The following is a 51,901-nucleotide window of genomic DNA, read 5'->3' on the forward strand; positions in this document are numbered from 1 at the left end:
TGCGGACGGGCTTCGCCTTGTTCCGGGCCTTGATGGCGAGACTCTCCTCGGTCTCGACCTTCACGGGCTTGGGCCGTTGCGAGGCCTTCGGTTTCAGGGGACGGGAAATCTTCTTCTTCAGCGGGGCAGGGGCAGGGGTCGGTTCGGCTTCGATCTCCGCCTCGTCCCCCTCCGCGTCGTCCATCTCGTCGTCGAGGGCGGGTGGACCGCCGCGGCGCAGGGATTCGCGTACCAGCTCGTCGGTGAGCACGAGGTAGGCGTCGCCGAGGTCGCGCAGCGGCAGGTCGATCCGGCTCGGCAGGCCCTCCTTCACGTCGGGCAGGTCGATCGGTACCGTGAGCCCGTCCGCATTCGGGGCGCCGATGATGCCGCGGAAGCGCTTGCGGCCGTCCATCGGCACGGCGAGCTCGATCTTGGCCTCGTAGCCGGCCCAGCGCGCAAAATCGACGGCCCGCACCAGCGGCCGGTCGATGCCCGGCGAGGAGATCTCGAGGTAGTAGGGCTTGCCGATCGGGTCATCGAGATCGAGCAGTGGCGAGATGGCCCGGCTCACCGCCTCGCAATCATCCACCGTCATGGTGCCGTCCGGCCGCTCGGCCATGATCTGCACCGTGCAGCCGTTGGCGCTCGTCACCTTCACCCGGACGACGCGATAGCCCAGGCCCTGAATCGAGCCCTCGATGACCTGCACCACCCGCGCGGCCACGCCGGTCTCGGTGATGAGGCGCTTTTCGTTGAGATCGCTGTTGAGCGGGTCGCTGTTGAGGTTGTCCGCCATGCTGCGCTTGAAGTCCGGCCTTGTCCGAGGCGATCCGGCGCGAGAGTCATTGCGGCAATAAAAAAGAGCGGACCCGGTGGGGCCCACTCCCGAACCGCAGTCTCACAACTGCAACCAGAACTGATAGCAACAGAGTAGGCGCGTTCGCTCCCATTTTCAAGCGGTTTCCGCCCTGCGTCGAACCCGGACCCTGGGCCGGCCTGGGCGAAAACCACCGCCTACGTAGCTGCCTTGATGCCCCATGATCCGCGCGGCAGTTCCACAACGCGCCAGGTAGAAATCAGAAAAAATTTGAAGACCAGTCTTGGGCCGCTCGGCGATCCCGCTCGCGCCCCACCCCGAACGGATGGGACTGCAACGACCCCGGCGTCGTGCTGGGCACGCGGATGGTACCCTGTTGCCGATCGGAACCATGCAGCCCGGCCCTTCGGACTCGCAGTGCGTACCGCGAACGGAGTCCACGGTGTCGGGATCGCGCGCCGCCGGCGCAGACCTCTCAATCCCCATGGTGCTGGGCCGCGCCGGTGGATGTTGCGATCCGAGGCTTTGCCGTCGCGTACGACTGTCCGGCGCAACAGCGAGCCCGGAAGACCTCCCGCGTTGCGTCGGGCCCAAGAAAAACGCCGCCCCGCAGGGCGGGACGGCGTCGATGATCGCTGTCGGTCGTCTGGGTCCCGAGGTCCGGACCCAAATCGAACCTCAGGCCGCCTGGGCCCGCTTCAGGAGCTTGCGGTTCACCAGCATCTCGGCGATCTGCACGGTGTTCAGGGCCGCGCCCTTGCGCAGGTTGTCGGCGACGCACCAGAACGAGAGGCCGTTCTCCACCGTAGCGTCCTCGCGGATGCGGGAGACGTAGGTGGCGTCCTCGCCGGCGGCCTCGTGCGGGGTCATGTAGCCGCCGGGCTCGCGCTTATCGACGACCATGAGGCCAGGGGCCGAGCGCAGGATCGCGGTGGCCTGCTCGGCCGAGATCGGGCGCTCGAACTCGACGTTCACGGCTTCCGCGTGGCCGATGAACACCGGCACGCGCACGGCGGTGGCCGTGAGCTTGATCTTGGGATCGAGCATCTTCTTGGTCTCGGCGACCATCTTCCACTCTTCCTTCGTGTACCCGTCCTCCATGAACACATCGATGTGCGGGATGACGTTGAAGGCGATGCGCTTGGGGAACTTCTCGGCCTTGATCTCGCCGGCGGTGAAGACCGAGCGGGTCTGCTGGAAGAGCTCGTCCATGGCGTCCTTGCCGGCGCCGGAGACCGACTGGTAGGTCGCCACCACCACGCGCTTAATCGTGGCCGCGTCATGGAGGGGCTTCAGCGCGACCACGAGCTGCGCCGTGGAGCAGTTCGGATTGGCGATGATGTTGAGCTTGGAGAAGCCGTGGATAGCGTCCGGGTTCACTTCCGGAACGATCAGCGGCACGTCCTGATGGTAGCGAAACGCCGACGAGTTATCGATCACGACGCAGCCGGACTGACCGATGCGGGGCGACCACTCCTTCGAGGTCTCGCCGCCCGCGGACATCAGGCAGATGTCGGTATCGGAGAAATCGTAGGAATCGAGGGCCTTCACCTTCAGGATCTTGTCGCCGAAGGACACGTCCTGGCCGGCCGAGCGGCGCGAGGCAATCGCCACCACCTCGTCCGCCGGAAAGGCGCGCTCGGACAGGATGTCCAGCATCTCGCGGCCCACATTGCCCGTGGCACCCACGACGGCGACCTTGTAACCCATGCTCTTCACTCCGCTCTGCACGGGCGCCGAGGGCCCGTGCGGCGCCCGCCGGTCTGGCGAAGCGCATCGTCCGGTACCGGCGCCGTTCTCAAGCCTCCCTGCCGTGCGCCGAGCCGCCCGCGGCGGCCGGCGGCCCGCCGGCCGCGAAGGTGCGCGGCCCGATCCCGGTCCGCGCCGTCTGGCGCCCGCCGCATCGCAGCATGAGTCGCCAAGGGCGGGAGCAAGACGCCTCGCTCCCGCCTCTGTCAAGGGTTGGACGCTCCGATCACGCCACCAGGGCGGCCGGGGCAGCCTCGAGGGCGTCCCGCGCCTCCGCCAGGATGGCGTAGGAGGTTCGTCGCGCACCCTGGTCGTGGATCGCCGCCGCCACCATGATCTCGTCGGCGCCCGTCTCCCGGATCAGCTCGGCGAGCCCCGCCCGCACGGTCTGGGGCGAGCCGACCAGGCTGCGGGCCAGCATGCGCGAGGCCTGTGCCTTCTCGTGCGGGGCCCAATAGGTCTCGATATCGTCGATCGGCGGTCGCAGCAGGCCGCGCGTGCCGCGCACGAGGTTGGTGAACTGCTGCTGGGCCGAGGTGAAGAGCCGGCGCGCCGCGGCGTCGGTCTCGGCCGCCACCACGTTGATGCCGACCATCGCGTGCGGGCGGCTGAGCTGCGCTGACGGTTTGAAACGCTCGCGATAGAGGGCGAGGGCCGGCAAGAGCTGCTCGGGCGCGAAATGCGAGGCGAAGGCGTAGGGAAGTCCCAGCATCGCGGCGAGCTGCGCGCCGTAGGTGCTCGAGCCAAGGATCCAAAGGGGCACCTTCAGCCCCGTCCCCGGAACTGCCTGGACCGTCTGTCCGGGCTGCGGGTCGTCGAAGAGGGCCTGCAGTTCCACCACGTCCTGCGGAAAGGTGTCGGCGGCATCTGGGGAGCGCCGCAACGCGCGCGTGGTGCGCGGATCGGTGCCGGGCGCGCGCCCGAGGCCGAGATCGATCCGGCCGGGGAACAGGGTCTCCAGGGTACCGAATTGCTCGGCGATGACCAGGGGGGCGTGGTTCGGCAGCATGATGCCGCCCGCGCCGACGCGGATCGTCCGTGTGCCAGCCGCGACGTGCCCGATCACGACAGCCGTCGCCGCACTGGCGACGCCGATCATGTTGTGGTGCTCGGCGAGCCAAAAGCGACGATAGCCGTGCTCTTCCGCGTGGCGGGCGAGATCCACGCTGTTTCGCAGGGCATCGGCAGGCGTCGCGCCCTCGGGCACGAAGGCGAGGTCGAGGACGGAAAGGGGGATCATGAAGTCCTTCTGTGTGTCGCGCGGTGGGCCCCGTACCGAGAGATCGCGATGGGCAGGGCCCGCTGCAAGCACGGGCCGGCATGTGTCGCCCGCATGGGTCGATACCAACGATTCACCCTGTCGTCGGAAAGGCGGAGGCCGCACCCGATCCGGAAACCCCGGTTTGCCGGAGTGGGGAGCAGGATGGGCTCGGGCGGCGCGCGGCCGCCGAAGAACCCCGGAACGCGATGCGAACGGTTTTCGAGCGAGACGGATTGGGAACGGACGCGACGGCTACGGAGCGGATGCGGCTTCCTTGTCCGTCGGTCCGCCACCTCATGCAGGTCTTGGCAGCGGGGGCCGTGGTCGCGGTCTTGAGTCTGGCGGCACGGGGAGGAGGGCCCGACCCTGCCGCTCCGGCCATGGAGGCGCCGCCCGGGCCCGGCTTCGTGCCGGTCTCGGCTCAGGCCGTGCGCCCCGCGATGCCCCTCGCCCTGTCGGCGCCCCGCTTCCGCCTGAACGACCCCGAGGCGATCGAGGCGCCGCGCGCGGAGGCGGCCCGGCTCAATCCGTCGAGCGGCCGTCGGGAGGACCTTTTGGTCCAGGGCGGCTTCGATACGATCGAGGCACCATACCTGCGCCTGACCCTGACCGAAGCATCCGAGACCGAGCCGGGCCCTAGCCTGTTCATCACCCTGGCCCGACGGGCCGCGGATGGTCAGGCCCTGGCCGTGATCCGCACCGGTGAGCGCGGTGCCATCGAGACCAAGTTCGGCCCCATGGAGACCCTCCAGTTCACTCTCGGTGGCGAGGGCAAGCGCGCCTGCACGGGCTTTGCCAGCCTGAACCCCGACGCGCTCCGCTTGGACGGCTGGCTCTGCGCGCCCCTCGGACAGGCGCCGGAGCCGCGGGCCATCACCTGTCTTCTCGACAAGGTCGTGCTGAACGGTCAAGCTTCTCCGGAGCGAGAGGCCGCCTTCGCGAGCTTCGAAGCCCGGCGCGATCCCGGATGTGGGCCGCCTGCCCTCGTCGCGACGGTTTCGCCGCGGGATTTCGGAAGCGAGACCGGATCGATCCCAAGCCGGGCCACACGAAAGTCGGGCCACACGAAAAAATGAGGCCAAACTGCGGCGATCACGCGAAGCGCGGCCATAATCCGGGAACCTCGGCCGGGCTGGCACGTCTTCCCTCCATGCGAAGGCCTCAGTTTCTTAAGGAAGCCCGGCCTAGAGTCCTACAGCTTCAACGAAGGTGCGTCATGCGCTCTGTCTCGATTGCCCTGATGGGTGCCCTCACGCTCGCAGCCGTCGGCGCGAACACCGCTGCCGAGGCCCAGGGGCGTTATGCGCCGGCCGGCTACCGCGTCAGCCAGCCCCTGCCGATTCGCATCCGTCCGCGGAGCTGGCTCGATGCCGGCAACGTGGTCGAGGCGAACAACGGCTCGGTCAGCAACCCGGCAACCAACCCGCAGTTCATCACTGCGAGCTACCTGAACTCGCCCCCCTATGGCCGCAACGATCGCTTCGGCGGTGGCATTCTGTCGGATCCGATCACCAACGGCCCGTTCGTCGGCGCTCGTTCGAGCGCGATCCGCAACGTCGACCTGTCGGCCATCGACGCGATCGACCCGACCTCCTATGTCTCGCGCTTCGGCAACCCTTATTAATTCCAGCCTCGAAGGCCGGACATGCGACGGGCCCCTCACGGGGCCCGTTTTCGTTTGGACGTCGCTCGCTGCGACATCCGCACCTGAATCAGGCGGCGGCGTGCCTCAATTCGCGGATGATCGCGTCGCCCATCTCGGCGGTGCTGATCGGAGCCGTTCCCTCGGCGGCGATGTCCCGTGTGCGGGCGCCGGACGCGAGGGTGCGGGTGACGGCCGAGTCCAGAAGGTCGGCGGCTTCACCCAGGCCGAAGGAGTAGCGCAGGCACATGGCCAGCGAGCCGATCATGGCGATGGGGTTCGCGTAACCCTTGCCGGCGATGTCGGGTGCCGAGCCGTGGACCGGCTCGTAGAGGGCCTTGCGGCTGCCCTTGGCATCGACGGCGCCCAGGGAGGCGGAGGGCAGCATGCCGAGCGAGCCGGTGAGCATCGCCGCCACGTCCGAGAGCACGTCGCCGAACAGGTTGTCGGTGACGAGGACGTCGTACTGCTTCGGGCGGCGGACCAGCTGCATGGCGCAGTTGTCGGCGAGCACGTGCTCCAGGCTGACGTCGCTGTACTCGGCATGGACCCGGGTCACGACCTCCTTCCAGAGGACGCCCGACTTCATCACGTTGTGCTTCTCGGCTGAGGCGACCCGGCCCGAGCGCTTGCGTGCGAGGTCGAAGGCCACGTGGGCGATCCGCTCGATCTCGGCCGTGGTGTAGACCTGGGTGTCGACGGCGCGCTTCGAGCCGTCCGGCAGGGTGGTGATCTCCTTCGGCTCGCCGAAATAGACGCCACCCGTGAGCTCGCGCACGATCATGATGTCGAGGCCCTCGACCAACTCGCGCTTCAAGGCCGAGGCCTCGGCGAGGGCCGGGTAGCAGATCGCCGGACGCAGGTTGGCGAAGAGGCCTAGATCCTTGCGCAGGCGCAGGAGCCCTGCCTCAGGCCGGATCTCGTAAGCGACATCCGCCCATTTCGGGCCGCCCACCGCGCCGAGCAGGATGGCATCGGCGGCATCGGCCCGGGCCAGGGCCTCGTCCGTCAGCGGCTTGCCGTGGGCGTCGATGGCGCTGCCGCCGACGAGGTCGCGCTCGATCTCGAAGTGGGCGAGACCCAGCGCATCCAGAACGCCGATCACCTTCTCGACCTCTGCCATCACCTCGGGGCCGATGCCGTCGCCGGGGAGGAGGAGGAGCTTGTAGGGGGTCATGGGATCAACTCGCGATGGATGTTCGAAGGACGGGGGGCAGGCGGTCCGCCGTCGGATCAGGCGTCAGACCTTGCGCGCCACCGTGAACCGCGCCGCCTGGCGCAGGGTCTCGGCCTTGTCGCCCCAGGATGCCACGGCCTCCTCGCACACGCCGACGAGGCGGTCGCACTCGGCACGGGCGCCGTCGAGGCCGAGGCGGTCGACCAGGGTCGCCTTGCCGGCATCCTTGTCCTTACCGGTGGCCTTGCCCATGGCTTCGGCCGAAGCCTCGCGGTCGAGGATGTCGTCGGCGATCTGGAAAGCCTGGCCCAGGGCGTGGCCGTAGCGCAGCAACGCCTTGCGCTGGTCCGGGGTCGCGCCGCCGACGATCGCACCGGCTTCCACCGAGAAGGCCAGGATCGCGCCGGTCTTCATGGCCTGAAGCTGCAGCGTATCGTCGACATCGAGGGAGACGGGACCGAAGCGACCCTCGGCGCCGAGGTCGAGGAGCTGGCCGCCGACCATGCCGCCAAGGCCCGAGGCCTTGGCGAGACCGAGCACGAGGTCCGCACGCACGGCAGGATCGGGTTGCCATGCGGCGTCGGCCAAGATCTCGAAGGCCAGGGTCTGGAGGGCGTCGCCCACGAGGATCGCGGTCGCCTCGTCATAGGCCTTGTGCACGGTGGGCTTGCCGCGGCGCAGGTCGTCGTCGTCCATGGCGGGCATGTCGTCGTGGACGAGGGAGTAGCAGTGCACCAGCTCGATGGCCGAGCCGGCTGCGAGGGCGCCGGTCTCTGTCCCGCCGAGCATCCGGGCGGTCTCGATGGCCAGGAACGGGCGCAGGCGCTTGCCGCCGCCGAGCACGGCGTGGCGCATCGCGTCCATCAGGCGCACCGGACGGGTGATCTCGCCGGCCTGCGTCTCCGGGGTCAGGCGCTCGGCGAGGTAGGCCTCCACCGTGTCCGCAACCGTGGCAAGCCTGTGGGAAAACGCGTCGACCGGGGCATCCGCCTTGACCGAAGCGTGGGATCCTTGCGTTGAGGTCATGTTCGGTCGGGCCTTCGGTCAGACGGTGTCGTGTCGTGGGCGGGGGAGGTTCGAATTCAGGATCGGGAGGAGAGCGCGGAGCAGCCGTTGCGGCAGGTTTCGGCGCGCCCGCTGCCGATGCGCGAGGCATCCGGCAGGACACGGGCGAGAGGCTTGCGACGGATCGTCAACCTCATCCTGCTCCTCCCCGTCATCGGCCTCGTCCTCTTATTGTCGCTCGCGCTCGTCTATAGTGCGCTGACCCCGCCCTCAACCCTGATGCTGGGGCGATGGTTGACGCTGCAGTCCGTCGACCGGCAGGCGGTGGGGCTCGAGGCCATCTCACCCTACCTCGTCCAGGCCGTCATCGCGTCGGAGGACCAGCGCTACTGCCTGCACAACGGCGTGGATTGGAGCGCCCTGCGGGACGTGGTCGACGACGAGGAGGGCCCGAGCCGCGGCGCCTCGACGATCCCGATGCAGACGGTGAAGAACGTCTTCCTGTGGCCGGGTCGATCGGTGATCCGGAAGGCGCTCGAGATCCCCCTGGCCCTCGTGGCCGATACCCTGTGGGGCAAGCCGCGCACCATGGAGATCTACCTCAACATCGCCGAGTGGGGGGAGGGGGTGTTCGGGGCCGAAGCCGCCGCCCGGCGCTGGTTCGGCAAGCCGGCCCGCGCCCTCACCCGCGGGGAGGCGGCGCTGCTGGCCGCCGTGCTGCCCAACCCGATCCTGCGCAATCCAGCTCTGCCCTCGCGTGGCGTCCGGGCCCAGGCCGCTCGGATCCAAGCGCGGATGAACGGCGTCTCGGGGCTGATGGGCTGCCTGAAGCGGTAGCCCGAGGCCACGGGATCGGCTACCTGCCGCCCATCCTCATCGCGGTGCTGAGCCCCCGCGACCACGATCTGCCCCCGCGCGACCCCATGGGCGAAAGACCGACGATGACCCAGCCGACCTTCGAACTCACCCTCGAGCGCATCGCGCTGATTCGCCGGATGGTGGTGGCCTGGAACCCTGAGGGCGTCGGTGCGCCCATCGTCCACCCCGACGCGCCCTACGGCAGCACCGACCGCGACGGCGATATCTTCAACGTCACCGGCGACGACGACGGGGCCGACGAGGAGCACCGGGCCCTGGGCGATGCCCTCGCGGTGTTCACCGCCAATGCCGTCCTCAAGCCGGGGCGCTACGCCTATCACAACACCCTGGCGAAGCTTGCCTCCGACGATGTCGGCGACGTCTTTCGCGATGAGGCCACCGGTGAGACGCCCGAGCACGTCACCTTCGACGTCGCGGCCGAGCAGGTCGCCCGCGTCAAAGCCCTGGCGATCCGCTGGGACGCCGCCCGCGACGTGCCGGCCGTGGACACGGACGCGCCCTACGGCCCGGGGGTCGGCCTGCCAACCGGGCACCGCGAGATGCAGCCGGTGCTCCAGATCTTCCTGCGCTACGCCGATCTCGGCCCGGGCGACTTCTCCCGCGGCACCTCGGGCTGGCAGCCGGTTTGAGGGGTGCGAACGACGCAGCAAGCGAACGGATCGGCCTGCAGGAACGTTGGCGGTGGAGAACATGCCGAGGAACGTGACGAATGCTGCAACGCTGGCCGAGCCGGATCTGGGTCGTCCGACACGGCGAGAGCGCGGGCAACGTCGCGCGCGATGCCGCCCATGACGCTGGGCTGGAACGCATCGACATCCCGGAGCGCGACGTCGACGTTCCCCTGAGCGATCGCGGCCGTCGGCAGTCCGAGGCGCTGGGGCGCTGGTTTTCCGAGATGCCGGACGCCGAGCGTCCGAACGTGGTGCTGAGCTCGCCCTACCTCCGGGCACAGCAGACCGTCGCGGGCATTCGCCGGGCCGGCGGCCTCGCATCGGACGCGGCCGACGACACCGTCGACGAGCGACTGCGCGAGAAGGAACTCGGTCTGCTCGACCGGCTCACGCGCACGGGCGTCGAGGCGCTTCATCCGGAACAGGCCGAATTGCGGGCCCGCCTCGGAAAATTCTACTATCGCCCTACCTGCGGCGAGAGCTGGTGCGACGTCATCCTGCGCCTGCGCGGCGCCATGGACACGATTTCCCTGCACCACGGCGAGAAGCGCGTCCTGATCGTCGCCCACCAGGTGGTGGTGCTCTGTCTGCGCTACCTCATCGAGAACCTCAGCGAGGCCGAGATCCTCGGCATCGATGCCGAGGGAGACGTCCTGAACTGCTCCGTCACGGAATATGCCTTCCGGGCGCAAACGGGTTCCACCGGCCGCCTCCATCTCGCGCGCTACAACTTCGTCGCCCCGGTCCAGCGGGCAGGCGCTCCCGTCACCGCCGAACCCTCGCTGACGGAAGACGTGCGATGACCGGGAGCGAACTCGACGCCGCGTGCCTGCGGGCGCGTCCGCTTCCGACCCCGGAGGCCGGCAGCAAGGACGACCGCGGCAGCGTTCTCGTCCTCGGCGGCTGCGCCGAGGTGCCGGGCGCCGTTTTCCTCGCCGGCGTTGCGGCCCTGCGGGCCGGGGCGGGCAAGCTGAAGATCGCCTCCGTGCGGAGCGTCGCCGTGACGATGGCCCTGGCCGTGCCCGAGGCCATGGTGATCGGTCTCCCGGAGACCGACGCGGGCGAGATCGAGGCGGAGGCCGCGGCCCCTCGCATCGCCGAGGCGGCCCGGCGCTGCGACGCGGTGCTGCTCGGACCCGGCATGAACACCTGCGCGATCACCACAACGCTGGTCCGCACGCTGCTCGCGGACCAGGACGAGATCGCCTACGTCCTCGATGCCGGCGCCATCTGCGGCCTTGCTGCTCATGCCGAGACGGTGCGCGCCCTTCGCGCTCCGCCGGTGCTGACACCGCATGCGGGGGAGATGGCGCAGCTCCTGGACTGGGACCGCGGGGCCGTAGAGGCCGAACCCCTGAAGGCGGCCCGGCGCGCTGCCGAAATGCTGCGGGCCGTGGTCATCATGAAGGGCGCCGAGAGCTGGATCGTCGCCCCCGACGGCGCGCACTGGCACTACGATGGCGGCGGCGTCGGCCTCGCCACCTCCGGCTCGGGCGACGTCCTCGCGGGCGTCATCACCGGCATCCTCGCCCGGGGCGTCGATCCGCTGACCGCCGCTCTGTGGGGCGTCTACCTCCACGGTGACGCCGGCGCCCGGCTCGCGAAATCGGTCGGGCCCGTGGGATTCCTCGCCCGGCAGATTTCCGGCGAGGTGCCCCAGATCCTCCAGGGCTTCTCCGCAAGTCCGTCCGTCTAGCCGGGTCCCCGTGGGGAGGGGACCCGGCGGGTTTCGCCTCAGGCGCCGAGCTTCTTCCTGCGCTGGGCGAGGGTGCGCAGGCGCAGGGCGTTGAGCTTGATGAAGCCGGCCGCGTCGCGGTGGTCGTAGGCGACGGCGCCCTCCTCGAAGGTGACGAGGTCCTGGTCATAAAGGGAGTTCGGGCTGGTGCGGCCGATGACGTGGACGCCGCCCTTGTAGAGCTTCAGCCGGACCTCGCCGGTGACCATCTCCTGGCTCTTGTCGATCAAGGCCTGTAGCATCTCGCGCTCGGGCGAGAACCAGAAGCCGTTGTAGATCAGCTCCGCGTATTGCGGCATCAGCTGGTCCTTGAGGTGTGCGGCACCCCGGTCCAGCGTGATCGACTCGATGGCCCGATGGGCGGGAAGCAGGATGGTGCCGCCCGGCGTCTCGTACATGCCGCGGCTCTTCATGCCGACGAAGCGGTTCTCAACGAGGTCCAAGCGACCGATACCGTTGTCGTGGCCGAGTTGGTTGAGCTTGGCGAGCAGGCTGGCGGGCGACAGCCGCTCGCCATCGATGGAGACCGCGTCTCCCGTCTCAAAGCCGATGGTGATCACGGTCGGCGTATCCGGCGCCTCCTCGGGCGAGCGGGTGCGCGAGTAGACGTAATCCGGCACCTCGTCGGCGGGGTCCTCCAGCACCTTGCCCTCCGAGGAGGCGTGCAGGAGGTTGGCGTCCACGGAGAACGGGCTCTCGCCGCGCTTATCCTTGGAGATCGGGATCTGGTGCTGCTCGGCGAAGGCGATCAGCTGCTCCCGGCTCTTCAGGTCCCACTCGCGCCAGGGGGCGATGACCGTGACGTCGGGCTTCAGGGCATAGTAGCCGAGCTCGAACCGGACCTGGTCGTTGCCCTTGCCGGTGGCGCCGTGGCAGACGGCGTCCGCCCCGAGCTTCTCGGCGATCTCGATCTGCTTCTTGGCGATCAGCGGCCGGGCGATGGAGGTGCCCAGGAGATAGACGCCCTCGTACTGGGCGTTGGCCCGGAACATCGGAAACACGTAGTCCCGCACGAATTCCTCGCGCAGATCCTCGATGAAGATGTTCTCGGGCTTGATGCCGAGCAGTTCCGCCTTCTTGCGGGCCGGCTCGAGCTCCTCGCCCTGGCCGAGATCGGCCGTGAAGGTGATGACCTCGCAGCCATAGGTCGTCTGCAGCCACTTCAGGATGATCGACGTGTCGAGTCCGCCGGAATAGGCGAGCACGACCTTGTTGACGGGCTTCGGGTTCGCGTCGGTCATGAGCTCGCTTCCGGTTCGGGCGTCGTGTGCGTCGGCGTCGCGCGCCTCCGCGTCGTGATTGCCGCGGCTTATCAGCGGAGCGCGGGGCCGTGCAACCGCTGTGCCGTCGGACGCGTTCGCTCAGCGTGGCCGTGAGCGTGAACCGCCTTGTCGCGAGCCCTCGGGCGGGCGACACTCACGACCGTTCTCGACCCCGGAGATTCGACGCATGCCGCGCAGGCCGACCCTCGAATTCTGGTACGAGTTCGCATCGACCTATTCCTACCTCTCGGCCATGCGGATCGAGGCCCTGGCGGCGGCGGCCGAGGTCGAGATCCGCTGGCGCCCGTTCCTGGTCGGGCCGATCTTCGCCGCGCAGGGCTGGAATTCTTCGCCGTTCAACCTCTACGCCGCCAAGGGGCGCCACATGTGGCGCGACGTCGAGCGCGAGGCGGCCCGGCTCGGCCTCCCACCCGTCAAGCGCCCCGATCCCTTCCCGCAGAACAGTCTGAGCGCCACCCGCGCGGCGACCTACGGCATGGACCACGATTGGCTCGTGCCCTTCTCCAAGGCCGTCTACGAGGCCGAGTTCGCCCGCGGGCAGTCGATCGCCGAGCCGCCCGCCGTGGTGTCGATCCTCAACGGCCTTGGCCTCGACGGCACGATCATCCTGAAGCAGGCGGCGGCGGAGGCGAACAAGGGGCGGCTGCGCGTCAACGGCGAGGAGGCGCGGTCCCGCGGGATCTTCGGCGCACCGACCTTCCTGGCCGGCGACGGCGAATTGTTCTGGGGAAACGACCGCCTGGAACAGGCCCTCGCCTGGGCGGCGGGGGACCGGCCCGGCGCGATGCGCTGAGGCGGGGCGGCGCGGCGGCGCTGGCGGTCGGGCACCGGCGGGTCTAGAAGCCGGGCGGCTTTCCGCACGCTTCCCCGATCCCCACGCTACCAGGGCCGCCCCATGAGCTTCGCGTTACCGGGCCTCCACCGCCGGCGCTTCCTCCTCGCCTCCACCGGCCTCGCCGCTGGCCTCGCGATCGCCGGGGAGAGTGCGGCACAGGGCTACGGCCAGGCGTTCAAGGTGGACAACGACGAGGGCCGCCCGGTCGCGAACATGCGTCTGCCCGGCGAGATCGTCGGCGAGATTCCAGCTCTGCGCGGGGTGACCTATGTCGGACCGGCCGAGGCCGAGACGACCCTGTACGAGTTCTTCGACTACAATTGCCCGTATTGCCGGAAGGCGGCGGCCGACATGGTCTCCCTCAGCGAGAGCGATCCATCGCTGCGAATCGGCCTGATCAACAATCCCATTCTCGCGGTGCAATCGGCCCAGGCCGCGAAGGTCGCCCTTGCGATCCAGCGCAAGCTCGGATCGGCAGCGGCGTGGAGCCTGTATCGAACGCTGCTGGCCAAGCCCGGCAAGATCGACGGGCCCGGCGCCCTCCAGGCCGCCGCCAAGCTCGGCGTGCCCGCCGCCGAGATCGAAAGCATCGCCGACAGCGAGGAGGTGCGTCTCGCCCTCAAGGCGCAGATGCGCATGGCCGCCGATCTCGGCCTCGCCGCGACCCCCTCCTACGTGCTCGGCAACACGGGGCTTCTCGGCCATCCCGGCCCGAAGGCCCTCGCGCGGATGGTCGCCGCGACCCGACGCTGCGACCGCATCGCCTGCTGAGGCGGCCTCACCTTCGCCACCGTTTGTCCGCATCGGAACAGGGTTCGGCATCTCGCGTTGCACAACGCACCGGCGCAAGTTCCATCGTCTTGCGCCCCCCGGACACGCATGCTAGGCCCTCGCCGCGCCGGAAGGGCGGGCTTTTCATGGCCCGCGCAGACCGGCACGTTCCCAATCCTGACGGTTTCAGAGCCCGCGCCGAACACGGCGCGACGCGGCCGGAGCCCTCAGGCAGGATTGAAGAGAGAGCGGCGCGTGGCGCAGAACGGTTCCGAGGCGGGTTCCCCGGTTGCAGGCGTAGCGGCACGCTACGCGTCGGCCTTGTTCGAGCTGGCGCGCGATGAGCGCGACGTCGATGGCGTGGCGGCGAGCCTCGACCGGTTCGACGCGATGCTCAAGGAGAGCGCCGACCTGCGACGCTTCGTGCGCAGCCCGATCTTCACGGGCGCCGAGCAGGAGGCCGCCATCGTCTCGCTGCTGGAGAAGTCCGGCATCGGCGGCATCGGCGGCAACTTCATCCGCCTCGCGGCCGCCAACCGTCGACTGTTCGCCCTTCCCGACATGATCCGCGCCTTCCGCACCCTGGTGCGCGAGTCGAAGGGCATCGTCCGCGCCGAGGTGACCGTCGCCGAGCGTCCCTCCGACGCCGTCGTGGAGGAGATCAAGGCCTCCCTGCGCGACGTGGCGCGCGCCGAGATCGACCTCGACCTCAAGGTCGACCCCAGCCTGATCGGCGGCCTCGTGGTCAAGATCGGCAGCCGCATGGTGGACGCGTCCCTGCGCACCAAGCTCAACGGAATTCGCCTCGCGATGCGGGAAGCCCGGTAAGAGCTTTCGAGGCCCGACCGCTTCCCGTTCCCAACCCCATTCATTCAATCCAAGACAAGAGGCCCGACGATGGACATCCGCGCCGCCGAGATCTCCGCGATCCTGAAGGATCAGATCAAGAATTTCGGCCAGGAAGCCGAAGTCACCGAGGTCGGTCAGGTTCTGTCCGTCGGTGACGGCATCGCCCGCGCCTACGGCCTCGACAGCGTCCAGGCCGGTGAGATGGTCGAGTTCGAGTCGGGCGTGCGCGGCATGGCCCTCAACCTCGAGCAGGACAACGTCGGCATCGTGATCTTCGGATCCGACCGCGACATCAAGGAAGGCCAGACCGTCAAGCGCACCGGCGCGATCGTGGACGTGCCGGTCGGCAAGGCGCTGCTCGGCCGCGTCGTCGACGCCCTCGGCAACCCGATCGACGGCAAGGGCCCCATCGCCACCACCGAGCGTCGCCGCGTCGACGTGAAGGCGCCGGGCATCATCCCGCGCAAGTCGGTGCACGAGCCGATGGCCACCGGCCTCAAGGCCATCGACGCCCTGATCCCCGTCGGCCGCGGCCAGCGCGAGCTCATCATCGGCGATCGCCAGACCGGCAAGACCGCCATCGCCCTCGACACGATCCTGAACCAGAAGCCGGCCCATGCCGGCACCGACGAGAACGCGAAGCTCTACTGCGTCTACGTCGCCATCGGGCAGAAGCGCTCCACCGTCGCCCAGTTCGTGAAGTCGCTGGAAGACAACGGCGCCCTCGAGTACTCGATCGTCATCGCCGCCACCGCGTCCGACGCCGCGCCGATGCAGTTCATCGCACCCTTCGCCGGTTGCGCCATGGGCGAGTACTTCCGCGACAACGGCATGCACGCCGTGATCGTCTATGACGATCTCTCCAAGCAGGCCGTCGCCTACCGCCAGATGTCGCTGCTGCTGCGCCGTCCGCCGGGCCGCGAGGCTTACCCGGGCGACGTGTTCTACCTGCATTCGCGCCTGCTCGAGCGCGCCGCCAAGATGGGCGATGCCGCCGGCAACGGCTCGCTGACCGCGCTGCCGGTCATCGAGACCCAGGCCAACGACGTCTCGGCCTACATCCCCACCAACGTGATCTCGATCACCGACGGCCAGATCTTCCTCGAGACCGACCTGTTCTACCAGGGTATCCGCCCGGCGGTGAACGTCGGTCTCTCGGTCTCTCGCGTGGGCTCCTCGGCCCAGACGAAGGCGATGAAGAAGGTCGCCGGCAAGATCAAGGGCGAGCTCGCGCAGTACCGCGAGATGGCCGCCTTCGCGCAGTTCGGCTCGGACCTCGACGCCTCGACCCAGAAGCTCCTGAACCGCGGTTCGCGCCTGACCGAGCTCCTGAAGCAGCCGCAGTTCTCGCCGCTGAAGATGGAAGAGCAGGTGGCGGTGATCTACGCCGGCGTGAACGGCTACCTCGACACCCTGCCGCTGAACAAGGTCCGTCCCTTCGAGGACGCCCTGCTCTCGGCCCTGCGCACCAAGCACGCCGACCTGCTCACCAAGATCCGCGACTCGAAGGACCTGTCGGACGACAGCGCCAAGACGCTGAAGGGCGTCGTCGAGAGCGTCGCCAAGTCGCTCGCGTAAGTCGCGGCATCGACAGCGAACCCGGTCGCCTGCGGGCGACCGGATCTTGAGCGAGCGCAGGCGCCCGGATCGTCCGGGCGCCTCGCCTTGAGCGGCAGCGGATGGATCTGGAAGTCACCCCATGGCGAGTTTGAAGGATCTGCGGAACCGCATCACCTCGGTGAAGGGCACGCAGAAGATCACCAAGGCGATGCAGATGGTCGCCGCCGCCAAGCTGCGGCGCGCCCAGATGGCCGCCGAGAGCGCGCGTCCCTATGCCGAGAAGATGTCCCAGGTTCTGGGAAACCTCGCGGCGAACCTCGTCGGCGGCGTGCAGGGGCCCCGACTCCTCTCCGGTACCGGCGCGGAGAAGACCCACCTGCTCATCGTCTGCACGGCCGATCGCGGCCTGTGCGGCGGCTTCAACTCCTCGATCGCCCGCCTCGCCCGTGACCATGCCCGCCGGCTGATCGCCGAGGGCAAGACGGTGAAGATGATCACCGTCGGCAAGAAGGGCTACGATCTCCTCCGCCGCCAGTTCCGCGACGAGATCATCGAGAACCGCGACCTGCGCGGCAACAAGGCGGTCGACTACGAGTTCGCCGCCGAGATCGCCGACAGCATCATCGCCCGCTTCGACGCCGGCGAGTTCGACGTCGCGACGCTGTTCTACTCGCGCTTCCGCTCCGTGATCTCGCAGATCCCGACGGCGCAGAAGCTCATCCCGGCCGAGCTGCCGGTGACCGGCGCTTCCGCTCCGGATGCCGCCCTCCAGTTCGAACCGAGCGAGGAGGCCATCCTCGACACGCTGCTCCCGCGCAACCTCACCGTCCAGGTGTTCCGCGCGCTCCTGGAGAACGCCGCCTCCGAGCAGGGCGCCCGCACGGGTGCCATGGACTCCGCCACGCGCAATGCGGGCGAAATGATCAAGAAGCAGACGCAGATCTACAACCGGACGCGTCAGGCCATGATCACCAAGGAACTCATCGAGATCATCTCGGGCGCCGAAGCGCTTTAAGCGCAGACGACGCCCTGACCGTAACATATCCAAAGGACCCGTAACATGGCGAACACCGCGATCCCCGGCGCTGGCTCGAACAAGGTCGGCAAGATCACCCAGGTCATCGGCCCCGTGGTCGACGTTCACTTCGACGGCCACCTGCCCGAGATCCTGAACGCCCTGGAGACCAAGAACAACGGCAGCCGCCTGGTGCTCGAAGTCGCCATGCAGCTCGGCGAGAGCACCGTGCGCTGCATCGCCATGGACACCTCGGAAGGCCTGGTCCGCGGCCAGGAGGTCACCGACACCGGCGAGGCCATCAAGGTTCCGGTCGGCTTCAACACCCTCGGCCGCATCATGAACGTCATCGGCGAGCCGATCGACGAGGCCGGCCCGATCCAGTCGGACACCCTGCGCGCCATCCACCAGCCGGCGCCCGCCTATTCCGAGCAGTCCACCGAGTCGCAGATCCTCGTCACCGGCATCAAGGTGGTCGACCTTCTCGCCCCCTACGCCAAGGGCGGCAAGATCGGCCTGTTCGGCGGCGCCGGCGTCGGCAAGACCGTGCTGATCATGGAGCTCATCAACAACATCGCCAAGGTGCACTCCGGCTACTCGGTGTTCGCCGGCGTCGGTGAGCGGACCCGCGAGGGCAACGATCTCTACCACGAGATGATCGAGTCCAAGGTGAACATGGACCCGAAGGAGCACAACGGCTCCGCCGAGGGCTCCAAGTGCGCCCTCGTCTACGGTCAGATGAACGAGTCCCCCGGCGCCCGCTCGCGTGTCGCCCTCACCGGCCTCACCATCGCCGAGGACTTCCGCGACCAGGGCCAGGACGTGTTGTTCTTCGTGGACAACATCTTCCGCTTCACCCAGGCCGGCTCGGAAGTGTCGGCGCTCCTCGGCCGCATCCCGTCGGCGGTGGGCTACCAGCCGACGCTCGCCACCGACATGGGCGCCCTCCAGGAGCGCATCACCACCACCACCAAGGGCTCGATCACCTCGGTGCAGGCCATCTACGTGCCCGCCGACGATCTGACCGACCCGGCCCCGGCCGCCTCGTTCGCCCACCTCGACGCCACGACCGTGCTGTCCCGCTCGATCGCCGAGAAGGGCATCTACCCGGCCGTGGATCCGCTGGACTCCACCTCGCGCATGCTCAACCCCGCCGTCCTCGGCGAGGAGCACTACGACGTCGCCCGCAAAGTCCAGCAGACCCTGCAGCGCTACAAGGCCCTGCAGGACATCATCGCGATCCTGGGCATGGACGAGCTCTCGGAAGAGGACAAGCTCACCGTCGCCCGCGCCCGTAAGATCGAGCGCTTCTTCTCGCAGCCCTTCTCGGTGGCCGAGATCTTCACCGGCTCGCCGGGCATTCAGGTCCCGCTGGCCGACACGATCAAGGGCTTCAAGGGTCTCGTGAACGGCGAGTACGACGACCTGCCGGAGGCGGCGTTCTACATGGTCGGCACGATCGAGGACGCCAAGGAGAAGGCGAAGAAGATCGCCGCGGCGGCCTGAGGTCTTGAACCTCAAAGCCGTTCTCCTTCTCGTCGGTCTCGTGGTCGGCGGTCTCACCGGGTATCTCACTCGGCCCGAGGCCGCCGAGATCAAGATCGGGTCGTTCAGCCTCGAGGTTCAGGGGGATTCGCCGGCGGGAACCCGCGGCGGCTCCCTGACCACGGGCCAGATGCAGCATATCGGCATCTTCGCCGTCATCGGCGCGGTGCTGGGCCTCGGGATCGGCTTCGTCGCCGATCGCCGCAGCGCCTGACCACGAACACGACGGCGTGCGCCCTCCGGGTCCGGCGCGTCGTCACTCCGCACAGACACCCCGAGCCGGGATCCTCGACCTCATGGCCACCTTCCAGTTCGATTTCGTCGGTCCCGAGCGGACGCTGTATTCCGGCCAGATCGAGGCCGTGCAGCTGCCCGGCATCGAGGGCGAAATGACCGTGCTCCCCGGCCACGCTCCCGTGCTCACCGCCCTCAAGGTCGGCGTCATTGTGATCAACGAGGCCGGCCATACCGGCAAGCGCGTCCTGGTCCGCGGCGGCTTCGCCGATATCGGCCCGACCTCCGTCACCGTCATCGCCGAGCGTGCGAACCCGTTCGAGGAGATCTCGCCGGAGTCCCTCGACCGCGACATCGAGGCGGTCGAACTCCTGCGCGACGCCACCGAGGATTTCGCCAAGAAGGACGAGCTCACCGGCCAGATCGTCCAACTCCGCGACGCCAAGGTCGCGCTCAAGCTTTAAAGGCCCATCGCCTACGAGGTCCTACCCGGCCGCGTGCGCGAGCAAGGCCTCGCGCGCGGACGCATCGTCCGGGCAGCCCAGATCCAGCCACAGGGCACGGGCCCGGGCGAGTCGACGACCGATCTCGGGACCGGGCCGAACGCCCCGCGCCACCAGATCGGCCCCCCCGAGGGGAAATTTCGGCGCCCCGACGCGGCCGCTCGCCAGATCGTCGAGATAGCGTTCCGCTCCCGGCGAGAGGTCCGGCATCGGTTCGCTCCGGGTGGTCGTCCGCGCCAGGGAGAGGCCCCGACGGTCGTGATCGGCGGCCAGGCGTCGGATCTCCGTGCCGTCGATCATGGCCCGTCCATGCAGAGCATCGAGGGCCCGCCCATAGGCCGCGAGGGCGTCAAGGTCGGTCTTCGAGAGCCGTAATCTGGCCTCCAGCCGTGCGGCATCCGCAGCGGACCACACCGCCAGCGCCGCCAGTCGGTCGATCGCGGACGTCCTCGAGCCATCCGCTAGGGCACGGGCGAAGCGCCCGAGATCCCCGAATCCGCCGATCAGCCGCAACAGCAGTCCGGTCTCACTCAAAATCGCGACGGCCGCAGCCGTGCCGGGCGCGAGGAGCAGCTTGAGGAATTCGGCTCGGATGCGCTCGCGCGAGAGCCCATCCAAAGCATCGCGGGCGGAGATGCAGGCCGACAGGCCCTCCGGGTCGGGAGGTCCGGCGCCGTAGCGGGCATGGAACCGGAAGAACCGAAGGATGCGCAGGGCATCCTCGCGAATGCGGGTCCGGGCCTCGCCGATGAAGCGGACGCGTCCCGCCCGCAGATCGTCGACCCCGCCGGTCGTGTCGTGGAGGGTGCCGTCGGGCGTGAGGGAGAGCGCGTTGATGGTGAAGTCCCGGCGCTGCGCATCGAGGGCAAAGTCGCGCCCAAACCGCACCACAGCGCGGCGCCCGTCGGTTTCGACATCCTCCCGCAGGGTCGTGACCTCGAAGGAGGCTTCGCCCGCGAGCAGCGTGATGGTCCCGTGCTCGATCCCGGTGGGAATGGCGCGCAGGCCGGCCGCCTCGGCCCGGGCGATCACCGCCGGGGGCAGCAGCGTGGTGGCGAGGTCGATGTCGTCGCCGGCGCGCCCGAGCAGAGCGTCGCGGATGCAACCGCCGACGAGCCGGGTCGCCTCGCCCTCGGCGGACAGGGCGCCGAGCACGCGACGGACCCCCGGTCGGTCGAGAAGGTGGCCGAGGCCCGCTCCATCGAGGACGTGTCCGCTCACTGGAACCGCCCGGGCACGACCTGGCCGTTCTCTAGGTGGGGCGGTACGTAGCCGCCACGATGCCGTTCGCTGAAGAGCCCCGTCGCCACCAGGGAGAGGACGACGAGGACGATGCCCGCCAGGGTCAGGCGGAAGGCCTGCCCGTCCCAATGCACGCCGTGGTCGGGCCGGCGTCCGCGGACCGCCAGGTAGAGGGCGTAGAGCAGGAACGGCGAGAGGAAGATCAGGAGTTCTTCGAGGACGCGGCGGATCATGAACGTCTCGAATCGCGATGGGATGGGCGCTGCGTCACGGGAAGAGGCGCTCCTGCAAGTTGTTGACGATCCCGGCGGTGACGCCCCAGATCCGGAACGTGCCGTAGGTGATGGCGTAGTAGCGCCGCTGACGACCGCGCCAGATCGCGCTTTCGATGCGGCGCTGGGCCGGATCGAGGAGGTGGCTCAGCGGAACCTCGAACGTGGCGGCGACCTCGTCGGGGTTCAGCGACAGGTCTGCCTCCGGGTCGACGAGACCGAGCACGGGCAGGACCAGGAATCCCGTGGCCGAGAGATAGGGATCCAGGTAGCCGAGCACACGGATCGCCTCGGCGGGAAGTCCGACTTCCTCGCGAGCCTCGCGCAGGGCAGCATCGGCCGGGCTCGGATCGGCGGCGTCGATCTTACCCCCCGGGAAGGCGATCTGCCCCGAATGATCGCGCAGATGCGCGGCGCGGACGGTGAACAGCACATGGGGGCCCTCGGCCCGGGGCATCACGGGCACGAGAACCGCCGCGCGCCGGTGGGGGCGCTCCGGCACCACCGCCCCATCGGTTCCGTCGAGGTCGTGGTCGCCCTGCGGGTTCGCCGTCGGAGCGCCATCGCCCGGCGGTTCCGCCGACAGGTACGCGGAGGCCCGGGCGACGAGGTCCGCCAGCGCAGCGTCCTGCCTCATGCGCTCTCGGCGGGCGCGATGCGGTGGAAGATGCCGCCGGCCATGACGCCGAGCCAGCCGTCCTGCTCCTCCGTCAAGGCGAGGAGGTCGTAGGTCAGCGCCCGGGTCAGCAGCGCCCAGAGGTCGCGGCGGACATGGACGTAGGGGCGCAGGCCGCCCCCCGCATCCTGCTCGAAGCGCAGGGCATGGCCGGCTTCCACGGGCACGAGGTCGTCGACATTGGTGCGGAAGGCGATGCGCCTCCCCGGACCGTCGCCCTCGACCGCCATCTCCACGGCTACGAAGGGCGCATCCTCCACCGTGATGCCGACGCTCTCCACCGGGGTGACCAGCACGTAGCCGCCACCGGGCTCGCGCCGCAGGATCGAGCCGAAGAGCTTGACCAGGGCCGGACGGCGGATCGGCCTGCCGTCGTGGTGCCAGGTCCCGTCGGCGGCGATCCGCATGTCGATCGCCCCGCAGAAGGGCGGATTCCAGCGCTCCAGCGGCGGCGGCGGGCTGCGGCGCGCCACATCGCCCAGGGCGGCGCTGAGGCGGTCGATCGTCGGATCGGCGACGGGAGGGGTCGGTTCGGTCATGCGGTCACAAGATAGCGCATCCGGACGGCGGGGGAACGGCGGCGCGACGTCCTCTCCGCGCCGCCGAAGGCCAGCGCGCGCAGGTCCGAACCCTGCGTCGTCGCGCCGACCTTGCCAGCGTGCCGCAAAGGGCGCCACACTCCCGGACAGACGGCCGACGCCAGGCCCGCCCCTCGATGGCGCATTCCCGCCGCGCGCGGCCCTCGCCGGCCGATGCGGAGAAGTCAGGACCGAGACGCATGATTCAGGGCTCCCAGTCGGCCACCACCCTCGATGACGGCATCGTCGCCACGGCGGAAGCCTGCCTCGGCTCGGTGGGGCAGGCCCGCGAGGCGATCCACAAGGTCATCTTCGGCCAGGAGCAGGTCGTAGACCTCGCCCTGGTGACGATCCTGGCCGGCGGCCACGGCCTGCTGGTCGGCCTGCCGGGGCTCGCCAAGACCAAGCTGGTCGAGACCCTCGGCACCGTCCTCGGCCTCGATGCCCGCCGGGTGCAGTTCACGCCCGACCTGATGCCGTCCGACATCCTCGGCACCGAGATCTTGGACGAGGACGCCGATCGCCACCGGTCGTTCCGCTTCGTCAGGGGGCCGGTCTTCACCCAGCTCCTCATGGCGGACGAGATCAACCGCGCCAGCCCGCGGACCCAGTCCGCGCTGCTGCAGGCCATGCAGGAGAACTTCGTCTCGGTGGCTGGCGAGCGCCACGACCTGCCGCGCCCGTTCCACGTGCTGGCGACCCAGAACCCGATCGAGCAGGAGGGCACCTATCCGCTGCCCGAGGCCCAGCTCGACCGCTTCCTCCTGGAGATCGACGTCGGCTATCCCGACCGCGCCGCCGAGCGCCGCATCCTGATCGAGACCACCGGCGTCGACGAGCACAAGCCGGTGGCGGTGATGTCCACCGAGTCCCTGCTGACGGCCCAGCGCCTCGTGCGCCGGCTGCCCGTCGGGGATGCGGTGGTCGATGCCATCCTCGACCTCGTGCGCGCCGCCCGCCCCGAGGGCGGCGATCCGTCTCTCAAGGGCAAGCTCCTCTGGGGGCCGGGCCCCCGCGCCAGCCAGGCCCTGACCCTGGCGGTGCGCGCCCGCGCCCTGATCGAGGGCCGCGTCGCCCCGTCTATCGCCGACGTGAAGGCCCTGGCCGAGCCCGTGCTCAAGCACCGCATGGCACTGAGCTTCGCGGCGCGCGCCGATGGTGAGACCATCTCGGGCCTCATCGCCCAGCTCGCCGGCAAGCTCTAGGGCATGGCGATTCCCCGGCCCGGCGGCGGCGCCCCCCAGGTCCTCGACCGGAGCGCCCGCAATCCCGGACGCCGCGAGACCGAGAGCGCGCTCGCCTTAGCCGAGCGCATGCCGCGGCTGATTCTCGAATCCCGCCGGGTGTCCTCGACCCTGGCTCATGGCATCCACGGCCGCCGCCGGGCCGGGCCGGGCGAGAACTTCTGGCAGTTCCGGCCCTTCGTCGCCGGCGAGGCCGCCGCGCGCATCGACTGGCGCCGCTCGGCTCGCGACGATCGGCTCTACGTGCGCGAGCGCGAGTGGGAGGCCACCCACAACATCTGGTTCTGGATCGACCGCTCGGCCTCCATGGGCTTCGCCTCGCACCTGGCACAGGCACCCAAAGTGGAGCGCGCGCTGGTGCTCGGCTTCGCCCTGGCCGACGCCCTGGTGGAGGGTGGCGAGCGCACCGGCCTGCTCGGCCTCACCCGCGCCACCGCCTCCCGTCGCATCGTCGAGACCATGGCGCAGGCCCTCGTCGCCGATGACAAGGGTCAGGACGACGACGCCCCGCCGCCCGCCACGCCGGGCCGGTTCGACGAGGCCGTGCTGATCAGCGATTTCCTGTCGCCGCCCGATGCCGTGAAGGCGTTGGTGGACCGGCTCGCCGGCCGGGGCACCCGGGGCCACCTCGTGATGATCGTCGATCCCGTCGAGGAGACCTTTCCGTTCACGGGTCAGGCGGTTTTGCACGACCTCGAGTCGAAGCTCAGCCTCAATGTCGGCGATGCCGGCGCCTGGGGCGAGGCTTATCGGGTGCGGATCGCCGCCCATCGCGATCGCCTCGCGGAGATCGCCCGGACCCAGGGCTGGACCCTGACGATCCATCGCACCGACCGTCCAGCGAGCGAGGCGGCCCTGCGCCTCCTCACCTTCGTCGCCGCCGCGCGCGGGACCGGCTGAGGATCGCCGCATGCTCGGACTGCCCCTTACCTTCGCCGCGCCCCTGGCGCTTGCCGCCCTCGTCGCCCTGCCGGCTCTCTGGTTCCTGTTGCGGGTGACCCCGCCGCGCCCGCGCCGCATCGATTTCCCGCCCCTGCGGATCATGGCCGACCTGCTGGGCAAGCGCGAGACGCCGGCCCGGACGCCGCCCTGGCTGCTGATCCTGCGCATCCTCGCCGCCGCCTGCCTGATCCTGGCGGTGTCCGGCCCCGTCTGGAACCCTTCCGGCACGGGCGCCGCCGCGGGGCGCACGCCGCTCCTCGTCGTCCTCGACAACGGCTTCACCGCCGCCCACGATTGGCGCGACCGCCTGCGGGTGGCCACGGACGCGATCGAGAGCGCGGCCCGCGACGGCCGTCCGGTGGCGGTGACGGCCCTGGCCGAGCCGGCGGCGGCCCTGGAGGCCAAGGTCCCGTCCGCCGCCCTCGAGCGCCTGCGTGCCATTGCACCGCGTCCGCATCTGGCCGATCGCGGCGCGCACCTGGCATCGCTCACCGCTTTCCTCGAGCGCAGCCCGAGCACGGCGATCCTCTGGATCAGCGACGGCGTCGCGGGCCCAGGCGAGGAGACGTTCGGCAAGCGCTTCGCCGACCTCGTCGGCCGGACCGGGGCCGCGCTCACCATCCTGAAGGCCGATCAGCCGCCGGCGCTCGCGCTGTCGGCCGCAGAAGCCAGCGGGCAGCTCACCGCGCATGTCCTGCGGGCGGCCCCGAACGGCCGCGACACCGGCCTCGTGCGCGCCGTCGACCAGAAGGGCCTGCCCCTGGCCGAGCACGCCTTCACCTTCGGGGCGAACGCCACCGAGGCCGAGGTCGGGTTCGACCTGCCGGTGGAGCTGCGCAACAGCATCAGCCGGATCGAGGTCGCGGCCGAGCGCTCGGCCGGCGCCGTCACCCTGGTGGACGAGCGCGGCAAGCGCCGCCGCGTCGGCCTCGTCTTCGGCGGAACCAGTGACCAGGCCCAGCCGCTGCTGGCGCCGACCTACTACCTGTCGCGCGCGCTCGGTCCCTACGCCGACGTGCAGGAGCCCCGGGGTGCCAAGGGCATCGCGGAATCCATCGGGCAGCTCCTCGACAACCAGGTCTCGGTCCTCGTCCTCGCCGATGTCGGCGCCCTCGACGGTCCGACCCTGGCCCGTGTCGAGCAGTTCGTCGACGCGGGCGGCCTCCTCCTGCGCTTCGCCGGACCGCGCCTCGCCGCCGGCAACGACCCCCTGGTGCCGGTGCGCCTGCGCCGCGGCGGCCGCACCCTCGGCGGCACCCTCTCGTGGGACAGTCCCAAGACCCTGGCGCCCTTCGCGCCCGAGAGTCCCTTCGCCGGCCTGACCCCGCCGGCCGATATCGGCGTGCGCCGGCAGATCCTGGCCGAGCCCGACGGCGACCTGCCGGGTCGGACCTGGGCCTCGCTCCAGGACGGCACGCCCATCGTCACGGCGCAGAAGCGTGGCCAGGGCCTCGTCGTGCTCTTCCACGTCACCGCCGATACCACCTGGTCGAACCTGCCCCTGTCGGGCCTGTTCGTCGACATGCTGCGCCGAGTGGTGAATCTCGCGGGGGCCAAGGCCCTGCCGGAGGGCGATGCCGCCGCGCGGGCGACCGCCGTGCTGGCGCCGCGCCTTACCCTCGACGGGTTCGGCGCACTCGGGGCGCCGCCGGCCGGCGCCACCGCGGTCTCCGCCGACGATACCGATCGCGCGACGCTGGAACACCCGCCGGGCTTCTACGGCCCGGCCGATGGCGGCATCGCGGTCAACGCCCTCGCGGCGGCGGATCGGTTGAAGCCCCTCGATTTCGCGGCCCTCTCCGGCGCCCGCCTCGGCTCGCTCGCCGGTGCCGAGACCCTCGACCTGCGCGCCCTTCTCTTCACCCTGGCCCTGATGCTCCTCATCCTCGACACCCTCGCGGGCCTCTGGCTCAGCGGTTTCCTGCGGCGCGGACGGGGCTTCGTCTCGCGCCCGGCCGCGCTCCTCGTCGCCGGCCTGGCGCTCGGCACGCTGATCGGCACGCCCGTGCCGGTTCAGGCCCAGCCGGCCCCGCCGGTGCGCGCGGGCACCTTCGACTCGGCCCTGGCCACCCGGCTCGCCTACGTGATCACCGGAGACGAGGCGGCGGACACCGCGAGCCGGGCCGGACTTACGGGCCTGACGCAGATGCTGGCGAGCCGCACCGCCCTGGAGCCCGGCGACCCGATCGGGATCGATCCCGCCAAGGACGAGCTCGCCTTCTACCCGCTGATCTACTGGCCCATCGTCGCCGGGCGGCCGCAGCCGAGCGAAACCGCGATCCGGCGCATCGACGCCTTCATGCGCAATGGCGGCACGGTGATCTTCGACACCCGCGACGCGCTCACCGCGCGGCCGGGCGGTCCGCCGACGCCGGAAGGAGCGTATCTCCGCAAGATGCTGGCGACCCTGGAGGTCCCCGAACTCGAGCCCGTGCCGCCCGACCACGTCCTGACCAAGGCCTTCTACCTCGTCGACACCTTTCCGGGCCGCTACGCCACCGGCCAGACCTGGGTCGAGACCCTGCCGCCGGCGGGCGAAGGCTCCGAGCGCCGGCCCGCGCGGGCCGGCGACGGCGTCTCGCCGATCGTGATCACGAGCAACGATCTCGCGGCCGCCTGGGCGGTGGGCAAGCGGGGCGAGCCGCTCTACCCCATCGTCGGCGGCGACCAGCGCCAGCGCGAGATGGCCTTCCGCGGCGGCATCAATTTCGTGATCTACACCCTCACCGGCAACTACAAGGCCGACCAGGTCCACGTCCCGGCGCTGCTGGAGCGCCTGGGCCAGTGATGACCCTTTCACCGGAGGCCATCCGCCTATGCTGAGCCTCAGCTTCAGCCCCCTGGTGCCCTGGCCGGTGCTGATCGCCTTCGGCGTGCTCGTCGTGGTCTTCGCCGTGCTGGCCTTCCTGGCCCGGGGTCGCACCGCGATCCTGCGGGCGCTCGCCCTGGCCCTGGTGCTTCTCGCGATCGCCAACCCGTCCCTGGTGCGCGAGGATCGCGAACCGGTGAAGGACATCGCCGCCATCGTGGTCGACCGCTCGGGCTCGCAGGCCCTCGGCGACCGGCCGGCGATGACCGATGCGGTCCGCGCCGAGTTGCAGCGTCGCTTCGGGGGCCTGACCAACATCGAGCCGCGCTTCATCGACGTGCCCGACGCCAAGGAGGGCGACGAGGGCACCCGGCTGTTCACCGCCCTGTCGCAGGCGCTGGCCGACGTGCCGGCCGAGCGCCTGGCGGGCGTCGTCATGCTCACCGACGGCGTGGTCCACGACATCCCGGCCTCGGCGGCGGCCCTGGGCCTCAAGGGGCCGCTCCACGTCCTCGTCACCGGCCATCCGGACGAGCGCGACCGGCAGATCAAGCTGATCGAGGCGCCGCGTTTCGGCATCGTCGGGCGCGACCTCACCATCCGGGCCGAGGTGATGGAGCGGGGCGGAACCGGCAGCGCCACCGTGACCGTCCGCCGCGACGGCGAGGAGGTCGGCCGCCGGACCTTCCCCACCGGCCAGCCCTTTTCCCTGACCATGCGGATCGAGCATGGCGGCCCGAACGTCGTGGAGATCGAGGTCGAGCCGCTTCCCGGCGAGCTCACCACGATCAACAACCGCGCGGTCCTGCCGATCGAGGGCATCCGCGAAAAGCTGCGGGTGCTCCTCGTGTCCGGCGAGCCGCATCAGGGCGAGCGCACCTGGCGCAACCTCCTGAAGTCCGACGCCAACGTCGACCTCGTCCACTTCACCATCCTGCGCCCGCCGGAGAAGCAGGACGGGACGCCTATCTCCGAGCTCTCGTTGATCGCCTTCCCGACGCGCGAATTGTTCGTCCAGAAGATCAAGGATTTCGACCTCATCATCTTCGACCGCTACGCGAACCAGAGCGTGCTGCCCTCGGCGTATTTCGACAACATCGTCCGCTACGTTCGCGAGGGCGGCGCCCTGCTGATCGCGGCCGGACCCGAATTCGCCTCGCCCTCCAGCCTGTCGCGTACGCGGCTGGCCGCGATCCTGCCCGGCGAGCCGAACGGGCGGGTGCTCGAGCAGCCGTATAAGGCGGCCCTCACGAACATCGGCAACCGCCATCCGGTGACCCGCGCCCTGCCGGGCTCGGAGGCCTCGCCGCCGGCCTGGGGAGACTGGCTCCGCATCGTCTCGACGCAGGTGAGGCCCGGCATCCAGCCCATCCTGCAGGGTCCGAACGCCCTGCCGCTGCTGGCCCTGTCGCGCGAGGAGAAGGGCCGGGTCGCCCTGCTCACCTCGGACCATGCCTGGCTGTGGGCGCGCGGATACCAGGAGGGCGGGCCCTATCTGGATCTGCTGCGGCGGCTCGGTCACTGGCTGATGAAGGAGCCGGCCCTGGAGGAGGAGGCCCTGCGAGCCCAGACCACGGGGCACGGGCGCGAGGTCCGCGTGGAGCGCCAGACCATGGCCGACACGGCCGAGCCCGTCTCCGTAACGGGTCCGACCGGTCGCCAGCGCACCCTAACGCTGACCCAGGGTGAGCCGGGCCTGTTCTCGACGACCTTCGAGGTGACCGAGCTCGGCCTCCACACCCTGCGGTCCGGCAGCCTCGTCGCCTTCGTCAGCGTCGGTCCGCCGAACCCGCGTGAACTCGCCGACGTCTTCAGCGACACCGAGCGCCTGAAGGCGCTCGCTGAAGGCACCGGCGGCTCGATCCGCCGAATCGCGGACGCCGCCGGAGGCACGGTGGTGCCACGCCTGCAGTCCGTCCGCAGCGGCCGTCTCGGCGGCGCCGACTGGATCGGTTTCCGCCCCAGCGACAGTGCCAACATCCGCGGCGTCGAGGTCTATCCCCTCGCCCTCGGCCTCTGGGCGCTCGTCGCCCTGGCCGGTGCCGTGTTGGCGATGTGGCTGGTGGAGGGCCGGCGCGGACGGGCCGTGTGACGCGTCACGCCGGCAGCCGCTCGAAGAATCGCCCGATCTCGGCCGCAGCCCGGTCGGGGTCCTCTCGGTGAGGGAAGTGGCCCACGCCGGGCATCGGCGCGAGGTCGAGGTCCGAGAATGTCTCGCCGAGGCGATCCGTCCAGGCGTAGGGGAAGAGCGGGTCGGAAACGCCCCAGCGGACGCAGGTCGGCACGGCGATCGGGGGCAGCACGGGCGCCTCGCCACGAATCATCGCCAAGCGGCCGGCCTGTGAACTGACGTACCAGTTGAATCCGCCCTGAAGGTTGCCGGGGGCGAGGAAGTTGTCGGTGAAGGCGTCGAGCACATCGTCGAACGCGGCCGGGTTCCCGCCGGCCCAGTGGTGCAGGAAGTGACCGATATAGAGCCGGCAGCCCTCGCGCGAGGCCCCGACCTGCGCCGCCGCGAACGGCTTCACGTGGTAGGATTGATACCAGATTTCGGCGAGCATTTCGGGTGCGGCGAGGCGTGGGCCGATGCCCGGATAGGGGCAATTGAAGGTGAAGAGCCCCGTGAGCCGTTGCGGGGCCGCCCGGCCGAGAGCCTGCACCACGTAGGCCCCGACATCGTGGCCGACGACGCCGACGCGGTCGAGGCCGAGGGCATCGAGCAGCGCCACGACATCGTCGGCGTGCACCTCCGCGCCGGCCTTGGCGGACGGCAGCGCATCCGGCTTCTCGCTGGCGCCGAAGCCGCGCAGATCCGGTGCGATGAGCTCGAAGCGGCCAGCGAGGCGCCGCATCACCGGCTCCCAGGTCAGCCAGAATTCCGGCCAACCGTGCAGCAGCACCAGCGGGCGGCCGTGCCCGAGCCGCGCCACGTGGAGGGCGACGCCGTTCGCCGTGATCGTGTCGTGCCGGATTGCCGTCGCGTCCATCGTTTCCATCCCTGCCGGCGCCGGGTCGGCGCCCTCGGCGGAGTCAACGCCGGCGGAGGGCGGTGACGTTCCCCGAGACCGTTGCGGCCGCGCCCGCGCGCAGTTCGCGCCAGAGGAAGCGGGCCGGGTCGACGGGGGAGGGCGGAATGAGACGCCGGGACGGGATCGGCGCGAAGCCGAAGCGCCGGTAGTAGGGCGCGTCGCCGATCAGGATGACGAGGCCGTGGCCGGCGGAGGTCGCCGCGTCGAGGCAGGCCGTCATCAGGGCGGCGCCGATGCCGCGCCCCTCGAAGCTGGGATCGACGGTGAGCGGCCCGAGCACGAGGAGCGGATCGCCCGCCTCGGCCGGACCCACCCGCACCGAGCCGACGAGGTAGGTCGCCACCAGGGCGGTGAAGCAGAGCTCGGCGACCGGTGCGGTCCCCTCGCGCAGGCGGTAGGCCGTGCGGGCGAAGCGGCCCGGACCGAACGCGCGGGCATGGAGCCGTTCGATCGCCTCGGCGTCGCTCGCGTGCTCGTGCCGGATGACGAGGGGGAGGGTGGTCACGTCGCCCAAGCCGAGAAATCGATGCGCGGGTCGATCCAGGTGTAGATCAGGTCGGAGAGCAGGTTCACCGCCAGCCCGAGCAGGGAGAAGATGTACAGGGTCGCGAACACCACCGGATAGTCGCGCCCGACGATGGAGGTGAAGGACAGGAGCCCGAGCCCGTCGAGGGAAAAGATCGTCTCGATCAGCAGCGAGCCCGTGAAGAAGGCCGAGATGAAGGCCGCCGGAAAGCCCGCGATGACGATCAGCATGGCGTTGCGGAAGACGTGCCCGTACAGCACCCGCCGCTCGGACAGGCCCTTCATCCGGGCCGTGAGCACGTACTGCTTGCGGATCTCGTCGAGGAACGAGTTCTTGGTCAGCAGGGTCGAGGTCGCGAAGGCGCCGAGCACCAGGGCCGCCAGGGGCAGCGTCATGTGCCAGGCGTAGTCGACCACCTTGCCCCAAAGGCTCAGGGATTCGAAGTTCTCGCTGGTCAGGCCCCGGATCGGGAAGATCTGCACGAAGGACCCGCCCGCGAACAAAATGATCAGCGCGATGCCAAACAGGAAGCTCGGGATCGCGTAGCCGATGATGACAAGGGTCGAGGTCCAGAGGTCGAAGCGCGAACCGTCGTGCACCGCCTTGCGGATGCCCAGCGGAATCGAGATCGCGTAGGAGATCAGGGTCATCCAGAGGCCCAGCGAGATCGACACCGGCAGGCGCTCGCGGATCAGCTGCAGCACCGATACGTCGCGGAAATAGCTGTTGCCGAAATCGAACCGGACGTAATCCCAGATCATCTTGGCGAAGCGTTCGGGCGCCGGCTTGTCGAAGCCGAATTGCTGCTCGAGCTTCTTGATGAAGGCCGGATCGAGCCCCTGCGCGCCGCGGTAGCGGGCATTCGCCTCGCCTCCGCCGCCGCTGCGGGCGGCGCCGCCGAGGTCGCCGGCCCCGCCGGTCACCCGCGACAGGCTTCCCTCGTTCTGACCCTGGAGCTGGGCCAGCACCCGCTCCACCGGGCCGCCGGGGGCGAACTGCACGATGACGAAGGTGATGAGCATGATCCCGAAGATGGTCGGGACCATGAGCGCGATGCGGCGCAGAATGTAGCCGAGCACGGGTGTCCCTCAGGTTCGGCCGATGCGCCGGGCCTTGGCGGCATCGTACCACCAGACGCTCGGCGCGCCGAGATCGTAGGTCGGCCCCTTGGCCGGACGGCCGTAGACGTCCCAGAGGGCCAGCCGGTGATCGGCCTTGTACCACATGGGTACCCAGTAGCGGCCGGCCCGCAGCACCCGGTCGAGGGCGCGCGCGGCGTGGATCATGTCGGTGCGAGAGGTCGCCTCCGTCACCCGCTCGATCAGGGCGTCGATGGCAGGGTTCGCGATGCCCGCCAGGTTGCTCGAGCCGGGCGTGCCAGCGGCGCGCGACCCGTAGGCCTCTCGGAGTTCGGGCCCCGGCGTGAGCCCGCTGGCGAAGCGGCGGGCGGTGAGGTCGAAGTCGAAATCCTTGACCCGGGCCTGGTACTGCGACGGATCGACCAGCCGGATGCTGGCGCGGATGCCGATCAGGCCGAGGTTGCGGATGAAGGGCTGCGTCACCGGCTGGAACACCGGGTCGTTGTCGAGGAACTCGATTTCCAGCGGCTTGCCTGAGGCCAAGCGGATCACGCCGCCGTCGCGGGTGCAGCCGGCCTCCCGCAGCAGGGCCACGGCGCGGCTGAGCAGGGCGCGGTCCTGGCCCGAACCGTCTGAGCTCGGCGGGCTCCAGGCCTCGCCGAAGACCTCCGCCGGCAGGTCGCCCCGCATCGGGTCGAGGAGGGCCAGCTCCTCCGGCGCCGGGCGGCCGGTGGCCTTCAGGTCCGAGTTCTCGAAGTAGGAGGCCGTGCGGAGATAGGCGCCGTACATCAGGTTGGCGTTCGACCAGTTGAAGTCGAAGCACAGGCCGATCGCCTCGCGTACCCGGGGATCGCGAAAGGCCTCGCGGCGGGTGTTCATCCACCAGCCCTGCGTGCCCGAGGGACGGGCATCGGGCACCGTCTCCTTGCGGACGCGGCCCTCCTGCACGGCGGGGAAGTCGTAGCCCGTGGCCCAGACCCGGGCGGTGAACTCCTCGCGGAAGGTGAAGGCGCCGCCCTTGAAGGCCTCGAACGCGACCTGGCGATCGCGGAAATACTCGTACCGGATGGCGTCGAAATTATTCTGGCCCACATTCACCGGCAGCTCGGCGCCCCAGTAATCCTTCACCCGCTCCAGCTCGATGAAGCGGCCCGCCTCCACGCGGCCCACCTGGTAGGGCCCCGAGCCCAGGGGTGGCTCCAGGGAGGAGGCCTCGAAATCGCGCTTGGCGTAGTAGGTGGCGGAGAACACCGGCAGGGTAGCGACGAAGAGGGGCAGATCGCGGCTGCGGCCGGGCGCGAAGCGCAGGGTCACCGTGGCGTCGTCCTCGGCGACGGCCTCGGCGAGGTCGCGGATCACCTGCGAGATCTCGGGGTGGCCCTTCTCCTTCAGGAGGCGCAACGAGGCCGCCACGTCGTGGGCGGTGAGGCGCGCGCCATCGTGGAAGCGGGCCTGCGGCCGCAAGCTGAAGCGGTAGGTCAGCCCATCCTCGGAAATCTCCACCGAGCGGGCGAGGAGCCCGTAGAGGGCGTCCGGCTCGTCGAGGGCGCGGACCATCAGCGAGTCGAAGGTCAGGTTCATGCCGGCGGCGCCGTCGCCGCGCAGGACGTAGATGTTCAGGGTGTTGAAGGTGTCAGAGGCCTGGTTGCCCAGGGTGGCGGCGAGCTGCGCCGAGAAGCGCCCCCCCCGCGGCGCGTCCGGGTTGACGTAGTCGAAGTTCGGGAAGTCGGCCGGGTATTTCAGGTCGCCGAAGCTCGACAGGCCGTGGCTGGTGCGGGCCGCCGCCCGGACGGGGGGCGGCAGCACCAGGGTCGCCCCGAGGGCACCGGCGCCTGCGACGACCGCACGCCGGGTCGGGCCGGCGCTCAACGCGGGGCCCCGGTCTTGGCCGCCAGGGCTTCGTCGTACCACCAGGTCGCGGGGAAGCCCGAGCTGCCGTATTTCGGAAGCACCGCCGGGTGCCCGAAGCGGTTCCAGCGCAGGGTGCGCGAGACGTTCGAGCCCCATTGCGGCACGACGAAGTTGTGGGCCAGCAGCACCCGGTCGAGGGCGTGGGTCGCCGCCAGCACGCCCGGGCGGTCCTTCGCGAAGATCACCTTCTCCACCAGGGCGTCGACGCCTGCGTCCTTGATGCCGATGAGGTTGCGCGAGCCGGCCTTGTCGGCGGAGGCCGAACCCCAGTACTCGCGCTGCTCGTTGCCCGGGGAGAGGGATTCCGGCCACGAACTCGTGGTGATGTCGAAATCGAAGGCGCGCAGGCGGTTCTGGTACTGGGCCTGGTCGATGACCCGCAGGGTGCTGTTGATGCCGATGAGCTTCAACTGCGCCGCGTAGGGCAGCACGACCCGCTCGAACACGCTCTGGAATTCCAGGAACTCGGCGGTGAGCGGCTCGCCGCTCTTGACGTCGGTCATCTGGCCGTTTCGCAGCTCGTAGCCGGCCTGCTTCAGGAGGCCGACGGCCTCGCGCAGATTGGCGCGTACCGCGTCCGGCGTGCCGTTGACGGGGTTCGTGTAGGGCGTGGTGAATACCGAGGCCGGGACCTTGTCCTTCACGCCGTCAAGGATCGCCAGCTCGTCGCCCTGGGGCAGGCCGGACGAGGCCAGCTCCGAGCCGAAATAATAGGAGTCGATCCGCTTGTAGAGGCCGAAGAACAGCGACCGGTTCATCTCCTCGAAGTTCATCGCGAGATTAAAGGCTCGGCGCACCCGCGGATCGGCGAACTTCGCCCGGCGGGTGTTCAACACAAAGGCCTGCATGTTGCCGTTGCCGCGATCCGGGAACTCTTCCTTGATCAGGCGGCCCTCCTTCACGGCGGGGAAAGTGTCGTAGGCGGTGGCCCAGTTGCGCGCCACGTTCTCAGCCCGGAAGTCGAACAGGTCGCCCTTCAGCGCCTCGATCAGCACCGTCGCGTCGCGAAAATACTCGTTGCGCATCGTGCCGAAATTGTTGCGGCCGACATTCACCGGCAGGTCCTTGCCCCAGTAATCCGCCACCCGCTCGTAGGTGGCGCTGCGCCCAGCCTCGAACTTCGCCAAGCGGTAGGGTCCCGAGCCCAGGGGGATCTCGAGGGTGGTCTGGGTGACATCGCGCGGCCGCCCCTGCGCGTCGGTACCGGTCCACCAGTGCTTGGGCAGCACCCGCAGCTGGCCGAGTACCTGCGGCAGCTCGCGGTTGCCGGCTTCCGAGAAGGTGAAGGTCACCTCGCGCGGGCCGGTGACGACGGCCTTGGTCACGGTCTGGTAATAGGCCGAATAGAAGGGGCTGTTCGCCTTCAGGACGTCGAAGGACCAGACCACGTCCTCCGGTGTGATGGGCTGGCCGTCATGCCAGCGGCCCCCTTCGCGCAGGCGGTAGGAAACGGCGGACAGGTCGTCGGCGAGGCGCACGCCGTCGGCCAGGAGGCCGTAGGACGTGAACGGCTCGTCGGCCGATTCCGTCATCAGGGTATCGTAGATCTGGACGATCCCGCCTTCGAGATCGCCCTTCAGACCCGAGACCACGTAGTTGAAGTTGTCGAAGCCCCCCTGAGCCCCCAGCCGCACGAGGCCGCCCTTCGGCGCGCTCGGGTCGGCATAATCGAAATGCTTGAAGTCGGGGCCGTATTTCGGTTCGCCCATCAGCGTGATCGCGGGCATCCAGGCGCCCTTCGGCGCGGCGGGATCCGGATCGGGGGCGGCCCGGGCGGGCAGGCCACAGGCCAGGAAGGCGAGGGTGGCGACGAGGCGTCCGATCAGGGCAATTCGCATCACGGGCAGGCGGTCTCCGGATTCCGGGTGCGCGGGTCCGCCGCCGCACCGGCGACGGCAGGCGGGTGTTCTAGGACGGACCGGCCGCGAACGCCAAGCCGGCGCGTGCGCGCACGGCCCCGTCCCGATTTGCGAGCGAGCGACCGCGGCGCGGCGCCTCAAGCCATAGGCCCGGTGGTATGCATCCCATGTACGATAGAAGCGTCATGCAGGAGCCATCATGGCCCAGGACAGCGCGGTTTTGCAGCTACGGCTCGATGAGCGCTTGAAGCAGGCCTTCGCGGATGCGGCGAGGCGGGACAGCACCACCCCGTCCGGGGCGCTGCGCGCCCTCGTTCAAGCCTACGTGCGCGAGAGCCGCCGGAAGGAGGCGCAGCGGCAGAGCCGGCTGGTCGCCGCCGCGCCGGACGCGGATGAGACGGAGGCTCTGATCGCCGACGTACAAGATCTCGGGGATGCGGAATCTCGGTCGTGACCGGACGGCAGGCGATCGTGATCCTCGCCACCAAGGGAAGCTATACGAGCAAACCGCGACCGTGCGTGGTCATCCAGGCGGACAGCTTTCTCCACACGGACAGCCTCACGCTGTGCCTGATGACGAGTGCGCGTGTGCTGGGGGCGCCGGTGCTCCGGATCGACGTTGAGCCCAGCCAACGGACTTCGCGAACCCAGCCAGATCCAGGTCGACAAGATCGTCACGGTCCCGCGCGTGAAGGTCGGGAGCATCGTCGGGCGTCTGGAGGACGCCTACATGCGCCGCCTCGAAGAAGCCGTGCAAGAATTCCTCGACCTCGGCCGCTGACGCAGGGTTACCTCGAACGAAGAGGCCGGGCTCTGGCCCGGCCTTGGTCACTCTCCAGATATCTTGCTCAGAGCATCTCGGTCCGCGGCGAAGACAGGCGTCTTACTGCCCGGCCGGCTTCTCGGCCGGCACGGTTGCGGCCGGAGCGGGCGGCGCGGCGGGGGCTGCCCCGACCGGGGTATCGTCGGCGGGCTTCACGGATGCCGGCTTGTTCGCCTCTTCGCCCGCGACGGTGGGCTTGGCGGCCGTCGCCGGGTTGGCGACCTCCGGCTTCTGGTCCTCGGTCGACTTGGAGGCGTCCGCAGGTTTCGGCGCCTGCTCACGCCGCACTTCTGCCGCGGGCTTCGACACGGGATCGGGCTTGGCCTCGGCCGGCTTGGCATCCCCGGTCTTTGCGGCGGCCGGTTGGGCCTCGGCCGGCTTGTCGCCCTCGGCCTTCTTCTCCACGGCCGGCAGCGGCGCCGGGGTATCGGCGAGGCTGTGCAGGTATAGGATCACGTCGGCGCGCTCGGTCGGCGAGGTGATGCCCGCGAAGGCCATCTTGGTCCCGGGGACGTAACCCTTCGGGTTGGTCAGGAAGTGGTCGAGCTCGTCGTAGGTCCAGGTGCCGCCCTTCTCCTTGAGCGCGGCCGAGTACTCGAAGCCGGGCTCGTGGGCGCGCTGGCGGTCGACGACGCCCCAGAGATGGGGGCCGACCTTGTTCGGGCCGCCCTTCTCGAAGCTGTGGCAGGAGGCGCACTTCTTGGCCGCGGCCTGGCCCTTCTCGACGGTGGCGCTGGCCAAACGGATCGGCAGGGGCTCGGCCTTCGCCTCGGGCGCGGCGCCACCGGCAGCCTTCGGCTGCGGCTCGGGCAGGGCATAGCCCGCATTGCCCGCGGGCTTGGGATGATAGATCAGCTCGGCGACGAAGCCCGACCCCACGGCGAACAGCAGCGCGCCGAGCGCGGCACCCGCGACCTTGTTCAGCTCGAAAGAGTCCATTCTCGACAACTCCGGTGCGGCCGGCCTGAGGGGGAGAATTCAGGGCGAAGTCCAGCGCGTACCTGTGCCGGACTTTGGAAACGGTCGAGGGTGCTTAGCCGCTGAAGCCCGACCTTGACAATGGCCGAGTCACGCTTCGCGTAGTCGCAGACGGGCAGGTGTCGCCGCCATCCCTCACTTCTTCAGACGCGGGCGGGCGCATCCGGTTCCCGCCTCGCCCGACGCGGCTTTCCCGGCCCGGCGCCACATCGCCAGCATGACAACCCGGGACGCCGCTGGTAAGCACCGGCCCCAGCCGGAGCAGGGCCCAGACCGATGTCCGATCCCATCGTCCTCATTCCCGCGCGCATGGCCGCGACCCGCCTGCCCAACAAGCCGATGGCCGATCTCGCCGGAGAGCCGATGATCGTGCATGTCTGGCGCCGCGCCGTGGAGGCCGGCATCGGCCCCGTGGTGGTGGCCACCGACACGCCCGCCATCGTCGAGACCATCGAGGCCGTGGGCGGCCTTGCGGTCCTGACCCGGGCCGACCATCCCTCCGGATCGGATCGTCTGGCCGAGGCCCTGGAGATCATCGATCCGCAGGGCAACCACGACGTGGTGGTCAATGTCCAGGGCGACTTACCGACCATCGACCCGGGCATCATCGGCGCGGCGATCCTGCCGCTGGCCGACCGCTCCGTCGACATCGCCACGCTCTGCGCCATCATCACCGAGGATTCCGAGCGGCGTGATCCCAACGTGGTCAAGCTCGTCGGCCACACGGTGGGCACCCGCCGCCTGCGCGCGCTTTACTTCACCCGCGCCGAGGCGCCCTGGGGGGAGGGGCCGCTCTACCATCACATCGGCCTCTATGCCTATCGCCGGAAGGCGCTCGCCCGCTTCATGGCCCTGCCGCCCGGCGAGCTCGAGACCCGCGAGAGGCTGGAGCAGCTCCGCGCCCTCGAGGCCGGGATGCGCATCGACGCCATCGTCGTCGACGACCTGCCTCTGGGTGTCGACACCCCCGCCGACCTTGCGCGCGCCCGCGCCATCCTGTCGGCCCGCCGCCTGAACTGAAGCGCCCCGGAAAGACCAGCCCGCATGCCCCAACACATCGTCTCCTACCAGGGCGAGCCCGGCGCGAACTCCCACATCATCTGCGCCCAGGCCTATCCGGACTGGACCCCGCTGCCGTGCCCGACTTTCGAGGACGCCTTCGCGGCCGTGAAGGAGGGCCGCGCGACGCGGGCGATGATACCCATCGAGAACTCGATCGCCGGCCGGGTGGCGGACATCCACCACCTGATCCCGACCTCGGGCCTGCATATCGTCGCCGAGCACTTCCTGCCGATCCATTTCCAGCTGATGGTCTTGCCCGGCACGTCCGTGGCGCAGATTCGGACGGTGCACAGCCACGTCCACGCTCTCGGGCAGTGCCGCAAGATCATCCGGCGTCTCGGCGTCCGCCCCATCGTGGCCGGGGACACGGCGGGCGCCGCCCGCGAGGTGGCGGAGGCGGGCGATCCCACGCGCGGCGCTCTCGCCCCCGCGCTGGCGGCCGAGGTCTACGGCCTCGACATCCTGGAGCACGACGTCGAGGACGAGAGCCACAACACCACCCGCTTCGTCGTGTTCTCGCCCGAGCCCGAGCCGGTCTCGCCCGAGGCCGGCCCGATGGTCACGAGCTTCGTGTTCCGGGTCCGCAACATTCCGGCGGCCCTCTACAAGGCGCTGGGCGGCTTCGCGACGAACGGCGTGAACATGTCGAAACTCGAGAGCTACATGGTCGACGGCCAGTTCGTCGCGACCCAGTTCTACGCCGAGGTGGATGGCCATCCGGAGGAGCCGGGCCTATCGCGGGCGCTGGCCGAACTCGGATACTTCTCGCGCGAATTGCGGATCATCGGGACCTACCCGGCGCATCCCTACCGTGAGGCGAGCCGCATCGCCGCGGAATAGGGGCTCCGCCCCGTCGCTCCCTCGGCAAGGGCAGGATCGCACCGGGGCCGGCCGCCGCCATGCCGCGGCGGATGGCCCTCGTGGCCGTTCCGCGGGCCTGGGCTGCGCGTTCGGTGTGCGGCAGCCGACCCATGGGCATCCTTCCACAACCGGCACGATGATACACGGCGCCAGCCTCCGCGCGGGGTCCGGTCACCGTCGCACGTCCGAACCGACATTTCATTCCCTGGTATATTGCATACAAAGAAATTTGATGCATGCTGGCAGGATCGGGGCGAACAATCCGATCGAGAAGGAATTCGGGATGGAACGTCAGGACTCACCGTCCGCCAAGTGGTGGCAACTCGCCTTCGGCGTGCTCTGCATGGCGATGATCGCCAACCTCCAGTACGGGTGGACTCTGTTCGTCGACCCCATCGACACCAAGTTTCACTGGGGCCGCGCGGCGATTCAGTTCGCGTTCACCATCTTCGTGGCCACCGAGACCTGGCTGGTGCCGGTCGAAGCCTGGTTCGTCGACCGCTACGGCCCGCGCATCGTGGTCTGCTTCGGCGGCATCATGATCGCCCTGGCGTGGTTCCTGAACGCCCACGCCGATTCCCTCTTTCTGCTCTATGCGGCGGCCGTCATCGGCGGCATCGGCGCCGGGTCCGTCTACGGCACCTGCGTCGGCAACGCCCTGAAGTGGTTCCCGCATCGCCGCGGCCTCGCCGCCGGCGCCACCGCGGCCGGCTTCGGTGCGGGCGCGGCCGTCACGGTGGTCCCGATCGCCAAGATGATCGCCACCGGCGGCTACCAGGATGCGTTCCTGTTCTTCGGACTGGGTCAGGGGGCCATCGTGGTCCTCCTCTCGTTCTTCCTGCGCAAGCCGTCCCAGGCCGTGCCGGTCCAGCGCAAGACCCTGCGCCTGCCGCAGGCCAAGGTCGATCGCACGCCGCGCGAGGTGGTGCGCACCCCCGTCTTCTGGCTGATGTACGTGATCTTCGTGATGGTCGCCTCCGGCGGGCTGATGGCGGCCGCGCAGATCGCGCCGATCGCCCACGACTTCAAGGTCGCGGACGTCCCCGTCAGCCTGTTTGGACTGCAGATGGCAGCGCTCACCTTCGCGATCTCCCTCGACCGCATCTTTGACGGCTTCGGACGCCCGTTCTTCGGCTTCGTCTCCGACAATCTCGGGCGCGAGAACACCATGTTCATCGCCTTCTCGATCGCCGCCCTGGCGATCATCACCCTCCTGACCTACGGCACGTATCCGCTGGTCTTCGTGTTCGCCACGGCGGTGTATTTCGGCGTCTTCGGCGAGATCTACTCGCTGTTCCCGGCGACCTGCGGCGACACCTTCGGTTCGAAGTTCGCCACGACGAATGCCGGCCTGCTCTACACCGCGAAGGGCTCCGCCGCGTTCCTGGTGCCGATCGCCAGCGTCATCTCGGCCAAGTACGGCTGGTCGGCGGTGTTTTCGATCATCATCGGCCTCAACGTCGTGGCGGCGATCCTGGCGATGTTCGTGCTCAAGCCCCTGCGCCTGCGCTACCTGAACGACGAGACCGTCGCGATTCCCGTCGCGGCCCGGCCTGCCCAGGCCGCCTGACGCGCGGGCCGTCCCGCGGGCGTCGACGTCCGATCGGCCGAATGCGTGCCGATCGGGCGATGGATCGAACCGACGGTCGGATCGAGGTCGAGGCCGTCCCGGAACCGAGGTTGTCCATGAACATTGCGGCGGCACTCACCCTCCAGACGCTCCCGTTCGCCGGCATCGTCCTGGCCGGTCGCGACGACCAGGATCTCTTTGCAGTCGTGTATCTCGGTGCGGTGGGCCTAATCCTGACGCTGATCATCCTCACCGGCGAAAGTCCGAGCGATGTCTCGTCCTTCGCCACGGATCTCGAAAGCCTGTCCGTCAACTGATTGCTGCGTCGCGAAATCCATCGCGACCGAGACAAGCGTCTTCGCACGGGAATCCGGTCAGCCCTGCAGGATGGACGATCGAGCGATGCGGACGTCGCGGGGCAACGGTCCTTGAGACGGAGGGCCGCCCCCAGCCCTGCGTCGACGGCATGAGTGGTGTGTAGAATTCAGTATACCAACGGAAATGGTGCGGTGCCATATCAGGTGTAACGCAATCGCCCTGGAACACCACCGATGATCGCTCTTCTCGTCCTCGCCGCCGTCGCTCTCAACGTCTCGCTGGTCTTCGTGGCCGCGAACCTCCTAACGCCGAACAACGGCCCGCTTTCCAATTCTGGCCGCTTCATCGCTAGCAACGAGAACGCCCCGTCGACGATCCGCCTCGCCGCCTGAGGCGATTCCGCCGGGCGTCCACGCCCTGGCGAACGGTCCATGAAAAGCCCGCCCGGCCCGGCCGCGGCGGGTTTTTCGTGCCCGGCTATTCGCGCTTGATGATCCGGTCCACCACGAGGTCGGACCAGAAGCCGGGGCGGAACGAGCGCTTCAGCGCCTCGGGATCGTATTCGGTCTCGACCCAGGTCAGGAAATCCAGGCCCTTGGGCTCGCCCTCCCGGCGGTAGAGCGCGAAGAACGCGTCGAGGATCCCGGTCTTGGCGAACCGGAAATGGCCGTAGCGGGCTGAGAGCTGGCCCATGGCCTCCGACACCGGCAGGCCCTCGTGCAGGATGAGGTAGAGCGCTGCCGCGAGGCCGGCGCGGTCCGCGCCCGACTTGCAGTGCATCATCGCCGGGTACGCGACCCCGTCGAAGAACGCCTTGGCGGCCAGGATGGTCTCCCGCGAGGGCGCCTCCCGCGAGCGCAGCACGAACTCCACCAGGGTCAGGCCCTGCTGCTCGCAGGCCTCGCGCTGGAGCGGCCAGGAGCCGTGCTCGCGCCCGCCGCGCAGGGAGATCACGGTGCGGACCCCCTGGCGCTTGAACCAGGCCAGCTGGTGCGGCGTCGGTTGGGCGGAGCGCCACAGCTTGCCCGCGCCGATCCGGTGGCGATTCAGGTAGGCGAGGCGGAACACCCCGTGATCCACCAGCAGCATGTTCGCCCAGGCCTTGGCCCGCGAGACCGGGCCGGCGATCGGGCGCTCGAAGCGCGCGATCCGCGCCATGCGCCGGGCGTAGCGGGTCTCGTACGAGAGGAAACGGTTGAACACGGGGACGGTGGGGCCGCTCTGTCGGGGACGGGGAGGGGCTGATCTACCAGTGCGCGGCGGCCGCGGCAAACGCGCTGTGGAGAGCGGGGAGCGACCGGCATCGACCTTGCGTTGGTCCCCGTCGCCTTGTCTTCGCCCGGATCGTCGCCTCCGATGCGGTGGTCGACACCGATTGCGAACCGTCCATCGTCTTCATCGAGCGCGGGGATCCGTCATGCGAACGAGCACCACCAGCATCCGCCGCGCCCGTCCGGCCGACGCCGACCCCCTGGCGGACCTGTTCGACGAGACCTGGCGCGAGGCCTACCGGGGGATCATCCCCGGGGTCGCCCTGGAGCGGATGATCGCGCAGCGCAGTTCGCAGTGGTGGCTCGGGGCCACCCAGCGCAGTCGACCCCTCGTGGTGGTCGAGCAGGCGAGCACCATCGTCGGCTACGCGGTCTACGGACCGGCGCGGGGCCGCATCCTGCAGGCACCCGGCGAGATCGACGAACTCTACATCCGCCCGGCCTACCAGGGTCTCGGGCTCGGCCGCCGCCTGTTCCGGGCGGTTTCCAACGACCTGGCCGACCACGGCCTGACCCGGGTCGGGGTCTGGGCGCTCGAAGGGAACGAGCGGGCCTGCGCCTTCTATGCCGGGCTCGGCGGCATCGCGATCGGCCAGGCCGTCGACCGGATGGCCGGAACGGTTCTGCCCAAGGTCGGTTTCCGATTCAGCTGACTTCACCGAAGCCTGCGCCGCTCCTGCGGTCCGGCTCGGCAAGTCGGATCCTCGGGCGAGCGAGCGGGACGACGGATGAGCGTGACGGCGGCGGATTGGGACAGGCGGGTCACGGACCTCAGCGCGAAGCTGCCGGACCGCATGCGCCGCGCCGTGGACTGGCTGCGCGAGCCGTCGCGGATCTGGGTCCGTCTCCTGGCGGCGATCCTCTTCATCCTGGGCGGCATCTTCTCGATCCTGCCGATCCTCGGCCTGTGGATGCTGCCCCTGGGTCTCGCCCTCTTGAGCCAGGACGTGCCCGCCCTGAAGGTTCCCCTGGAGCACGCGGCCCGCTGGATCGAGCGCGTGGTCCAGCGCCTCGCCGCGGCCTGGCGCCGGCGCTTCGGTCCTTCGGACCGGCCCTGAAACGCGCCCGACAATTTCGTGCAAACGTCGCCGCCCGCCGCACGGTACGATTTCCTTCGCGGCGGAAGGGCCTTAAGACACCCGGCAACGGGGCCGGAATGCCCCTGCTTGCGGGAGCACACATATGATCATCGACGCGGTCTCGATCGGCAAGAATCCGCCTGACGACGTGAACGTCATCATCGAGGTACCGATCGGTGGCGACCCGATCAAGTACGAGATGGACAAGGAGGCCGGCGCCCTGGTGGTCGACCGCTTCCTCTATACGGCGATGCACTACCCAGGCAATTACGGCTTCATCCCGCACACCCTGTCGGGCGACGGCGATCCCTGCGACGTGCTGGTGGCCAACACTCGCGCCATCGCCCCCGGCGCCATCATCAGCGCCCGTCCGATCGGCGTCCTCGTGATGGAGGACAATTCCGGCGAGGACGAGAAGATCATCGCTGTGCCGTCGCGCCACCTGACCATGCGCTACGATCGGATCGAGAACTACACCGACCTTCCCGACATCACGATCCACCAGATCCAGCACTTCTTCGAGCACTACAAGGATCTCGAGCCCGGCAAGTGGGTCAAGATCAAGCGCTGGGGCGGCAAGGACGAGGCGCACCGCCTGATCCTCGAGGGCATCGAGCGCGAGAAGGCCAACAAGGCCGCCAAGGGTAAGTAAAGCTCGGGCGAGTCGTTCTTCGAGGCGGTGAATTCGCAGTGCGGCGGTCCCTTCCTGGCGGAAGGGGCCGCCGTTTCGCGTTTCAGAGCGCCTCGCCGCGCATCAGCCGGGGCTGCGGTCCGCGCGCGGCGGCCGCCTCGCCGATGAACAGCCGCTTCAAGCCGGGAAGCCGGTCGACGAGGCCGAGGCCGAAATCGCGGGCGAGGCGCAGCGGCGTCACGTCGTTGGAGAAGAGGCGGTTGAGCCCGTCCGTCACGGCCCCCATCGCGACGGTGTCGAAGCGGCGCGCCCGCTCGTAGCGCTTGAGCACGTCCGGGCTTCCCGGATCAAGACCGAGGCGGAGCGCGTCGGTGACCGCTTCCGCCAGGACCGCCGCGCCGGCGAGGCCCAGGTTCAGGCCCTGGCCGGCGATCGGGTGGATGACGTGCGCGGCATCGCCCAGGAGCGCCAGGCGCTCGCCCCGGAAGCTGCGGGCCATGCCGAAGGCGAGGGGATGCGCGCTCGGGCCCCGCTCTAGCGCCAGGCGCCCGAGGTTGAGGCCGAATCGGCGCTCGATCTCCGCCAGGGTCTCGTCGGGGCCGCCTCCGGTCAGGGCCGGCACGTCGGCCGATCGCTCCGTCCACACGATGGACGAGCGGTGCCCGAGGGCGCCCCCGTCCACCAGGGGCAGGATGGCGAAGGGGCCGCTGGGCAGGAAGTGCTCGTAGGCCCGGCCCGCATGGTCGCGTTCGTGCCCGATCGTGGCGACGAGCCCCATCTGCGGATAGGACCAGCCGACCCAGCCGATCTTCGCGGCCTCGCGCAGGCGCGAGCGCGCCCCGTCCGCGGCGACCAGGAGCGCGGCCTCCAGCACGCGTCCGTCGGCAAGCGCGATGCGGGTGGTGCCGCCGGCGGGCGTGGCCTGGAGAAGGCCGGTGGGTTCGAAGAGCACCCCGGCCGCCTCGGCCGCCGCGAGCAACGCGGCCACGAGGGGCTCGGCCTCGACCATATGGGCGAAGGGCGCGCCGGCCTCCGCCTCCTGCGCGAAGGTGAGGAAGACCGGGCGCACCGGGTCCGACAGGCGGCTGTCGCTCACCACCATGTCGTGGATCGGCTGCGCCGCCCCCTGCACCGCATCCCAGATGCCGAGGCGCGCGAACATGCGCCGGCCGCCGGCCGCCACCGCGTAGGCTCGCCCGGCATGGCGCGCCGCCCCGGCGCTCAGAGCGGGATCGCAGACCGTGACCGTCAAGGCCGGGCCGTTGGCCTGGGCCAGCGCAAGGGCGAGCGTCAGGCCGGGAATGCCGGCGCCGGCGATGACCACGCTGCGCCGGTTTCCGCGCTTCTCCGATCCGTCCATGCCGATCCCCGCCGCCCTCGCTGCCAGGGAGGGAGTGCCATTCCCCGGCGCCGGGGGCAACGCGCGGCGTCAGGGATCGGGCCCGCGCCATCGTCGCTGGGGCCGGTCGCCGAAATTGGCCCGAAGCCGTGCCATCCGATCCTCGCGATCCGATCCTTGCGATCCGATCCTTGCCATCGGAATGGTTCACATGTGAAGGATCGCCCGTGGCGCCGCGGCGCCCACCCGGCTCGCGGATTGCCGGGCGACCAGGGAAGCGGCATGACCGGCATCGTCACCGAACTCCTCGACATCCTCGACCTGAAGAGCCTGGAGCCGGATCTCTACCGGGGCGAGAGCCTGCAGACGGGCTGGTTCCGGGTCTTCGGCGGGCAGGTCGTGGCGCAGGCGCTGGTGGCGGCGACCCGTACGGTGCCGGAGACCCGGCCGCCGCACTCGCTCCACGCCTACTTCCTCCTCGGCGGCGATCCGAAGGCCCCCATCGACTACGCGGTGGAGCGCATCCGCGACGGCCGCAGCTTTACCACCCGCCGCGTCGTCGCGCACCAGCACGGCCGGGCGATCTTCGCGATGTCGGTCTCCTTCCATGACGCGGAGGCGGGCGCGACCCATCAGGCGACCATGCCGGACGTGGCTCCCCCGGAGGAGGTGCCGGAGGCGCCTGCCGCCACCGCCGACGCCGCCCGGCGCGGGCTCGCGATCCCGGCGCCGATCCTCTCCTATTTCGGCCGGCGCCGGCCCATCGAGCTGCGGCCCGTCGAGATCGAGCGCTACCTGCGCCGGGCGCCGCGGGAGCCGCGCTTCCACGTCTGGATGCGCGCCGTCGACCGCCTGCCCGACGATCCGGCGATCCACCGCGCCGTCCTCGCCTACGCCTCTGACATGACGCTCCTCGACGCCACCCTGATCCCGCACGGCCAGACCGTGTTCGACCCGGAGATCCAGTCGGCGAGCCTCGACCACGCCCTCTGGTTCCACCGGCCGTTCCGGGCCGACGACTGGCTGCTCTACGCCCAGGACACCCCGAGCGCCGACGGGGCCCGGGGCTTCGCGCGCGGTCAGATCTTCACGCGCGACGGCACCCTCGTGGCGTCCGTGGCCCAGGAAGGCATGATCCGGCCGCGCCGCGCCGAGGCCTGACAGGCTCGGCGCAACCGGCGAAAAACGCCTGCGCCGTGCACGAATTGCCTGCCTGGTCGGCTCTGTGCCTAATCTGCGGGCAAACTTGGCCGTTGAAACGCCGCGTCATGAGTCAGTGACCGGATACTTCTTGGGCAGATGTGGGTTCGGCAAAAAAGTTCCGTTGGCATAGTCCTTGAATATGGGTGCGGGTGAACGGGTCGGAAGCGGCCCGGGCGCACCGGCCGGTCCGATCGTGTCGCGACGCTTGCGTGCGCCGGCCGGTGGCCTCCACGCGCGCATGTGTCTGTCCACTCGGTTCACCTCGTCGAACTCAACTCGTAGCTTAAGGGGGCGTCGCCCATGAAAATCGTGATGGCCATCATCAAGCCGTTCAAGCTGGAGGAGGTCCGCGACGCTCTGACCGGCATCGGCGTCCACGGCCTGACCGTGACCGAGGTGAAAGGCTACGGACGCCAGAAGGGCCACACCGAGATCTACCGGGGCGCCGAGTACGCCGTGAGCTTCCTGCCCAAGCTCAAGATCGAGGTGGCCGTGGCCTCCGACCTGGTCGCGAGCGTGATCGACGCGATCGCGGCCGCCGCCCGCACGGGCCAGATCGGCGACGGCAAGATCTTCGTCGTGCCCCTCGAGAAGGCCGTCCGCATCCGCACCGGCGAGACCGACGTCGACGCCCTCTGAGGCGACCCGCCTGTCCGGACGATCGCGTCCGGGCGCCCCTGACACGTCCCCTTCACATCAACATCGCACCGCGATCGGGAGTCTCGTTTCCATGAAGCTTCGCAATGCCCTGGCGCTCGGGCTGGGGGGTGCCGCGCTGGCACTCCTGTTCATCGAGCCATCCCTTGCGCAGACGCCCACGGCGGAGGCCGTGACGGCCGCCGCGAGCGCCGCGCCCGTCCCGAACAAGGGCGACACCGCCTGGATGCTCATCTCCAGCGCCCTGGTGCTGCTGATGGTTGTGCCCGGCCTCGCCCTGTTCTACGGCGGCCTCGTTCGCACCAAGAACATGCTCTCCGTCCTGACGCAGGTCTTCGCCATCGCCTGCATCTCCTGCCTGCTGTTCGTGATCTTCGGCTACAGCCTTGCCTTCACCAACGGCGGCGGCCTCAACGACTTCGTCGGCGGCCTGTCCAAGGCCTTCCTGAAGGGCATCGACGCGAACTCCACCGTCGCCACCTTCTCGAACGGCGTCGTGATCCCCGAATACGTCTACATCTGCTTCCAGATGACGTTCGCGATGATCACCCCGGCCCTCATCGTCGGCGCCTTCGCCGAGCGGATGAAGTTCTCGGCCCTGGTCGTGTTCATGATCCTCTGGACCACGCTGATCTACTTCCCGATGGCGCACATGGTCTGGTACTGGGGTGGCCCGGACGCGGTCGGCAACGCCGCCAAGGCGCTGGCCGCCGCCACCGACGACGCCTCGAAGGCGACCGCCCAGGCGGCCCTCGACGCGGTGAATGCCGATGCCGGCCTGCTCTTCAAGTGGGGCGCCCTCGACTTCGCCGGCGGCACCGTGGTGCACATCAACGCCGGGATCGCGGGATTCGTCGGCTGCCTCATGCTCGGCAAGCGCATCGGCTACGGCCGTGACCTGCTCGCCCCGCACTCCCTGACCATGACGGCGATCGGCGCCTCGCTCCTCTGGGTGGGTTGGTTCGGCTTCAACGCCGGCTCGAACCTCGAGTCCAACGGCACCGCCGCCATGGCCATGCTCAACACCTTCGTGGCCACCGCCGCCGCAGCCCTCTCCTGGCTGTTCGTGGAGTGGATGCTGAAGGGCAAGCCGTCCCTCCTCGGCATGCTGTCGGGCGCCATCGCCGGCCTCGTGGCCGTCACCCCGGCCGCCGGCTTCGCCGGCCCGATGGGCTCGATCATCCTCGGCCTCGTCGCCGGCGCGGTCTGCTTCATCATGTGCTCCACGGTGAAGAACGCCCTCGGCTACGACGACTCCCTCGACGTGTTCGGCGTCCACTGCATCGGCGGCATCCTGGGCGCCATCGCCACGGGCCTGCTCGTGAACCCGGACTTCGGCGGCGTCGGCCTGCCCGACTACACCTCCAAGCCCGGTGAACTCGCGGTCGGCGCCTACGAGACCAGCGCCGCCCTGATGAGCCAGATCAAGGCCGTCGGCTTCACCATCGTCTGGTCGGGTGTCGGCTCCGCCATCCTGTACAAGCTCGTCGATCTCACCATCGGCCTGCGCGTCACCCAGGACGAGGAGCGCGAGGGCCTCGACATCGCCGATCACGGCGAGCGCGCCTACAACTACTGAGCCATACGACGCCCCCGGGCGTCGGACGGAAAGGCCCCGGTCCCCGCGACCGGGGCCTTTCTCGTTCCGGCCCCCCGGTCGAGCGGGCTCTGCGCAGGCGTCCCGCGGCCTCACGGGGCCGTGAGACGGGACCTGCCCGGTCGCGCGCCACCTGCCTGCGAAGCGCCCACCGCACCGGAATGACTCGATGCCGGAGCGACCCAGGGAAGGACGGCATTGCAACGGTGCGCGCAGGGAAGTCTCAACCTTAGCCAGCCGTTAACTCCGGCGGCGCTACCGTCGCCGGACAGTTCCCCATCGTGTCTGGTACCGCATGCGCTCGCTTCGCCGTTCCGCATCGCCCTACGATACTTTCGTCGACAGCTTTCGCCCGTTCCTGGCCAAGCGAATGACGGAGTTGGGCGGTCTCGTGCTGTTTGCCGGTGCCACCGCGCTGACGGTCGCCCTGGCGACGTGGTCGATCGACGATCCGAGCCTCAACCACGCCACCGACCACCCGGCCCACAACGTCCTGGGCACCGGCGGCGCCGTGGTCTCGGACCTGGCGATGCAGCTCCTGGGGCTCGGCTCCCTGGCCTTCGTGCTGCCCCCGGCGCTCTGGGGCATCCAGTTGATGCGCACGCGGGCGCTGCCCCGGGGCGGCCTGCGCCTGACCCTGTGGATCATCGGATTCTTCGCCGCGAGCGCGGTGGCGAGCGCGCTGCCCTCGACGGCGCGCTGGCCCCTGCCCACCGGCCTCGGCGGCGTCGCCGGCGACGCGCTGATGCATGCCGCCCGCACGATGCTCGGGATCGTGGCGACCCCGTTCCGCGCCTTCGCGGGCTTCCTCTTCGCCGGCGTCGCGATCCTGTGCCTCACGGGGGCCTGCCGGGTCGGCGAGCTCGATGCGGAGGATCTCGACGCTTACGACGCGCCGCCGGCCCCCGTGCGCCAGCCCGCGCGCGGCCGGCCCGACGCCAGCCAGGACGGACGCTACGAGGACGACGAGCCGAGCCTGGGCATCGTCTCCCTCGGGGCGATGGCGCAGGCCCTGATGGGCGGGCGCACGGCCCTGGTGGCGCGCATCGCCGATTGGCGCGCCGAGCGCGCGGCCGCGGCCACAGCGCTCGCCTATGCGGGCGCCTCGCCGGCCCTCGCCGCGCAGCGCGCCTTCGCGGCCCCTGAGGACGCCCCCTGGGCGACCCACGCCCCCGATGCCCGGGTGGCCCCGTCGGACGGCCGGCGCGAGCCGGTCTTCGACGCGCCGCCGCAGGCGCCGTCCGCGTCCCGGCGCCCTCCGGTGCCCGTGCATCACGGCGACGAGGAGGCCGACGACACGGACGAGGTCGAGGCCGCGCCCGTCGAGGCCGCCGCGCCGGCGCGCTCCCGGGTGGCGCCCGCGGCCCCGCCGCCCGTCCCGGCCGCCGCCCGTCGCGCGGCTCCGCCCCAACCCCTGAATGCCGAGAACTACCGGCATCCCGCTCTGGAGCTTCTCGCCGACGCGCCGCGCCTGCCCGCCTCGAGCCAGATCTCGTCGGAGGCCCTGGAGCAGAACGCCACCCTGCTGGAGGCGACCCTCAGCGACTTCGGCGTGCGCGGCGACATCCTGGCCGTGCGTCCCGGACCCGTCGTCACCCTCTACGAGCTGGAGCCGGCGCCTGGCACCAAGTCGAGCCGCGTGATCTCGCTCGCCGACGACATCGCCCGCTCGATGTCGGCGGTCTCCGCCCGCGTCGCCGTGGTCCCCGGCCGCAACGCCATCGGCATCGAGCTGCCGAACGCCCGGCGCGAGACGGTGTACTTGCGCGAATTGCTGGCCTCCGCCGATTTCGCCGAGACCAAGCAGAGCCTTGCCCTGTGCCTGGGCAAGAACATCGGCGGCGAGCCGATCATCGCGGATCTGGCCAAGATGCCCCACCTGCTGGTGGCCGGCACCACGGGCTCGGGCAAGTCCGTGGCCATCAACACCATGATCCTGTCGCTCCTCTACCGGATGAAGCCGGAGGAGTGTCGCCTGATCATGGTCGACCCGAAGATGCTGGAGCTCTCCGTCTACGACGGCATCCCGCACCTGCTCTCGCCCGTGGTCACGGACCCGAAGAAGGCGGTCATCGCCCTCAAATGGGCCGTGCGCGAGATGGAGGAACGCTACAAGAAGATGTCGAAGGTCGGTGTGCGCAACATCGACGGCTTCAACGCACGCCTCGCCGAGGCGCGCGGGCGCGGCGAGATCTTGACCCGGACCGTGCAGACGGGCTTCGACCGGCAGACCGGAGAGGCCGTCTACGAGACGGAGGAGATGGACCTTTCGGCGCTGCCCTACATCGTGATCGTGGTCGACGAGATGGCCGACCTGATGATGGTGGCGGGCAAGGACATCGAGGGGGCGATCCAGCGCCTGGCGCAGATGGCGCGGGCGGCGGGCATCCACCAGATCATCGCGAAGGAGAAGACGATGCTNTCGGCGCTGCCCTACATCGTGATCGTGGTCGACGAGATGGCCGACCTGATGATGGTGGCGGGCAAGGACATCGAGGGGGCGATCCAGCGCCTGGCGCAGATGGCGCGGGCGGCGGGCATCCACCTGATCATGGCGACCCAGCGTCCCTCGGTCGACGTGATCACGGGCACGATCAAGGCCAACTTCCCGACCCGGATCTCCTTCCAGGTGACGAGCAAGATCGACAGCCGCACGATCCTGGGCGAGATGGGCGCCGAGCAGCTGCTGGGCCAGGGCGACATGCTGTTCATGGCCGGCGGCGGGCGCACGACGCGCGTGCACGGGCCGTTCTGCTCCGATGCGGAGGTCGAGAGCGTGGTCGCCCACCTCAAGCGCCAGGGCCGACCCTCCTACCTCGAGGCCGTCACGGC

The 51,901-nt window shown here is 69.8% G+C and carries 50 protein-coding genes and 1 pseudogene (1 of these 51 running past the window's edge); 33 read left to right on the forward strand and 18 right to left on the reverse strand.

Going from position 1 to position 51,901, the window contains the following annotated elements:
* The 3 genes from rimP to ASG51_RS14575 form a co-directional block, all read right to left on the reverse strand.
* On the reverse strand, positions 1–778 hold the 5' portion of the coding sequence (rimP, locus tag ASG51_RS14565) for a ribosome maturation factor RimP (protein WP_056381514.1). It extends 41 nt beyond the left edge of the window; only the first 778 of its 819 coding nucleotides appear in the window; the start codon lies at positions 776–778; its stop codon lies beyond the left edge, outside the window.
* Between the two features lie 699 nt (positions 779–1,477).
* Complete coding sequence (locus ASG51_RS14570) at positions 1,478–2,509, reverse strand: aspartate-semialdehyde dehydrogenase (RefSeq protein WP_056212594.1); 1,032 nt, start codon at positions 2,507–2,509, stop codon at positions 1,478–1,480.
* 265 nt (positions 2,510–2,774) lie between these two features.
* On the reverse strand, positions 2,775–3,788 hold the full coding sequence (locus ASG51_RS14575; RefSeq protein WP_056270918.1) for an LLM class flavin-dependent oxidoreductase: 1,014 nt from the start codon (positions 3,786–3,788) through the stop codon (positions 2,775–2,777).
* Between the two features lie 317 nt (positions 3,789–4,105).
* On the opposite strand from ASG51_RS14575, the gene ASG51_RS14580 reads away from it, so the two are divergent.
* Together ASG51_RS14580 and ASG51_RS14585 are read left to right on the forward strand one after the other, a co-directional pair.
* Complete coding sequence (locus ASG51_RS14580; protein WP_156389715.1) at positions 4,106–4,885, forward strand: hypothetical protein; 780 nt, start codon at positions 4,106–4,108, stop codon at positions 4,883–4,885.
* A gap of 140 nt (positions 4,886–5,025) precedes the next feature.
* On the forward strand, positions 5,026–5,433 hold the full coding sequence (locus tag ASG51_RS14585) for a hypothetical protein (RefSeq protein WP_056212588.1): 408 nt from the start codon (positions 5,026–5,028) through the stop codon (positions 5,431–5,433).
* Positions 5,434–5,521: 88 nt separating this feature from the next.
* On the opposite strand, the gene leuB is transcribed toward ASG51_RS14585, so the two are convergent.
* Together leuB and ASG51_RS14595 are read right to left on the reverse strand one after the other, a co-directional pair.
* Positions 5,522–6,628, reverse strand: a complete 1,107-nt coding sequence (leuB, locus tag ASG51_RS14590; protein ID WP_056381517.1) for a 3-isopropylmalate dehydrogenase — start codon at positions 6,626–6,628, stop codon at positions 5,522–5,524.
* Positions 6,629–6,691: 63 nt separating this feature from the next.
* Positions 6,692–7,654, reverse strand: coding sequence for a polyprenyl synthetase family protein (locus tag ASG51_RS14595; protein WP_056381519.1), 963 nt, complete (start codon positions 7,652–7,654; stop codon positions 6,692–6,694).
* Between the two features lie 117 nt (positions 7,655–7,771).
* Here ASG51_RS14595 and mtgA point away from each other — a divergent pair, with 117 nt between their 5' ends.
* From mtgA to ASG51_RS14615, 4 genes are all read left to right on the forward strand, one after another.
* Entirely contained in the window at positions 7,772–8,470 is a 699-nt protein-coding gene (mtgA, locus tag ASG51_RS14600) for a monofunctional biosynthetic peptidoglycan transglycosylase (RefSeq protein ID WP_082514021.1), read from the forward strand.
* A gap of 104 nt (positions 8,471–8,574) precedes the next feature.
* Positions 8,575–9,141 (forward strand): hypothetical protein, encoded by a 567-nt coding sequence (locus ASG51_RS14605; RefSeq protein ID WP_056381616.1) that lies wholly within the window; start codon positions 8,575–8,577, stop codon positions 9,139–9,141.
* Between the two features lie 80 nt (positions 9,142–9,221).
* Entirely contained in the window at positions 9,222–9,986 is a 765-nt protein-coding gene (locus tag ASG51_RS14610; protein WP_056381521.1) for a histidine phosphatase family protein, read from the forward strand.
* On the forward strand, positions 9,983–10,879 hold the full coding sequence (locus ASG51_RS14615; RefSeq protein ID WP_056381522.1) for an NAD(P)H-hydrate dehydratase: 897 nt from the start codon (positions 9,983–9,985) through the stop codon (positions 10,877–10,879). Before ASG51_RS14610 ends, ASG51_RS14615 begins: the two co-directional genes overlap by 4 nt.
* Before the next feature lie 38 nt (positions 10,880–10,917).
* On the opposite strand, the gene ASG51_RS14620 is transcribed toward ASG51_RS14615, so the two are convergent.
* Entirely contained in the window at positions 10,918–12,159 is a 1,242-nt protein-coding gene (locus tag ASG51_RS14620) for an argininosuccinate synthase (protein WP_056212576.1), read from the reverse strand.
* A gap of 208 nt (positions 12,160–12,367) precedes the next feature.
* On the opposite strand from ASG51_RS14620, the gene ASG51_RS14625 reads away from it, so the two are divergent.
* The 8 genes from ASG51_RS14625 (at position 12,368) to atpC (ending at position 19,474) form a co-directional block, all read left to right on the forward strand.
* Positions 12,368–12,994, forward strand: a complete 627-nt coding sequence (locus tag ASG51_RS14625; RefSeq protein WP_056212574.1) for a 2-hydroxychromene-2-carboxylate isomerase — start codon at positions 12,368–12,370, stop codon at positions 12,992–12,994.
* A 102-nt stretch (positions 12,995–13,096) separates the two neighbouring features.
* Positions 13,097–13,807: a DsbA family protein gene (locus tag ASG51_RS14630; protein ID WP_056212572.1), complete on the forward strand. Its 711-nt coding sequence runs from the start codon at positions 13,097–13,099 to the stop codon at positions 13,805–13,807.
* A gap of 255 nt (positions 13,808–14,062) precedes the next feature.
* Entirely contained in the window at positions 14,063–14,635 is a 573-nt protein-coding gene (locus ASG51_RS14635; RefSeq protein WP_056381524.1) for a F0F1 ATP synthase subunit delta, read from the forward strand.
* A 69-nt stretch (positions 14,636–14,704) separates the two neighbouring features.
* Positions 14,705–16,234, forward strand: coding sequence for a F0F1 ATP synthase subunit alpha (gene atpA, locus ASG51_RS14640; RefSeq protein ID WP_056179751.1), 1,530 nt, complete (start codon positions 14,705–14,707; stop codon positions 16,232–16,234).
* A 121-nt stretch (positions 16,235–16,355) separates the two neighbouring features.
* A complete protein-coding gene (locus ASG51_RS14645) occupies positions 16,356–17,231 on the forward strand; it encodes a F0F1 ATP synthase subunit gamma (RefSeq protein WP_056381527.1) in 876 nt (291 codons plus the stop codon).
* 45 nt (positions 17,232–17,276) lie between these two features.
* Entirely contained in the window at positions 17,277–18,737 is a 1,461-nt protein-coding gene (gene atpD / locus ASG51_RS14650) for a F0F1 ATP synthase subunit beta (RefSeq protein WP_056212566.1), read from the forward strand.
* 4 nt (positions 18,738–18,741) lie between these two features.
* Positions 18,742–18,990 carry a hypothetical protein gene (locus ASG51_RS14655; RefSeq protein ID WP_056381528.1) on the forward strand — a complete coding sequence of 83 codons (249 nt, stop codon included), beginning with the start codon at positions 18,742–18,744 and terminating at the stop codon, positions 18,988–18,990.
* 82 nt (positions 18,991–19,072) lie between these two features.
* Positions 19,073–19,474 (forward strand): ATP synthase F1 subunit epsilon, encoded by a 402-nt coding sequence (gene atpC, locus ASG51_RS14660; RefSeq protein WP_056212562.1) that lies wholly within the window; start codon positions 19,073–19,075, stop codon positions 19,472–19,474.
* 21 nt (positions 19,475–19,495) lie between these two features.
* On the opposite strand, the gene ASG51_RS14665 is transcribed toward atpC, so the two are convergent.
* The 4 genes from ASG51_RS14665 to ASG51_RS14680 are packed head-to-tail and all read right to left on the reverse strand — an operon-like array spanning position 19,496 to position 22,242.
* Positions 19,496–20,734 carry a CCA tRNA nucleotidyltransferase gene (locus ASG51_RS14665; RefSeq protein ID WP_056381530.1) on the reverse strand — a complete coding sequence of 413 codons (1,239 nt, stop codon included), beginning with the start codon at positions 20,732–20,734 and terminating at the stop codon, positions 19,496–19,498.
* Positions 20,731–20,988, reverse strand: coding sequence for a DUF6111 family protein (locus tag ASG51_RS14670; protein ID WP_056212558.1), 258 nt, complete (start codon positions 20,986–20,988; stop codon positions 20,731–20,733). The genes ASG51_RS14665 and ASG51_RS14670 overlap by 4 nt, the downstream gene beginning before the upstream one ends.
* 34 nt (positions 20,989–21,022) lie before the next feature.
* Positions 21,023–21,664 carry a CoA pyrophosphatase gene (locus ASG51_RS14675; protein WP_056381532.1) on the reverse strand — a complete coding sequence of 214 codons (642 nt, stop codon included), beginning with the start codon at positions 21,662–21,664 and terminating at the stop codon, positions 21,023–21,025.
* Positions 21,661–22,242, reverse strand: coding sequence for a DUF1285 domain-containing protein (locus ASG51_RS14680; protein WP_056381535.1), 582 nt, complete (start codon positions 22,240–22,242; stop codon positions 21,661–21,663). Before ASG51_RS14680 ends, ASG51_RS14675 begins: the two co-directional genes overlap by 4 nt.
* Before the next feature lie 239 nt (positions 22,243–22,481).
* Here ASG51_RS14680 and ASG51_RS14685 point away from each other — a divergent pair, with 239 nt between their 5' ends.
* The 4 genes from ASG51_RS14685 to ASG51_RS14700 are packed head-to-tail and all read left to right on the forward strand — an operon-like array spanning position 22,482 to position 29,368.
* The gene (locus ASG51_RS14685) at positions 22,482–23,486 is read left to right on the forward strand and encodes a MoxR family ATPase (protein ID WP_056270872.1); all 1,005 of its coding nucleotides are present in this window, start codon (positions 22,482–22,484) and stop codon (positions 23,484–23,486) included.
* Between the two features lie 3 nt (positions 23,487–23,489).
* The gene (locus tag ASG51_RS14690; RefSeq protein WP_056381537.1) at positions 23,490–24,425 is read left to right on the forward strand and encodes a DUF58 domain-containing protein; all 936 of its coding nucleotides are present in this window, start codon (positions 23,490–23,492) and stop codon (positions 24,423–24,425) included.
* A 10-nt stretch (positions 24,426–24,435) separates the two neighbouring features.
* Positions 24,436–27,255 carry a DUF4159 domain-containing protein gene (locus tag ASG51_RS14695; protein ID WP_056381539.1) on the forward strand — a complete coding sequence of 940 codons (2,820 nt, stop codon included), beginning with the start codon at positions 24,436–24,438 and terminating at the stop codon, positions 27,253–27,255.
* A gap of 28 nt (positions 27,256–27,283) precedes the next feature.
* Positions 27,284–29,368, forward strand: a complete 2,085-nt coding sequence (locus ASG51_RS14700; RefSeq protein ID WP_056381540.1) for a hypothetical protein — start codon at positions 27,284–27,286, stop codon at positions 29,366–29,368.
* A gap of 4 nt (positions 29,369–29,372) precedes the next feature.
* Here the strand turns inward: ASG51_RS14700 and ASG51_RS14705 are convergent, their stop codons facing one another.
* Genes ASG51_RS14705 through ASG51_RS14725 form a run of 5 tightly spaced genes read right to left on the reverse strand, consistent with a single transcriptional unit; the run spans position 29,373 to position 35,659 of the window.
* On the reverse strand, positions 29,373–30,263 hold the full coding sequence (locus ASG51_RS14705; protein WP_056381543.1) for an alpha/beta hydrolase: 891 nt from the start codon (positions 30,261–30,263) through the stop codon (positions 29,373–29,375).
* A gap of 43 nt (positions 30,264–30,306) precedes the next feature.
* Positions 30,307–30,810, reverse strand: coding sequence for an N-acetyltransferase (locus ASG51_RS14710; protein ID WP_056381618.1), 504 nt, complete (start codon positions 30,808–30,810; stop codon positions 30,307–30,309).
* Positions 30,807–31,910 carry a microcin C ABC transporter permease YejB gene (locus ASG51_RS14715; protein WP_056381545.1) on the reverse strand — a complete coding sequence of 368 codons (1,104 nt, stop codon included), beginning with the start codon at positions 31,908–31,910 and terminating at the stop codon, positions 30,807–30,809. Before ASG51_RS14715 ends, ASG51_RS14710 begins: the two co-directional genes overlap by 4 nt.
* Before the next feature lie 9 nt (positions 31,911–31,919).
* Positions 31,920–33,779, reverse strand: coding sequence for an extracellular solute-binding protein (locus ASG51_RS14720; RefSeq protein WP_056381547.1), 1,860 nt, complete (start codon positions 33,777–33,779; stop codon positions 31,920–31,922).
* The gene (locus ASG51_RS14725; protein ID WP_056381549.1) at positions 33,776–35,659 is read right to left on the reverse strand and encodes an extracellular solute-binding protein; all 1,884 of its coding nucleotides are present in this window, start codon (positions 35,657–35,659) and stop codon (positions 33,776–33,778) included. The genes ASG51_RS14720 and ASG51_RS14725 overlap by 4 nt, the downstream gene beginning before the upstream one ends.
* A gap of 220 nt (positions 35,660–35,879) precedes the next feature.
* Here ASG51_RS14725 and ASG51_RS14730 point away from each other — a divergent pair, with 220 nt between their 5' ends.
* Both ASG51_RS14730 and ASG51_RS25090 read left to right on the forward strand, forming a co-directional pair.
* The gene (locus tag ASG51_RS14730) at positions 35,880–36,134 is read left to right on the forward strand and encodes a hypothetical protein (protein ID WP_056381550.1); all 255 of its coding nucleotides are present in this window, start codon (positions 35,880–35,882) and stop codon (positions 36,132–36,134) included.
* A gap of 65 nt (positions 36,135–36,199) precedes the next feature.
* Positions 36,200–36,461 (forward strand): annotated as a pseudogene (locus tag ASG51_RS25090) (type II toxin-antitoxin system PemK/MazF family toxin).
* Between the two features lie 102 nt (positions 36,462–36,563).
* Here the strand turns inward: ASG51_RS25090 and ASG51_RS23500 are convergent.
* On the reverse strand, positions 36,564–37,442 hold the full coding sequence (locus ASG51_RS23500) for a cytochrome c family protein (protein ID WP_082514013.1): 879 nt from the start codon (positions 37,440–37,442) through the stop codon (positions 36,564–36,566).
* Positions 37,443–37,757: 315 nt separating this feature from the next.
* Between ASG51_RS23500 and ASG51_RS14740 the strand changes: the two genes are divergently transcribed.
* The 5 genes from ASG51_RS14740 to ASG51_RS24220 all read left to right on the forward strand — a co-directional run bounded on the left by ASG51_RS14740 (position 37,758) and on the right by ASG51_RS24220 (position 41,684).
* Positions 37,758–38,501, forward strand: a complete 744-nt coding sequence (locus tag ASG51_RS14740) for a 3-deoxy-manno-octulosonate cytidylyltransferase (RefSeq protein ID WP_056381552.1) — start codon at positions 37,758–37,760, stop codon at positions 38,499–38,501.
* 24 nt (positions 38,502–38,525) lie between these two features.
* The gene (locus ASG51_RS14745) at positions 38,526–39,383 is read left to right on the forward strand and encodes a prephenate dehydratase (RefSeq protein ID WP_056212528.1); all 858 of its coding nucleotides are present in this window, start codon (positions 38,526–38,528) and stop codon (positions 39,381–39,383) included.
* Positions 39,384–39,687: 304 nt separating this feature from the next.
* Complete coding sequence (oxlT, locus tag ASG51_RS14750) at positions 39,688–40,974, forward strand: oxalate/formate MFS antiporter (RefSeq protein ID WP_056381620.1); 1,287 nt, start codon at positions 39,688–39,690, stop codon at positions 40,972–40,974.
* 116 nt (positions 40,975–41,090) lie between these two features.
* Positions 41,091–41,291 carry a hypothetical protein gene (locus ASG51_RS14755; RefSeq protein WP_056381622.1) on the forward strand — a complete coding sequence of 67 codons (201 nt, stop codon included), beginning with the start codon at positions 41,091–41,093 and terminating at the stop codon, positions 41,289–41,291.
* 234 nt (positions 41,292–41,525) lie between these two features.
* Positions 41,526–41,684: a hypothetical protein gene (locus tag ASG51_RS24220; RefSeq protein WP_156389716.1), complete on the forward strand. Its 159-nt coding sequence runs from the start codon at positions 41,526–41,528 to the stop codon at positions 41,682–41,684.
* Between the two features lie 85 nt (positions 41,685–41,769).
* On the opposite strand, the gene ASG51_RS14760 is transcribed toward ASG51_RS24220, so the two are convergent.
* Positions 41,770–42,495 (reverse strand): tyrosine-protein phosphatase, encoded by a 726-nt coding sequence (locus ASG51_RS14760; RefSeq protein WP_056381555.1) that lies wholly within the window; start codon positions 42,493–42,495, stop codon positions 41,770–41,772.
* A gap of 214 nt (positions 42,496–42,709) precedes the next feature.
* Between ASG51_RS14760 and ASG51_RS14765 the strand changes: the two genes are divergently transcribed.
* From ASG51_RS14765 to ppa, 3 genes are all read left to right on the forward strand, one after another.
* On the forward strand, positions 42,710–43,216 hold the full coding sequence (locus tag ASG51_RS14765; protein ID WP_056270834.1) for a GNAT family N-acetyltransferase: 507 nt from the start codon (positions 42,710–42,712) through the stop codon (positions 43,214–43,216).
* Between the two features lie 75 nt (positions 43,217–43,291).
* Positions 43,292–43,621, forward strand: a complete 330-nt coding sequence (locus ASG51_RS14770) for a hypothetical protein (protein ID WP_056381557.1) — start codon at positions 43,292–43,294, stop codon at positions 43,619–43,621.
* Positions 43,622–43,745: 124 nt separating this feature from the next.
* Entirely contained in the window at positions 43,746–44,294 is a 549-nt protein-coding gene (ppa, locus tag ASG51_RS14775) for an inorganic diphosphatase (protein ID WP_056270831.1), read from the forward strand.
* 82 nt (positions 44,295–44,376) lie between these two features.
* On the opposite strand, the gene ASG51_RS14780 is transcribed toward ppa, so the two are convergent.
* The gene (locus tag ASG51_RS14780) at positions 44,377–45,633 is read right to left on the reverse strand and encodes an FAD-dependent monooxygenase (protein WP_056381559.1); all 1,257 of its coding nucleotides are present in this window, start codon (positions 45,631–45,633) and stop codon (positions 44,377–44,379) included.
* 261 nt (positions 45,634–45,894) lie between these two features.
* Between ASG51_RS14780 and tesB the strand changes: the two genes are divergently transcribed.
* The 5 genes from tesB to ASG51_RS24760 form a co-directional block, all read left to right on the forward strand.
* Positions 45,895–46,773: an acyl-CoA thioesterase II gene (gene tesB / locus ASG51_RS14785; RefSeq protein ID WP_056381561.1), complete on the forward strand. Its 879-nt coding sequence runs from the start codon at positions 45,895–45,897 to the stop codon at positions 46,771–46,773.
* Positions 46,774–47,115: 342 nt separating this feature from the next.
* Positions 47,116–47,454: a P-II family nitrogen regulator gene (locus tag ASG51_RS14790; protein ID WP_055948310.1), complete on the forward strand. Its 339-nt coding sequence runs from the start codon at positions 47,116–47,118 to the stop codon at positions 47,452–47,454.
* A 91-nt stretch (positions 47,455–47,545) separates the two neighbouring features.
* Complete coding sequence (locus tag ASG51_RS14795) at positions 47,546–49,051, forward strand: ammonium transporter (protein WP_056212514.1); 1,506 nt, start codon at positions 47,546–47,548, stop codon at positions 49,049–49,051.
* A 313-nt stretch (positions 49,052–49,364) separates the two neighbouring features.
* A partial coding sequence (locus tag ASG51_RS14800; RefSeq protein WP_156389729.1) for a DNA translocase FtsK occupies positions 49,365–51,490 on the forward strand: 2,126 nt, incomplete at its 3' end.
* A 52-nt stretch (positions 51,491–51,542) separates the two neighbouring features.
* Positions 51,543–51,901: FtsK/SpoIIIE domain-containing protein (locus ASG51_RS24760; RefSeq protein WP_347379759.1), on the forward strand; the 359-nt coding region annotated here is incomplete at its 3' end.

The organism is Methylobacterium sp. Leaf465, assembly GCF_001424705.1.
Taxonomy (GTDB): Bacteria; Pseudomonadota; Alphaproteobacteria; order Rhizobiales; family Beijerinckiaceae; genus Methylobacterium.

What these genes read in the sequence shown, in the direction of transcription:
- ASG51_RS14575 (WP_056270918.1), bottom strand. Translation starts at nt 3,788, where the DNA reads ATGATCCCCCTTTCCGTCCTCGACCTCGCCTTCGTGCCCGAGGGCGCG.
- ASG51_RS14680 (WP_056381535.1), bottom strand. Translation starts at nt 22,242, where the DNA reads ATGACCGAACCGACCCCTCCCGTCGCCGATCCGACGATCGACCGCCTC.
- ASG51_RS23500 (WP_082514013.1), bottom strand. Translation starts at nt 37,442, where the DNA reads ATGGACTCTTTCGAGCTGAACAAGGTCGCGGGTGCCGCGCTCGGCGCG.
- ASG51_RS14585 (WP_056212588.1), top strand. Translation starts at nt 5,026, where the DNA reads ATGCGCTCTGTCTCGATTGCCCTGATGGGTGCCCTCACGCTCGCAGCC.
- ASG51_RS14700 (WP_056381540.1), top strand. Translation starts at nt 27,284, where the DNA reads ATGCTGAGCCTCAGCTTCAGCCCCCTGGTGCCCTGGCCGGTGCTGATC.
- ASG51_RS14670 (WP_056212558.1), bottom strand. Translation starts at nt 20,988, where the DNA reads ATGATCCGCCGCGTCCTCGAAGAACTCCTGATCTTCCTCTCGCCGTTC.
- ASG51_RS14765 (WP_056270834.1), top strand. Translation starts at nt 42,710, where the DNA reads ATGCGAACGAGCACCACCAGCATCCGCCGCGCCCGTCCGGCCGACGCC.
- tesB (WP_056381561.1), top strand. Translation starts at nt 45,895, where the DNA reads ATGACCGGCATCGTCACCGAACTCCTCGACATCCTCGACCTGAAGAGC.
- ASG51_RS14790 (WP_055948310.1), top strand. Translation starts at nt 47,116, where the DNA reads ATGAAAATCGTGATGGCCATCATCAAGCCGTTCAAGCTGGAGGAGGTC.
- ASG51_RS14630 (WP_056212572.1), top strand. Translation starts at nt 13,097, where the DNA reads ATGAGCTTCGCGTTACCGGGCCTCCACCGCCGGCGCTTCCTCCTCGCC.
- ASG51_RS14675 (WP_056381532.1), bottom strand. Translation starts at nt 21,664, where the DNA reads ATGAGGCAGGACGCTGCGCTGGCGGACCTCGTCGCCCGGGCCTCCGCG.
- ASG51_RS14625 (WP_056212574.1), top strand. Translation starts at nt 12,368, where the DNA reads ATGCCGCGCAGGCCGACCCTCGAATTCTGGTACGAGTTCGCATCGACC.
- oxlT (WP_056381620.1), top strand. Translation starts at nt 39,688, where the DNA reads ATGGAACGTCAGGACTCACCGTCCGCCAAGTGGTGGCAACTCGCCTTC.
- ASG51_RS14695 (WP_056381539.1), top strand. Translation starts at nt 24,436, where the DNA reads ATGCTCGGACTGCCCCTTACCTTCGCCGCGCCCCTGGCGCTTGCCGCC.
- ASG51_RS14745 (WP_056212528.1), top strand. Translation starts at nt 38,526, where the DNA reads ATGCCCCAACACATCGTCTCCTACCAGGGCGAGCCCGGCGCGAACTCC.
- ASG51_RS14605 (WP_056381616.1), top strand. Translation starts at nt 8,575, where the DNA reads ATGACCCAGCCGACCTTCGAACTCACCCTCGAGCGCATCGCGCTGATT.
- ASG51_RS14730 (WP_056381550.1), top strand. Translation starts at nt 35,880, where the DNA reads ATGGCCCAGGACAGCGCGGTTTTGCAGCTACGGCTCGATGAGCGCTTG.
- ASG51_RS14795 (WP_056212514.1), top strand. Translation starts at nt 47,546, where the DNA reads ATGAAGCTTCGCAATGCCCTGGCGCTCGGGCTGGGGGGTGCCGCGCTG.
- ASG51_RS14780 (WP_056381559.1), bottom strand. Translation starts at nt 45,633, where the DNA reads ATGGACGGATCGGAGAAGCGCGGAAACCGGCGCAGCGTGGTCATCGCC.
- ASG51_RS14645 (WP_056381527.1), top strand. Translation starts at nt 16,356, where the DNA reads ATGGCGAGTTTGAAGGATCTGCGGAACCGCATCACCTCGGTGAAGGGC.
- ASG51_RS14580 (WP_156389715.1), top strand. Translation starts at nt 4,106, where the DNA reads ATGCAGGTCTTGGCAGCGGGGGCCGTGGTCGCGGTCTTGAGTCTGGCG.
- ASG51_RS14755 (WP_056381622.1), top strand. Translation starts at nt 41,091, where the DNA reads ATGAACATTGCGGCGGCACTCACCCTCCAGACGCTCCCGTTCGCCGGC.
- ASG51_RS14770 (WP_056381557.1), top strand. Translation starts at nt 43,292, where the DNA reads ATGAGCGTGACGGCGGCGGATTGGGACAGGCGGGTCACGGACCTCAGC.
- ppa (WP_056270831.1), top strand. Translation starts at nt 43,746, where the DNA reads ATGATCATCGACGCGGTCTCGATCGGCAAGAATCCGCCTGACGACGTG.
- ASG51_RS14610 (WP_056381521.1), top strand. Translation starts at nt 9,222, where the DNA reads ATGCTGCAACGCTGGCCGAGCCGGATCTGGGTCGTCCGACACGGCGAG.
- ASG51_RS14690 (WP_056381537.1), top strand. Translation starts at nt 23,490, where the DNA reads ATGGCGATTCCCCGGCCCGGCGGCGGCGCCCCCCAGGTCCTCGACCGG.
- ASG51_RS14705 (WP_056381543.1), bottom strand. Translation starts at nt 30,263, where the DNA reads ATGGACGCGACGGCAATCCGGCACGACACGATCACGGCGAACGGCGTC.
- atpD (WP_056212566.1), top strand. Translation starts at nt 17,277, where the DNA reads ATGGCGAACACCGCGATCCCCGGCGCTGGCTCGAACAAGGTCGGCAAG.
- ASG51_RS14685 (WP_056270872.1), top strand. Translation starts at nt 22,482, where the DNA reads ATGATTCAGGGCTCCCAGTCGGCCACCACCCTCGATGACGGCATCGTC.
- ASG51_RS14615 (WP_056381522.1), top strand. Translation starts at nt 9,983, where the DNA reads ATGACCGGGAGCGAACTCGACGCCGCGTGCCTGCGGGCGCGTCCGCTT.
- ASG51_RS14570 (WP_056212594.1), bottom strand. Translation starts at nt 2,509, where the DNA reads ATGGGTTACAAGGTCGCCGTCGTGGGTGCCACGGGCAATGTGGGCCGC.
- leuB (WP_056381517.1), bottom strand. Translation starts at nt 6,628, where the DNA reads ATGACCCCCTACAAGCTCCTCCTCCTCCCCGGCGACGGCATCGGCCCC.
- ASG51_RS14725 (WP_056381549.1), bottom strand. Translation starts at nt 35,659, where the DNA reads ATGCGAATTGCCCTGATCGGACGCCTCGTCGCCACCCTCGCCTTCCTG.
- atpC (WP_056212562.1), top strand. Translation starts at nt 19,073, where the DNA reads ATGGCCACCTTCCAGTTCGATTTCGTCGGTCCCGAGCGGACGCTGTAT.
- ASG51_RS14595 (WP_056381519.1), bottom strand. Translation starts at nt 7,654, where the DNA reads ATGACCTCAACGCAAGGATCCCACGCTTCGGTCAAGGCGGATGCCCCG.
- ASG51_RS14740 (WP_056381552.1), top strand. Translation starts at nt 37,758, where the DNA reads ATGTCCGATCCCATCGTCCTCATTCCCGCGCGCATGGCCGCGACCCGC.
- ASG51_RS24220 (WP_156389716.1), top strand. Translation starts at nt 41,526, where the DNA reads ATGATCGCTCTTCTCGTCCTCGCCGCCGTCGCTCTCAACGTCTCGCTG.
- mtgA (WP_082514021.1), top strand. Translation starts at nt 7,772, where the DNA reads ATGCGCGAGGCATCCGGCAGGACACGGGCGAGAGGCTTGCGACGGATC.
- atpA (WP_056179751.1), top strand. Translation starts at nt 14,705, where the DNA reads ATGGACATCCGCGCCGCCGAGATCTCCGCGATCCTGAAGGATCAGATC.
- ASG51_RS14620 (WP_056212576.1), bottom strand. Translation starts at nt 12,159, where the DNA reads ATGACCGACGCGAACCCGAAGCCCGTCAACAAGGTCGTGCTCGCCTAT.